The sequence below is a fragment of the Amycolatopsis sp. NPDC104587 genome, assembly GCF_055583645.1.
Map to the genome: position 1 here is coordinate 58,979 of NZ_JBVJNO010000023.1, position 56,822 is coordinate 115,800.

The following is a 56,822-nucleotide window of genomic DNA, read 5'->3' on the forward strand; positions in this document are numbered from 1 at the left end:
GAACCGTTCTCCCTTCCCCTCACGCCCAGATAATTTTGGCGTCTCTCCCCCGCCCCCCCCCCCCCCCCCCCCCCCCCGCGGGGGCCCCCCCCGTCCCCCCCGCGGTCAGCGTGAGAAAGCCCGCCAGGATGGCGCTTTTCATGCGCCGATGCCGATCGCGAACACGTGGAGCGCGCCGCCGCTGACGTTGTCCGGCAGCGTCACGCTCGCCACGGTCTTGCCCGCGTCGAGGGTGATCGGGTTGGTGCCGAACACCATCGTGCGGATCTGCTGCGGGTCGCTGCCCGCGGCGTTGCGGTACGGCGTGGACAGCACGATCCGGTTGCCGAACGACGGCTGCGCGCCGCCACCACCGAGGGTCCAGTCGGAGAACCCGATGGTGGCCGTCGACTTGGTGCCGTCGGTGTAGGTCACCGTCAGCGTGCCGGACGCGGTGCCGTTGGACGCCGAGCCGAGCAGCGCCAGCCGTCCCGAACCGCTCACGTTCACCGTCTGGCCGTTGGCGACCGCGTTGTCCGGGTCGCCGGCCGGGAACGACGGCCAGGTGAACTTGATGCCGTCACTGGTCACCGTGCCACCCGGGGTGGCGCCGGCCGCGGCCAGCGCGTTCGCCGAGTAGCTCCAGCCGCCGCCGTCGAAGTTGGCCGCCGACGAGTCGGAGTCCGGCGAGATGCCCGCGTTGTCGACCGTGGCCAGCCAGCTGTTCGGCTGCGCGACCAGCACCGTGAGCACCGCCTGCGTCGAAGCCACGCCCGGCGCCGAGAACGTCACCGGGATGCGGCGGGCGCCGTCGGCCAGCCCGGCCGGGACGGTCACCGTCACGTCGGCGCGCGCCTTGCCGCCCGCCGGGACGGCGATGCTGCCCGACGCCGGGGTCAACGTGACCCCGTCGACACTGCCCGCGGTGTAGGTCCAGGTCCGGGCGGTGCCGGAGAGGTCCTGGACACCGACCGACGCCTTGGACGTCGACCCCGCGGGCGTCACCGCGCGGGCCGGGTCCACAAAGGACAGGCTCGGCTTTTCCTGCTCGCGGAACGACGGCGGCGCGTCGGCCGCCGCGCTGCCCCACGTGGTGGCCGTGGCGGAGCGGGTGTAGTCGAGCGTGCCGCCGCTGGAGATCAGCGCCTCCGGCAGCCACGCCTTCGAAGCCGCGCCGCCGTTGACCTTCAGGCTGCCGACGTAGTCACCGGTGCCCGGCGCGTTGATCGTGATCTTCTTGCCCGCGCCGGTGGTGAGCACGGCGTGCTCGAAACGCGGGGTGACGAGCAGTGTCTCGGCGCGCCCCGGGATCTCCGGGTAGACGCCGAGCGCGGACCAGACGTACCAGGCCGACATCTGGCCGAGGTCGTCGTTGCCGATCAGGCCTTCGGGACGCGGGTTGTACAGCTCGTCCATCGAGCGGTGCACGATCGCCTGGGTCTTGGCCGGGGCGCCCGCGTAGGAGTAGACGTACGGCGCGTTGGAGTTCGGCTCGTTGCCCATGAAGGCGTACGGCTCCTGCGTGCCGGCGTTCAGCTGGGTGAAGAAGGTGTCCAACCGCGACTGCGTCGCGGCCGGCCCGCCGAACGCCGTCACGACGCCGGCGAGGTCGTAGGGCACCATCCACTCGTACTGCGCGCCGTTGCCCTCGACCCAGCCCTGCGAGCTGGCGGGGTCGTAGGTGCCGGCGAACGAGCCGTCCGCGTTGCGCGGCTGCAGGTGGCCGGTGCCCGGGTTGTAGAGGTTCTGCCAGTTCTGCGCGCGCTTCATGAACGTCGTGTACGTCGCGCTGTCACCGAGCCGCTTCGCGAACTCGGCGATGGAGAAGTCGGCGCTGGTGTACTCGAGCGTGTCCGCGCCGGCGCCCGGCACGTACCCGAGCTTCTGGTAGTCCTCGAGGCCCGGCCGCTCGGTGTAACCCTGCGTCGGCTGGGTGGCGCCCTTGATCATGAGCAGCAACGCCTTCTGGGCGTCGAAGTCACGCGCGCCGAACGCGTACGCACTCGAAACGATGATGTGGTACGGGTCGCCGTTCATGACGCCGGTGTAGTCGTTGGCCACCGTCCAGCGGTCCCACGAACCGCCCTGCTCGGCGTAGGCCATCATCGACCGGACGATGTCCGACGTCTCCTTCGGGTCGATCGTCGCCAGGAGCGGGGCTTCCGAGCGGTAGATGTCCCAGCCGGAGAAGTTCGTGTACATCGCGTGGCCCTTGTCGGCCTTGTGGATCCGCCCGTCGAAGCCGGGGTACTGACCGTCCACGTCGGAGAAGACGTTCGGCTGGATCAGCGAGTGGTACAGCGACGTGTAGAACGTCGTCAGGTCGGCGTCCGAGCCGCCGGTGACGGCGATCTTGCCGAGCTGGTCGTTCCACGCCTTGCGCGCCGACGCGGCCACGGTGTCGAACGACTTCTTGGTGTTCTCGGCCTTGAGGTTGGCCTTCGCGCCGTCGACGGACACAAAGGACAGTCCGACCTGGACGTTCACCTGCGCGCCGTTGAGGTTCGCGAAGGTGACGTACCCGCCGCTGCCCGGGCCGGACACGGTGGTGTCCTGCTGCTTGGCCTTGGCCGGGCGCGCGATCGAGGCGTTGACGCCGTTGGGCTGCGCGACCTTCGCCTTGGCGCCACCGGTTTCGGCGGACTTGCCCGGCGTCACGGCGCCGTTCTTCCAGGTGCCGATCGACTCGAACGGCGTGTCGAACTTGGCCGAGAAGTAGACGCGGTAGCTGTTCTGCGCGCCGCAGAAGCGACCACTGGTGGCCCAGCCGCTGATCGTGTCCTTGCCGATGGTGATCGACGCGTCGTCGGTGCCGTTGACCGAGCCGGACGTGTTGACCAGCAGCGTCGAGGACGCGCCGGCCGGGTAGGTCAGCCGCGCGGAGCCGGTGCGCTGGGTCGCGGCCAGCTCGACCTTCGCGCCGCTGTCGAGGGTGACGTCGTAGGCGCCCGCGGTCGCGTGTTCGTTGGCATGCGAGAACTTCGACGTGTAGTGCCCGGGGTCGGTCGCCGGGGAGGTCGAAACCTCACCGACGTACGGGATGAACGGAATGTCCTGATAGGTCGAACAGCCCGCGCCCGAAAGGTGCGTCAGGCTGAACCCGGTCAGGGCGTTGTCGTCGTAGAAGTACCCGCCGGGCTGGGACTTCACGGTGTCCGGGCTCCACTGGACCATGCCGAACGGCGCGACCGCGCCCGGGAACGTGTTGCCGGCGCCGCCCCCGGTGCCGTGGTCGGCACCACCCGGACGGGTGCCCACGAAGGGGTTGACCCACTTCGCGAAGTCCGTCGCCGGGGCCGCCGCGGCGGGGACAGCGGGAGCCACCGCTGCCGTCACCGCCAGTGTCAGGAAGGTTAAACCGGCTCTGAAGCGCGCTCGCGCCATCGCCATCGCCTCTCACCTCATCAGCGCGACCCGAAACGGTGCAATGACAACCTTGTCGCGCAGTCGGTCGAACCGGGTCACCTTGGGCAGCGGCTCACCGGACAGTCAAGTGTCCCGTCAAGACCTGTCCACTTCGGGACAGCGTGATCAGCCGTCTGCCGTACGACGTCGGTAGCCGAATCGGCACAATCCACGCACGAACCGTTGACAACTCACCGGGCGGTGGCGTTCAATCCCGTGCACTATGACAACGTTGTCTCCACCCGGCCGGGACCGGGACGGCAGCACGCGCACCGCGAGCCGCCGGGCCACGATGAGCGATGTGGCGCGGCTGGCGGGCGTGTCGATCAAGACCGTCTCGCGCGTGGTCAACGACGAACCGGCGGTGCACCCGGACACCGCCGAGCGGGTCATGGCGGCCATCGAGCAGCTGGGGTTCCGGCGCAACCTCGGCGCGCGGAACCTGCGTCGCGGGTCGACCACCGGGACCATCGGGCTGATCGTCGAGGACGTCGGCAACCCCTTCTACTCCGAGCTGAACCGCGCGGTCGAGCGGATCGCGACGTCGTTCGGCCGGCAGGTGCTCACCGGCTCGTCCGAGGAGAACTCCGACCGCGAGCGCGAGCTCGTGCTGGAGTTCTGCGCGCGGCGGGTGGACGGCATCCTCGTCGTCCCGGCCGGGCTGCAGCACGGCTACCTGGTGCCGGAGATGCGCGCGGGCACGCCGGTGGTGTTCATCGACCGCCCGGCCGGCGACATCGTGGCCGACACCGTGCTGGTGGACAACCTCGGCGGCACCATCGAAGCCGTCACCCACCTGGCGAAACACGGCCACCGGCGGATCGCCTTCCTCGGGGACAGCCCGGACATCTTCACCGCCGCCGAGCGCCTGCGCGGCTTCCGCGAGGGCTGCGTGCGCAACGGGATCTCCTACGACGAGTCCCTGGTCTCCATGCGCACCCCGACGCCGGACTACATCGGCGACGCGGTGAAGCGGCTGATGCACGGCCCGGACGCGGCCACCGCGGTGATCGCCGGCAACAACCGGGTCGCCGTGCACGTGCTGCGCGCGCTCGCCCACGCCGAGCAGCGCCCGGCGATGGTCGGCTTCGACGACTTCGAGCTGGCCGACCTGCTCGACCCGCCGGTCACCGTCGTCGCGCACGACGTGAGCGCGCTCGGCCACGCCGCGGCCGAGCTGCTCTTCGCGCGCGTCCAAGGAGATCAGTCCCCGCCCAGAAAGGTAGTCCTGCCCGTGCATCTCGTCGCCCGTGGTTCCGGTGAGGTCGCCCCGTGACCCTCGAACCGATCCGCCTCCCGGCCAACCAGCCGCCGCAGTTCTACCGCGGGGGCGACGCCATCGCGGCGCTGCGCGGCGCCTCTTCCGAAAAGAAGTTCGGCCCGGAGGACTGGGTCGCGTCGGTGAGCACCATGTTCGGCCAGGAGACCAACGGCCTGACCCGGCTCCCGGACGGCGCCTGGCTGCGCGACGCCGTGCTCGCGAACCCGAACGCCTGGCTCGGCGCCAAGCACGTCGAGGCGCTCGGGACGTCGACCGGCCTGCTGGTCAAGCTGCTCGACGCGGGCCAGCGGCTGCCCGTGCACTTCCACCCGGACGACGCCTTCGCGAAGCAGCACTTCGACTCGCACTTCGGCAAGACCGAGGCGTGGATCGTGGTCGGCACCTACGGCGACGACCCGCGCGTCTACCCCGGCTTCAAGGAGACGCTGTCGAAGGCGACGGTCTCCGAATGGACGCGGGAGCAGGACGTGCCGTCGATGCTGGGCGCGCTGAACAGCGTCCCGGTGACCGCGGGGGACACGGTCTACATCCCGGCGGGTCTGCCGCACGCGATCGGCGAGGGCGTCTTCGTCGTCGAGCTGCAGCAGCCGACCGACTTCTCCCTCACCATCGAGTGGCGTGACTTCCTCGCGTCGCCGGAGAAGGGCCACCTCGGGATCGGCTTCGACACCGCCATCGAGGCACTCGACACTTCGGGCTGGGACGACGGTCGCCTGGAGACCATCATCAAGCGCACCGCGGGCGACAGCGCGTCCACAGTGGACCTGCTGGCCGGCGGATCGGAGCGGTTCTTCCGAGCCGACCAGCTGCGCACGGACAAGACGACAACGTTGTCACTCGACCCGTCGTTCGCGGTGCTGGTCGTCCTCGACGGCGAGGGTGTCCTGCGCACCGAACACGGCCGTGACCACGCGCTGGCGAAGGGCGACACCTACGTCGTGCCGTTCGACGCCGGCCAGACCGAGCTCGCCGGGACCGCGACGGTGATCCGCTGCCGGCCGCCGGCGCCGGAAGGGAGGCGGGGATGAGCGAAGTCCTGCTGGAAGCGGTCGACCTGGTCAAGCGGTACGGGTCGGTCGAAGCCCTGCGCGGCGCCTCGTTCCAGGCCCGCGCGGGTGAGGTGACGGCGCTGATCGGCGACAACGGCGCCGGCAAGTCCACTTTGGTCAAGTGCCTCTCCGGCGCGGAGCAGCCGACGTCGGGCAAGATCCTGCTGGACGGCGCCGACGCCCACTTCGACTCGCCGACGACGGCGCGGCGCCTGGGCATCGAGACCGTCTACCAGGACCTCGCCGTCGCCCCCGAGCTCGACCCGGCCGCGAACCTGTTCCTCGGCCGCGAGATCCACCGCAAGGGCATCCTCGGCAAGCTCGGCATGCTCGACAAGGCGGAGATGCGGCGCCAGGCCGTCGAGGAGTTCCAGCGCCTCGGCGTGACGCTGCAGAGCACCGACGTCCCGATCGGCTCGCTTTCGGGTGGGCAGCGGCAGAGCGTCGCGGTCGCGCGTTCGGTCGTGTGGGCGTCGAAGGTCGTGTTCATGGACGAGCCGACCGCGGCGCTGGGCGTCGTGCAGCGCGAGCGCGTGCTCGACGTCATCAAGAAGGTGCGCGACAAGGGCATCGCCGTCGTGCTGATCAGCCACAACATGCCCGAGGTGCTCTCGGTCGCCGACCGCGTCGAGGTGCTGCGGCTCGGCAAGCGCGTCGCCCGGTTCACCGGGTCGGACACGAAGCTCGAAGACCTCGTCGCCGCGATGACCGGGGCGCTCGTGCAAGAGGAGGCCGCGTGAGCGCACCCACCAAGGACATCCAGGAAACGCCGGAAGCCGGCTTCGGCAAGCGGCCGCTGGGCAAGCGGCTGGTCGGCGCCAACACGTTCTGGATCGCGCTGGTGCTGCTGGCGCTGATCATCGTCTTCACCGGCATCGCGCCCACCGAGTTCGCCACCCTGTTCACCTTCCAGACGCTGCTCATCGAGACGTCGGTGCTGCTGGTGCTCTCGGTCGGCATGACGTTCGTGATCATCACCTCCGGCATCGACCTGTCCGTCGGCTCGGTGCTGATCTTCGCCGGCATGGTCGCCGGCAAGGTGATGGAGGCGATGTCCGGCGGCAACGCGTCGAACGCCGGCTGGGGTGTGATCACGGTCGGCCTGGTCGCCGCGGTCGTCGCCGGAACGGTGTGGGGCCTGGTCAACGGCTTCCTCATCGCGGTGGCGGGGATCCCGCCGCTGATCGTCACCCTCGGCACGATGGGGGCGGCGCTCGGCGCGGCCTACCTGCTCAACAACGGGTCGGACGTGCGCAGCATCCCGGTCGTGCTCAACCAGACCCTCGGGTACGGCACCTCGTTCGGCGCGGTGCCGAACCTGGTCATCGTCGCCGTCGTCATCACCCTGATCGGCGCGTGGCTGCTCCACACCACGAAGTTCGGCCGGTACACCTTCGCCGTCGGCTCCAACGCCGAAGGCGCGCGGCGCGCGGGCATCGGCGTCACCGCGCACCTGCTGAAGGTGTACACGCTGACGGGTTTCCTGGCCGGGATCGCCGGGTTCCTCTCGCTGGCGTACTACGCGTCGACCACGATCTCGGCGCACACCACCGACAACCTCAACGCCATCGCCGCGGTCGTGATGGGCGGGACGAGCCTCTTCGGCGGCGTCGGCTCGGTGCTGGGCACGGTGATCGGCGTGTTCATCCCGGCGGTGCTGAAGAAGGGTTTCAACATCACCCACGTCCAGGACTTCTGGCAGATGATCGCCGTCGGCGCGGTGCTCATCGCGGCCGTCTGGTTCGACCAGCGGCGCCGCCGCCGTCGCAACTCCCGCTGAGGTTCCCCACGAGTACAAAGAGGTGCTTATGAAGCTGACCAAGACTCTCACCGCCATGGGTGCCGTGGTCTCCGCCGCGGCGCTGCTCACCGCGTGCGGGTCCGGCACGGTCGGGCAGAGCGGGTCCGGCGACAGCCAGGCCAACTCGGCCGGCTCGAAGAAGCTGGCGCTCATCCCGGGTGTGCAGGCCGAGCCGTTCTACATCTCGCTGCAGTGCGGCGCGCAGGCCGAAGCCAAGAAGCTCGGTTACGAGCTGACCACGCAGGCGCCGCAGAAGTTCGACGCGGCGATGCAGACCCAGCTCGTCAACGCCCTCGGCTCCAACCCGCCGGCCGCGCTGCTCATCGCCCCGACCGACGACACCGCGATGCTCGCGCCGATCCAGCAGGTCAAGAACCGCGGCGCGAAGATCGTCGAGGTCGACACGTCGCTGAAGGACACCGGCGTCGCGGCGTCGTCGGTCTCCTCCGACAACGCCGAGGGCGGCAAGCTCGCGGCCCAGACGATGGCCAAGCTCGCGAACGGCAAGAGCGGCTCGGTGCTCGTGCTCGACACGATCGCCGGGACGTCGACGACGGCGGCGCGCGCGAAGGGCTTCGAGGACGAGCTGAAGAACACCCCGAACCTGAAGTCGGTCGGCGTCCAGTTCACCCAGAACGAGCCGGACCAGGCGGCGTCCAAGGTGACGGCGGCCCTGTCGTCCACCCCGGACCTCATCGGCGTCTTCGCGACGAACCTCAACACCGGCGAGGGCGCGGCGACCGGCCTGCGCAACGCGGGCAAGGTCGGCGCGGTGAACCTGATCGGGTTCGACGCCAGCCCGTCGGAGGTCGAAGGCCTCAAGAGCGGCCAGTACCAGGCCCTGATCGCCCAGGACCCGGCCTCGATCGGCACCCAGGGCGTCCAGCAGGCGGTGGCCGCGATCGAGGGCAAGCCGACCACGCGGAACCTCACCGCGCAGCTGCACTCGATCACCAAGGCCGATATGGACGCCAACTCGCAGTACTTCTACAAGCAGAGCTGCTGACTCGTCCGTCAGAGCCCTGTGCGGGGTGTTCACTCCCCCGCACAGGGCTCTGACCAGGGGGTTCACCACTACCGGTCATCGCGGTGGGAGAACCACTCACCGCATGGCCCATTCCCTTGGCCGGCGTTCTCCGCCACACTGATATGCACATGCATCGGCACATGCATCACTCAGGGAGGGTGAGATGAGGTATGGGCGACCAGCCGTGCACCACACCATTTGCGCCGTCGACGTCGAGGGGTACGGCGACCAGCAGCGGACGACACCGGACCGCGTGGCCTTGCGCGAGGGGCTGAACCGCGCGCTCTGCCGGGCCTTCGACGACGCCGGCGTCCCCTGGGCGGACTGCCGGCGGGAAACCTCGGGAGACGGCGTTCTCCTCCTGGCCCCGGCGGAGATCCCGAAGGGACCCTTCGTGGAGTTCCTGCCGAACGCGCTCGCCGTGGCTCTGCACCGGCACAACCGGACCCACGGCGCCGGCGCCCGAATCCGGCTGCGGATGGCGTTGCACGCCGGTGAAGTCGCCTACGACGACCACGGTGTCACGGCGCCGTCGATCAACCACACCTTCCGGCTCCTCGAAGCCGCTCCGCTGAAGGAGGCGCTCCGCGCGACGCGCGGAGTGCTGGCGCTGATCACGTCAGCGTGGTTCTTCGACGAAGTCGTCCGGCACAACGAAGGGCTCGACCCGACGACGTACCGGCCGGTGCCAGTGGCGGTCAAGGAGACTCGCACGACAGGCTGGCTCTCACTGCCGCATTGGCCGTTCCCGGCCGACGCGACCGTGCTGGCCGGATCGACGCCACCCGGCCGGGCGCTCGCCCCGTAGGATCTACTCCCCTGGACACCGTCGCCGAGGGGAGGCCCGATGACCGTGCACCTGCGCCCGGCGTCGCGCGCCGACCCGCTGCCGGTGCTCGCCGCCGCGCGCCGGGTCACCGACGACCTGCGCGACGGCCTGTCCGGCACTCGCGCCCGCCGCGCCGCGCACGGCCTGCGCCGGCTGTTCGGCTTCCCGGGGCTGGGCCTCACCGACCTGTCCGGCTCGCTGCTGTGGTCGGGGCGGCCGGGGCCGGACGCGGTCGTCGCGACGGTGCTCGACGGCGTGCTGCACAGCGAGGAACCCGGCTCCGCGCAGGACGTCCTGGTGCTGCCGCTGCACGTCCACGACGAGCTGGCCGGGGCGATCCTGGTCGTCGGCGACGTCCGCGACTCCGTGGCGGGGCAGGCCGCGGACCTGGTCGTCCAGGCGCTGGAGCGCGGCCGGCTCGAGGCGTCCGCGGAGCAGGCCGCACAGGCCGAACTGCGGGCGCTGCGGGCGGAGATGTCCCCGCACTTCGTCTACAACGCGCTCACGGTCATCGCGTCGCTGGTGCGTTCGGACCCCGACCGCGCCCGCGACCTGATGCTCGACTTCGCCGACTACACGCGTTACAGCCTCGCGCGGCACGGCGAGTACACCGTGGTCGCCGAGGAGTTCCGCGCGATCGAGACGTACCTGGCGCTGCAGCGCGCGGTGCTCGGCGAGCGGCTGCGCGTCCAGGTGCGGGTGGCGCCGGAGATCCTCGCCGTCGCGGTGCCGTACCTGGTGCTGGAGCCGTTGGTGGAGAACGCGATCCGGCACGGCATCGAACCGCGCTCGGGCACCGGGTTCGTCCAGGTGCACGGCCAGGCGGAAGGGAACGACTGCGTGATCTTCGTCGAAGACGACGGCGTCGGCATGGACCCGAAGCGCGCGGCGGACATCCTCGCCGGCCGCACCGGCGACGACGACCCGGCCGGGCTCGGTCTGGCCAATGTGGACAGACGACTGCGGGACGTCTACGGCGCCTGGTACGGCCTGACCGTGGAGACCGAGGTCGGCGCGGGCACCCGGGTGGTCGTGCGGGTGCCGCGGTTCCAGCCGGGGGTGCTGCCGTGACGTCGCTTCGGGTACTGGCCGTCGACGACCTGCCGCCGGCGTTGGACGAGCTGTGCACGATGCTGCGCGAAGCGCCCGAAGTCGGCGAAGTCGTCGGCGCGAGTGACGCGCTGAAGGCGTTGAGGCTGCTTCAGGCGGACAGGTTCGACGCGGTGTTCCTCGACATCTCGATGCCGGGCCTCGACGGGCTCGAGCTGGCGGGCTTGCTGGCGAAGCTGAGCGAGCCGCCGGTGATCGTGTTCGTCACGGCCCACGACGGCCACGCGGTGACGGCGTACGGCATCGGCGCGGTCGACTACCTGCTCAAGCCGGTCCGCGCGGAACGGCTGTCGGCGGCGCTGGCGAAGGTCACGCGCAACGCGACGCCGTCGTCGCGGTCCACGCCGGACGCGATGGCCGCGCTCCCGGTGGAGTCCGGCGGGCGCACGCGGTACGTCCGCCGCGACGACGTGCTGTTCGTGGAGGCCCACGGCGACTACGTCCGGCTGCACACGCGGGGTGGCGTCCATCTGGTCCGGATGCCGATCTCGCGGCTCGAGGAGTACTGGGAGGGCACGGGGTTCAGCCGGGTGCACCGCGGGTTCTTGCTGGCGGTCGCGGCGGTGCTGGAGCTGCGGAGCGACAGCGCGGGCGGCCTGCTGGCGCACACCGAAGCGGGAGATGTTCCGGTGAGCCGCCGTCACGCGCGGGACCTGCGGGACCGGTTGCTGGAGGCGGCTCAGCGCGGGCAGCTCGGGCCGGGCGCCCGATGAGCCGCCGGTCCGCCTGCTCCCGGCCGAGCGCGGGCCGCCCTTGGCCGGGCTCACGATGAGCAAGATCCGCCGGGTCGCCGTCACGAGCCCGCAGACCCGGCTCGCCCACGCCCGGCGCCGTTCCCGGCACCGCTGGCGCCAACCGCGCCTCCCCGTCGGCGACACCCAGCGCGCCACCACCCTCTACCGCGCGCAACGCCGCCGGGGCATTCCCGCGCTCGTCCTCATGTTCGCCCTCCTCCTCGGCCTGCCCGGCGTCTTCGCGATCTTCCCCGGCCTGGACACCCTGCGGCTGCTGGGAATCCCCGTCTCCTGGCTGATGATCGCCGTCCTGCCCTACCCCGCGATGGCCCTCCTCGCCCGCTGGCAGCTGCGCCGAGCCGAGCGCCTCGAGGACGACGACTAGTGGGCGTCGCACTCGCGGTCGCGCCGGTCGTGCTCGTGACGCTGCTCATCGGCGTCCGCGGGGTCGCCGCCATGCGCACGACGTCGGACTTCCTCGTCGCCTCGCGCCGGATCTCGCCGCTCGTCAACTCCGCCGCCGTCTCCGGCGAATACCTTTCCGCCGCCTCCTTCCTCGGGGTCGCCGGGCTCGTGGTCAAAGACGGCATCGGCGCGCTCTGGTACCCGGTCGGCTTCACCGCCGGGTACATCGCGATGCTCGTCCTCGTCGCCGCCCCGATGCGGCGCTCCGGCGCGCTGACCGTCCCCGACTTCGCCGAAGCCCGCCTCAACTCCCCCGCGCTGCGCCGCCTGGCCGCGGTGGTCGTCCTGGTGATCGGCACCATCTACGTCGTCCCGCAGTTCCGCACCGCCGGGCTCGTGCTCACCGCGGTCGGCGGCACGCCGTACTGGGTCGGTGTCGTGCTGGCCGGCGCCGCGGTCAGCATCACCCTCGCGCTCGGCGGGATGCGCGCGGCGACCTACGTGCAGGCGTTCCAGTTCGTGCTGAAGCTCCTGCTCTTCCTGATCCCCGCGATCTGGCTCGTGCTGCAGGCCGGCGCGGTCAACCGCACCGACGCCCTCAACCCCGTCGAGTTCACCCACTTCGCCCGCGAGACGCCGGTGAAGTTCGAAGTCGACGTCACCATGGAGATCCGCGAGCCGACCACCGTCCGCCGCAACGGCGTCGCGGAAACCCTGCCGCCAGGCGAGTTCACCGCGCACAGCCAGGACGAAGTCGTGTTCGGCGCGGGCGCGGCCGTCCCGGCGGTCCGCGGCGGCGCGCCGCTGGGCGGGCACGACTGGCAGCGCCCGCTGCTCGACCTCGGCGACCAGGGGTACCCGCTGCTCGGGACGTGGGCGGTGCTGATCGCGACCATGCTCGGCACGATGGGCCTGCCGCACGTCCTCATGCGCTTCCACACCAGCCCGGACGGCCGCGCCGCCCGCCGCACGGCCGCGATCACCGTGGCCCTGCTGGGGATCTTCTACCTCTTCCCCGGCGTCTACGGCGTGCTCGGCCGGGTGCTCGTGCCCGGGCTGTACCTCTCCGGCGCGACCGACACCGTGGTCGTCGCGCTGCCGTACCAAGTGGACAGTGGCTGGGCCGGCGGCCTCTTCACGGCGTTGCTCACCGCGGGCGCGTTCGCCGCGTTCCTGGCGACGTCGCTCGGCCTGCTGCTGGTGATGTCCGGCGCGATCGCGCACGACCTCGTCCCCGGCGGGCTGCGGCGGCTGCGGATCGCGGTGTTCGGCGTCGCCGGGGTCATGGTGCTGCTGGCGCTGCGCTCGGCCGAGCTCGACGCCGGGGTGCTCGTCACGTGGGGCTTCACCGTGGCCGCGTCGACGTTCTGCCCGCTGCTCGTGCTCGGCATCTGGTGGCCGCGGCTGACCGCGGCCGGCGGGATCGCCGGGGTGCTGGCGGGGCTCGTCGCGTCGTCCGGCTCGATCTTGTTCGCGCTCGCCGGGCCGCCGCTGCGCGGCTGGGTGGCGATCTTGGTGCAGCAACCGGCACCCTGGTCGGTGCCGCTGGCGTTCGGCGTAATGGCGCTGGTCTCCCTGCGGGGCCGGCCGCCCGCGTGGTCGACGGCGGCGATGTTGCGGCTGCATCTCGACGAACCCCGTTCGACGAGACCGCGCGACCGTTCGTCAACCGTTCGTCGTCTGGCCCGGCTGTTGAGCCGCTGAATCTTCACGCGAGACTCACACGTCCCTACGGTGTCGCACGTCACTTTCCGCAACGTCGCAGGGAGCAGCGATGAGCACGACGGACACCGGCGGCGGGCCCCCGGACACGTCAGAGACCATCTGGGAACGCGCCCACGAAAGCACCGAATTCCGTGAGCTGCGCAGCCGCCTGCGCCGGTTCGTCTTCCCGATGACGGCGCTGTTCCTGGTCTGGTACCTGCTGTACGTGCTCCTCGCCGACTACGCGCACGGCTTCATGAGCACGAAGGTCTTCGGCAACATCAACATCGGCCTGATCTTCGGCCTGCTGCAGTTCGTCTCGACGTTCGTCATCACCGGCCTCTACGTCCGGTACGCCAACCGGAAGCTCGACCCGGTCGCGGAGAAGATCCGTGAGGACATCGAGAAGGAGCAGGCATGAAAACTCTCGCCGCGGGGGTGGAAGGCAGCAGCCCGCTCCTCAACATCCTGATCTTCGCCGCGTTCGTGGTCATCACGCTGGTGATCGTGTTCCGGGCCAGCCGCAACACGAAGACGGCGTCGGACTACTACGCCGCCGGCCGCGCCTTCACCGGTCCCCAGAACGGCATCGCCATCTCGGGTGACTACCTGTCGGCGGCGTCGTTCCTCGGCATCGCGGGCGCGATCGCCATCAACGGTTACGACGGCTTCCTCTACTCCATCGGCTTCCTGGTCGCGTGGCTCGTCGCGCTGCTGCTGGTCGCGGAACTGCTGCGCAACACCGGCAAGTTCACGATGGGCGACGTGCTGGCGTTCCGCATGAAGCAGCGCCCGGTGCGGGCCGCGGCCGCGACGTCGACGCTGGCCGTGTCGTTCTTCTACCTGCTCGCTCAGATGGCGGGCGCGGGTGGCCTGGTGGCGCTGCTGCTCGGTGTCGAAGGCGGTGGCGCGCAGGCCGTCGTGATCGCCGTGGTCGGCGTGATCATGATCGCCTACGTGCTGATCGGCGGTATGAAGGGCACCACCTGGGTGCAGATCATCAAGGCCGCGCTGCTGATCGTCGGCGCGCTCGTGATCACCCTGTGGGTGCTCGGCAAGTACAACTTCAACTTCTCCAGCCTGCTGCAGGCCGCCGTCGACAAGGCGGGCAAGGCCGGCGAGACGCTGCTCGGCCCGGGCAAGCAGTACGGCGCCACCGGAACGTCCAAACTGGACTTCTTCTCCCTCGGCATCGCCCTGGTGCTCGGCACCGCGGGCCTGCCGCACGTCCTGATGCGCTTCTACACCGTGCCGACCGCTCGCGACGCGCGTCGCTCGGTGGTCTGGGCGATCGTGCTGATCGGCGTGTTCTACCTGTTCACGCTGGTGCTGGGCTACGGCGCCGGTGCGCTGGTCGGGCCGGACACGATCAAGAAGGCACCCGGTGGGGTCAACTCCGCCGCGCCGCTGCTCGCGCTCGAACTGGGCGGGCCGGTGCTGCTGGGCCTGATCTCCGCGGTCGCGTTCGCCACGATCCTCGCGGTGGTCGCCGGCCTGACGATCACGGCGTCGGCGTCGTTCGCGCACGACGTCTACGCGAACGTCGTCAAGCGGGGCAAGACGTCGCCGGACGCGGAGGTCAAGGTCGCCCGGATCACGGCGGTGGTGATCGGCGCGCTCGCCATCGGCGGCGGCATCCTGGCCAACGGGCAGAACGTCGCGTTCCTCGTGGCGCTCGCGTTCGCGGTGGCGGCGTCGGCGAACCTGCCGACGATCCTCTACTCGCTGTTCTGGAAGCGGTTCAACACCCAGGGCGCGCTGTGGTCGATCTACGGCGGCCTGGCCATCACGGTCGTGTTGATCGTCTTCTCGCCGGCGGTGTCCGGCAAGAGCACCTCGATGATCAAGACCGCGGACTTCGCCTGGTTCCCGCTGAGCAACCCCGGCATCGTCTCGATCCCGGCCGCGTTCATCCTGGGCTGGCTGGGCACGGTCCTGTCCAAGGAGCACAACGAGAAGAAGTACGCCGAGATGGAGGTCCGCTCCCTCACCGGCGCGGGCGCCGAGAAGGCCGTCGCGCACTAGCGACACAGAGACACCGAAGGCCGTCGCGGGTCACCCTCGCGGCGGCCTTCGGCCATCTCCTGGTCAGTACGGCAGCTTGCCTTCGGCGATCCCCGAGAGCGTGGCTTCGAACTGCTTGCGCGCGTACTGCCACAGCCCGCCGCCCAGCGAGATCCGCGCGACGCCCAGCTCGGCGAGCCCGGCGAGGCTGGTCCCGGGCCGCGCGGCCACGTTGACCGCGCCGCCGACCCCCTGGACGAACTCCGCGAGCAGGTCGGGCGCGCCCAGGTGGATCGGGTAGACGCAGTCGGCGCCCGCGTCGAGGTAGGCCTTCGCCCGCTCGACGCCGCCGGCCAGCGCTTCCTTGGCGTCGACCCCGCGGAAGGAGTCGACGCGGGCGTTGACCACCAAGGCGTCCCCCGCCGCCTCGCGCAGGGCCGCGATCCGGTCCGCCTGCTCGGCGACCGGCCGCACGTCCCCGGTGGTGTGGTCGGTGTCCTCGAAGTTGCAGCCGACGGCGCCGGCCTCCAGCAGCCGGGCCGCCAGGTCGGCGCCGGACAGGCCGTAACCCGCCTCGGCGTCGACGGTCACCGGGACGCCCACCGCGTGGGCGATCCGCGCGGCGGCCGCGAACATCTCGTCGGCGGGCGCCTGCTCACCGTCGGGGAACCCGAGCGCGGCGGCCACGGCGACCGAGCTGGTCGCCACGGCCGGGAAGCCGGCGGCCTCGACGAGCTTCGCGGTGTCGGCGTCCCACGCATTCGGCAACACCAGCGGCCGGCCCGGGACGTGCAGCGCCTTGAGCGCGGCGGCGCTCACGCGTCCCGCTTCGGGAGCGGGCTGTGGCTGGTCACGGCCATGCGGTTCCAGCTGTTGATCGCGATGACCTCCCACGCGACCGCGCGGTACTGGTCCTCGGTGAGCACCTTCGTGGCCTGCTCGTAGACCTCGTCCGGCACGCTCTGGGTCGCCGACAGCCTGGTCATCGCCTCGGTGAGGACGAGGGCGGCCTCTTCCTCTTCAGTGAACAGGTCGGTCTCGCGCCAGCCGTCGAGCACGAACAGCCGGCGGGCCGACTCGCCCATTTCGAGGGCGTCGCGGCTGTGCATGTCGAGGCAGTACGCGCAGCCGTTGAGCTGGGAGGCCCGCATCTTCACCAGTTCGAGCAGCTTCGGGTCGACGCCCGCGTTCTCCGCGGCCTTGTTCACCTCGGCCTGCAGGTTCGCCATCGCCTGGTAGATCCCGGGCGCGCGCCCGAGTCCGATTCGCTTCGTCATGGCATCCACGCTAGCCCGAACTGGTCCACAGGTATGGTCCAGTCACATGACGGAATCGTGGTCCAGTTCCGGGCTCGACGTCCACCTCGACTGGCAGCCCTCGACCGGCCGGAGCGGCCTGGCGGCGGCGATCCGCGCGGCCATCCGCGAGGGCCGGTGGCAGCCGGACGCGGCGGTGCCTTCGACGCGTTCCCTGGCCCATGACCTGGGCGTCGCCCGCGGCACGGTCACCCGCGTGTACGCCGACCTGGCCGCCGAGGGGTACCTGCGCACCGCCCAGGGCGCGCCGACGCGGGTGGCGACCGCGGGTTCCCTCCCGCAGTCCGCGCCGCGGCCGGCGCCCCGCGAACCGGCGCCGCGCTGGGACCTGCGCCCGGGCCGTCCGGACCTGACGGCGTTTCCCCGCCAGGCGTGGATCACCGCGACGCGGCGCGCCCTGCTGCGCACCCCGGCGGCGGCGTTCGGCTACGAGTCGGAACTGGGCGCGCCGGAGCTGCGTGACGCGCTCGCCGGCTACCTCGCCCGGGCGCGCGGGGTGGTCGCCGACCCGGCGCGGATCGTGGTGTGCCACGGGTTCTCGCACGCCGTCGCGGTCCTCGGCCGGGCGTTGCACGGTCTGGGCGTCGGCGAAATGGCGTTCGAGAACCCTTCGCTGCGGTTCTACCGTTCGATCGCGGCGGCCCAGGGCCAGCGGATCGTCGGGGTGGACGTCGACGAGCACGGGATCGACGTGTCCGCTTTGGACAGTCCGGCGGTGGTCGTGACGGCGGCGCACCAGTACCCGACGGGCGTCACCCTGGCCCCACCCCGCCGGGCGGCGCTGGCGCGCTGGGCCGGCGATTCGGGCGCGTACGTGCTGGAGGACGACTACGACGGCGAGTTCCGCTTCGACCACCAGCAGGTCGGGGCGCTGCAGGCGCTGGCGCCGGAACGGGTCATTTACGCGGGAACGGCCAGCAAGACGCTGGCCCCGGCCCTGCGGCTGGCGTGGCTGGTGCTGCCGCGGTCGCTGGTGGAGCCGGTCCGCGCGGCGATGGCCGACAGCGGCTCACGCCCGGCGGTGCTGAGCCAGCTGGCGCTGGCCGAGCTGATCGGCTCTGGTGCGTACGACCAGCACATCCGCCGCAGCCGAGCCGAGTACCGCGCCCGCCGCGCCAGGCTGCTGTCGGCCCTCCCGGACACGGTCCGCCCCCAGGGCATCGCGGCCGGCCTGCACCTGCTGCTGGTCCTGCCCCCGGACGGCCCCTCGGAGGCAACGGCCCTGGCGGCCTGCCGCCGCCGCGCGATCGGCATCGAGGGCCTGACGGACTACTGGATGGACCCGCACCGCCCAGGCGGCCTAATCGTGGGCTACGCGGCTACGCCGAAGCACGCCTTCGCCGGCGCAACCCAAACGCTGATAGAGGCCCTCCGGGAAATAACCACCTAACCCCTCACCTCCCCTCCTTTTCCCCTCCCGCACTCCGGCCCTCACCACCGCGAGTCCCGCCCCCAACCACGCAAGTCCCGCCCCAACCACGCAAGTCCCGCCCCCAACCACGCGAATCCCGCCCCACAACGCAAGTACCAGCGACGCGAGCTCCGCCTTCAATCACGCGAGTCCCGGCCCCAATCACGCGAGTTCCGGTCCTAACCACGCGAGTTCCGCGTTCAGACACGCGAGTCCCGGCCCAAAAGACGCGTGTCGTCCCACCCAGGTACGCGTGCCGTCCCCCAGGCACGCGAGTCGTCCGCCTGGGTCCAAGAACCGACCCTCAGGCACGCGAGCCGACATTCCATGCGCGCGAGTCGACCTTCCAATCACGCGTGTCGACTCCTCAATCACGCGAGTCGACCGCCCAATCACCCGTGATGCCCCTTCAATCACACGAGATGCCCGCTCAATCACGCGTGATACCTCTCCAAGCACGCACGAATCCCGCCCGATCACACCGAACCCGCGGGCCACCCCATCAGGAGTGGCCCGCGAGCGGTGTCAGAACCAGCAGTCCGGCCGAACCCGCAACAGTTCAGTCCGCCGCACTGGAGTCCCGTCAACCGGAGCAGGGTCCTCCGCGGTCGGCACGATCCCGCCCGCGGCCACCTTGTCCAACGTGCGCAGACCCGCGGCGCCGACCGTGCCGAACACCGTGTAGTCCGGGCGCAGCGCGGAATCGCCGTACACCACGAAGAACTGCGATCCGTTCGTCGCCGGTCCGGCGTTCGCCATCGCCAGCAGACCGCGCGCGTACACCTTGCGCGCGCCCGTCGGGTCGGTCGGGGCCGGGGGGAGGTCGACCGGCAGCTCGTCCTTGTACTTGTACCCCGGGCCGCCCTCGCCGGTTGCCGTCGGGTCGCCGCACTGCAGGACCTTCAACGTCGGGTACGACGTCAGGCGGTGGCACACCGTGTGGTCGTAGAACCGGTGGTTCGCCAGGTGGAGAAAACTCTGCACCGTGCACGGCGCCTTCGCGCGGTCGAGGCGCAGTGGCAGCGCGCCCTGGCTGGTCGGGACCGCGACGTCGACCTTGCCGTGGCTCGGGGTGTGCCGCGGGTCGGGCGGCAGCGGCACCGGCCGCGACGCCGGTTCGTCCGGGGTCTCGGTGTACTGGCAGGGCCCGTGCGTCGTCTTCGGCGGTGGGGCGTCGGCCGCGGTGGCCACGCCGTTGCCGGCCACGAACAACGCGCCCGCCGCCAGCGCGGTGACGAGTGTCTTCTTCATCCTGCACGCCCTCCCAGTGATCGCCCGGTTCCGGAGCGCCCCGCAGTCTAGGGCCCGGCACCGACAACAAGAACCGGCGAAAGTCGCCCATGTCACGCGGTCGGGTGAACCTCACCGCCGCAACCCCGAAATTGTCGGACCCCCTCAGCACGATGGTGATCACGCGGCGAACCCGTCGCACCCCGAAGGGAGAAGGTCATGGATTTCCGCCGAAGACCCGTTGCCGTGGCACGGTTTCTGCTCGCACGACTCGCGTCGGCTTTGCTACCCGCGAAGGTCCGCGATCAGCTCGGCCGCCGCCGCGAACGGATCGATCTCCCGCGCCACCACGCGTTCGGCGACCTCGGCCAGCCGTCCCCCGCCGCGCAGGTCCGCCAGCTCGGCACGCAGCCGCCGGACCGCGATGGCCTCGACCTCGTCGCGCGCCCGGGCGGCCCGGCGCCGGGCCAGCTCGTCGTGCGCGACCAGCCACTCGTGGTGGGAAGCCAGCGCGCTGACCACTTCGTCGACGCCCTCACCCTTCGCCGCGACGGTCCGGACGATCGGCTGGCGCCAGCTCGGCCCGCGGACTTCCCTGCGGGCCAGGGAGATCATCTGCTTGAGGTCGTGCACCGTCGCGTCCGCGCCCTCGCGGTCGGCCTTGTTCACAACGAATACGTCGGCGATCTCCAGCACGCCCGCCTTCGCCGCCTGGATCCCGTCGCCCATGCCCGGCGCGAGCAGCACCACCGTGGTGTCGGCCAGTTTCACGACGTCCACTTCGGACTGACCGACGCCGACGGTCTCGATCAGCACCACGTCGAACCCGGCGGCGTCGAGCACGCGCACGGCCTGCGGGGTCGCCCACGAGAGCCCGCCGAGGTGCCCGCGCGTGGCCATCGAGCGGATGAACACGCCGGGGTCGGTGGCGTGCTCGGTCATCCGGATCCGGTCACCGAGCAGGGCCCCGCCCGAAAACGGCGAAGACGGGTCGATCGCCAGCACCCCGACCCGCTTGCCTTCGGCGCGCAACGCCGTGAGCAGCGCCGACGTCGAAGTCGACTTGCCGACGCCGGGTGGCCCGGTGAGCCCGACGACCCGGGCCCGCCCGGTGTGCGGGGTCAGCGCTCGCGCGATCTCCGCGACGCGCGGGTGGGCGTCCTCGACGAGCGAGAGCAGCCGCGCGACGGCACGGGGCTGCCCGTCCCGCGCGCGGCCGACCAGGTCGTCGAGGTCGAGGGGTGCGGTCACTTACGCCGACGGCACCCGCAGCAGGAGGGCGTCGCCCTGACCGCCGCCACCGCACAGCGCGGCCGCGCCGAGCCCGCCGCCGCGGCGGCGCAGCTCGTGGATCAGGTGGACGGCCAGCCGCGCGCCGGAGGCGCCGATGGGGTGGCCCAGGGCGATGGCGCCGCCGTTGACGTTGACCTTCTCCGGGTCGAGGCCGAGCTTCTCGGTCGAGACGAGCCCGACCGCGGCGAAGGCTTCGTTGATCTCGACGAGGTCGAGCGCGTCGGCGCCGAGCTCCGCCTTCGCCAGCGCGGCGAGGATGGCGTTCGACGGCTGCTCGTGCAGGCTGGCGTCCGGCCCGGCGACCACGCCGTGCGCGCCGATCTCGGCGAGCGCGGTGAGGCCGAGCTCCTCGGCCTTGGCCTTGCTGACGACGACGACCGCGGCGGCGCCGTCGGAGATCTGCGAGGCCGAGCCCGCGGTGATCGTGCCGTCGGAGGCGAAGGCGGGGCGCAGCTTGGCGAGGCCCTCGGCGGTCGTGTCCGCGCGGACACCCTCGTCGGTGTCGAAGACGACCGGGTCGCCCTTGCGCTGCGGGATGGCGACCGGGGCGATCTCGTCGGCGAAGTAGCCGTTCTTGATGGCCTCGGCGGCACGCTGGTGCGAGCGGGCGGAGAAGGCGTCCTGCTGCTCGCGGGTGACGCCGTAGCGGGAGTTGTACTTTTCCGTCGAGGCGCCCATGGCGACCTGGTCGAAGGCACAGAAGAGACCGTCGTAGGCCATGTGGTCGACAAGTGTGGTGTCGCCGTACTTGAAGCCGGAGCGGGACTTCGGCAGCAGGTGCGGGGCCTGGGTCATCGACTCCTGGCCGCCGGCCACGACGATGTCGAACTCGCCGGCGCGGATCAGCTGGTCGGCGAGCGCGATGGCGTCGAGGCCGGAGAGGCAGACCTTGTTGATCGTCAGCGCGGGCACGCTCATCGGGATGCCCGCGGCGACCGCGGCCTGGCGGGCCGGGATCTGGCCGGCGCCGGCGGTGAGCACCTGGCCCATGATCGTGTACTGCACCGCGTCCGGGGCGACCCCGGCGCGTTCGAGGGCCGCCTTGATCGCGACCCCGCCGAGCTGTGCTCCCGTGAAGTCCTTGAGGGAACCGAGCAGCCGCCCGATCGGCGTACGGGCGGCGCCCACGATCACGGAACCGGACACGGCGTCCTCCAAGCTTCGGCGCATGGGCAGTTTTTCCGACCATACCCGGAGGGCGGGCTTCTTGATGGAGCCAGTGTGAGGCGGGGCACGCGACGATTCCGGCTCGACGCCACGGCGCGGGCCCCTATCCTGCCTCCATGAATGACGCCCTGCGGCCGTTCGTGACGGCCATCGACCACGTCGGCATCGCGGTCCCGGACCTGGACGCGGCCATCGAGTTCCACCGCGCGCACTTCGGCCTGGAAGTGGCGCACGAGGAGGTGAACGAGGAGCAGGGCGTGCGGGAGGCGATGCTGCGCGCGCCCGGCACGGCGGGCACGGAGACGCAGATCCAGCTGCTGGCGCCGCTTCGCGACGACTCGGCGATCGGCAAGTTCCTGGCCAAGAGCGGCCCGGGGCTGCAGCAGCTGGCGTACCGCGTGTCCGATGTGGACGCCGCCGCGGCGGCGCTGCGCGAGCAGGGCCTGCGGATGCTGTACGACGCGGCCAAGCGCGGAACGTCGAACAGCCGGGTGAACTTCGTCCACCCGAAGGACGCCGGCGGTGTGCTGGTCGAACTCGTGGAGCCGGCGAAGGACGGCGCGCACTGACCTGACAACTGCGGCGTGAAGGGGCCGCATCTCCGTCACAAACCCCGCACAACCCCGGTTCCGGAGCCGGCGGTGCGACTCGGCACCCCACGCAACCCCTAGCCTGCCGGGCCCGGAACCCCGCCTACGCGGGCGCCGCCTTGGCGGCGAGGGCGTCGGCGATGAAGGTCAGTTCGCCGTCGAACTCGGCGGGGAGGTCGTCGTCGGAGTGGCGGGCCGTCGCGTGGCGGTGGCTGACCGCGCGGGCCAGGAGGCCGGACGCGCGGTCGACGTCGGCGATCGGGAGGCCGCCGGCGGTCGCCGCGACGATCACCGAGCGGACCTGGCGGACGAGCACCTGGAAGCGCTCGTGGAGGGCGTCGCGGACGACGTGGTGGGTGTCGGCCTCGCGCCACAGCAGGTGCGAGAGGCCGAGTGACCGGCTGAAGCGGTGGTCGAGCTCGCGGACCAGCCGCCGGAGGCTGCCCGCGAGGTCGCCGGGGACGACGACCACGGCCGGCTCGATGCGCTCGTCGGGCAGCCGCTCGACGAGCGCGGTGAGCAGGTCCGGCTTGTGCCGGAAGTAGTAGTGCACCAGCCCCTTCGGCACTCCGGCCCGCTCCGCGATGCGGGAGGTCGGGGTCGCGTCGAAGCCGGACTCGGCGAAGAGCGCCTCGGCGGCGCAAAGAATGCGCTCCTTCGCCGAATCCTCGGTCATTCCGGTGCCTCCTGGGTCCTTCGGTCCGTCAGTGCTGCCCTGCCGTGCGGTGCGCGGCCGTCGCGACCGGCATCGCCGCCGCGCCCGCGACGACCGTCAGGACCCCGGCGATCCAGGACGTCCAGGACGTCCAGGACGCGCCGTTGAACTCGGTGTACCCCATCACCCACGGGGCGATGAAGAGCAGCACGCCGAGCGCGATCTGGATGCCTTCCCCGTAGACCATGCCCGGCACGGCCAGCGAGACCAGGCCGTCGACTGCGACCAACGCGCCCAGGACGACCATCGTCCACATCGCGGTCGAGTCCGTGCTCAGCCAAAGGGGTGAAAGAGCGGCGACCAGGCCGATGACGACCTCGGCCCAGTCGTGCGGCCGGGTCCAGGCGCGCGTAGAGACTTCACTCATTCGTGCTCACCTCCGTCGGTGAAACTGCTGGTGGGGATGCTTTCCCACCGCCGATGATCCGCTTGACTGGCCAGCCGGTCAAGACTGGTCGGTCACAGTTGGGCGTGTAATCGTGCCGTCCGTCTCGTACAGTTGTGTCCGCGAGTTACCGGCGAGTAATTTCTGCCGCCAACGCCGTTGACCCCCATCTCCGCGGAGGAACCGATGACGCAGCTCGGCGAGATCCAGCAGGCCATCCTGACCGGCGAGTCCGCCACGGTCGGCTCCCTGCCCGTGCCCGAGAGCTACCGCGGGGTGACCGTGCGGGCGGACGAGGTCGACATGTTCGAGGGCCTCGACAGCCGGGACAAGGACCCGCGCAAGTCACTGCACGTGGACGAGGTGCCGGTCCCCGAGCTGGGGCCGGGTGAGGCGCTGGTCGCCGTGATGGCGAGCGCGATCAACTACAACACCGTGTGGACGTCGATCTTCGAGCCGATCCCCACGTTCAAGTTCCTCAAGAAGTACGGGAAGCTCTCGCCGCTGGCCAAGCGGCACGACCTGCCCTACCACGTCGTCGGCTCGGACCTGTCCGGCGTCGTGCTGCGGACCGGCGTCGGCGTGCACAACTGGAAGCCCGGCGACGAGGTGGTCGCGCACTGCCTGAACGTCGAGCTGGAGAGCCCGGACGGGCACAACGACACGATGCTCGACACCGAGCAGCGGATCTGGGGCTTCGAGACGAACTTCGGCGGCCTCGCCGAGATCGCGCTGGTCAAGGCCAACCAGCTGATGCCGAAGCCGGACCACCTGACCTGGGAGGAGGCCGCCTCCCCCGGGCTGGTCAACTCCACCGCCTACCGGCAGCTCGTCTCGCGCAACGGCGCGGACATGAAGCAGGGTGACGTCGTGCTGATCTGGGGCGCCTCGGGCGGCCTCGGCTCCTACGCGACGCAGTACGCGCTGAACGGCGGCGCGATCCCGGTGTGCGTCGTCTCCAGCCCGGAGAAGGCCGCGATCTGCCGGAAGCTCGGCGCCGAGCTGATCATCGACCGCAGCGCCGAGGCGTACCAGTTCTGGAAGAGCGACACCGAACAGGACCCGAAGGAGTGGCAGCGCTTCGGCGCGAAGATCCGGGAGCTGACCGGCGGCGACGACCCGGACATCGTGTTCGAGCACCCGGGCCGGGAGACCTTCGGCGCCTCGGTCTACGCCGCGCGGAAGGGCGGGACGATCGTCACCTGCGCGTCGACCTCCGGGTACGTGCACCAGTACGACAACCGCTACCTGTGGATGAACCTGAAGCGGATCATCGGCTCCCACTTCGCGAACTACCGCGAGTCGTGGGAGGCGAACCGGCTGATCGCGAAGGGCCTGATCCACCCGACGCTGTCGAAGACGTACTCGCTCGAAGAGACCGGGCAGGCCGCCCTCGACGTGCACCGCAACGCCCACCAGGGCAAGGTCGGCGTGCTCGCGCTCGCGCCCGAAGAGGGACTCGGCGTCCGGGACGCGGAGAAGCGCGCGAAGCACATCGAGGCGATCAACGCCTTCCGCGGCGCCTGAGCGGGCGCCGCGCCGGGACACACGTCCGAACACCGGACGGGCGGAAGGACGTGATCAAGACGACGCCGGGGGCGGGCTCGCGCTCCCGGCGTCGGAATCCACCGTGATGGCGCCGGATCCGGCCAGATCCCTTCGCCGCATCACACGGCGCGTTCGGCGCACCGTACGGGTGCTCACCCTTCCGTGACCCGGCTGCGACTACGGTAGGCCCATGAGCCTTGGCGATGAACGGGAGCTTGTGCCGCTGGGAGCCGGCTTCGACGTGGCGAAGCGGGGATACAGCCGAGCACAGGTCGACGAGCACCTCGAACGGCTGGACGCCGACCTGAAGATGCTCACCGCGGATCGGGACGCCGCCATCGCGCAGTCCGGGGACCTCGCCCGGCAGCTGGAGATCGCGCGCGGGGAGATCGCGGACCTGCGCGGGCAGGTCGACCGGCTGGCCCAGCCGCCGACGAGCGTCGAAGGCCTGTCCGAGCGGCTGCAGCGGATGCTGCGGCTCGCACAGGACGAATCCGCCGACACGCGCGCCCGCGCCGAAGCCGAGGCCGGGCACATCCGGGCCAAGGCCGAGACGGACGCGAGCGCCATGCGGGCCCGCTACGAGCAGCTGCTCACCGAGCTCGACCTGCGCCGCAAGGAGATGGAGGCGGAGCACCGCAAGGTGCTCGAGGACGCCCGCGCGCAGGCCAAGGAGATCACCGACAAGGCCGAGGCCGAGCGGACGAAGCTCGACACCGAGTCGTCGGACCGCCGGACGAAGGTCGAAGAAGACTTCGAGATCGCGATGGCCTCGCGCCGCACCGAGGCGATGCGGGTGCTGGCCGAGCAGGAGGCGGCGAGCAAGGCCGAGGCCGCGCGCCGCGTCCAGGAGGCGACGCAGGACGCCGCCGACATCCGCGCGAAGATCCTCGAAGAGGAGACGACCGCGAAGGCCGACATCGAACGCCGTCAGCGCGAGTCGGTGGCCGACGCGAACAAGCGTCGCCAGGACTCGATCACCGAGGCGAACGCCCGGCTCGCGGAGGCCGCCGACGAGGCGCGCCGCCGCGTGACGACGGCGACCGAGGAGTCGAACCGGCGGATCACCCAGGCCAACGAGCGCGTCGACTCGCTGCGCAAGGTCCGCGGCGGGCTGGCCGAGCAGGTCCGCGCGGCGCGGGCCGTGCTGGCCGAGGCGCACACCGTCCTGGGCGACGACGTCAAGGTGCCCGCGGACGTCACGGCCGACCTCAAGGCCGAGGACCTGAAGGCCGCCGACCCCGGTAAGACCAAGCCGGTGGGCGACGTCGAGGAGACGATCCGGATCAAGGCGTCCGACGTCCCCAAGCCGCACCCGGCACCCAAACCGGCCCCCAAGCCGGCGCCGAAGCCCACTCCGCGGCCGAGCGGAGCGCAGAAAGCGACTGGCGAGTAACCTTCCACCCGACACGGGCGCGGACGAGCCGGCACGGTCGATGCCGACCGGCTATCGTCCCTGCTCACGCGGGATCACCTGGAGGTTTTGCGCATGGGTGCGGCATATCGGACCGTGGTGGTGGGCACGGACGGCTCGGAGTCCTCGTTCGCGGCGGTGGACCGCGCGGCGGCGGTGGCCGGCGACGCGGGGGCGACGCTCGTCATCACGTGCGCCTTCTACCCGGCCAGCAAGACCGATGTCGACAAGGCCCAGGACGTCCTGGGTGACGAGGCCTACCAGGTCGTCGGCTCGGCGCCGGCCGAGGACACGCTGCAGTCCGCGCGCGACCGGGCGGTGCGCGCGGGCGCGGAGAAGATCGACACCGTCGCGGTGAAGGGCGACCCCGTCGACTCGCTGCGCAAGGTGGTGCACGAGCGCGAGGCGGACCTGCTGGTCGTCGGCAACCGCGGGCTGAACACGATCGCGGGCCGGATCCTCGGCTCGGTGCCCTCGGAGGTCGCCCGGAAGTCCGGCGTGGACGTGCTGATCGTCCACACGACCTGACGGTGTCCGATCCCGGGCCCGGTTCGAGCGGGGAACTTCAGCAGCGGCTCGAGCGCATCCTGCTGGGCGGCCGCCGGAAGTACACCCGGCTCGAAGTGGCCGAACGCGCCGGCGTGCCCGAAGAACGGTCGCGCCGGCTCTGGCGTGCGCTCGGGTTCGCGACGGTCGCCGACGACGAGGTGGTCTTCACCGACGCCGACGTCGAGGCGATGCGGACGGCCGACCAGCTGGTCCAGTCCGGGCTGATCGACCCGAGCATCGAGGTGTCGGTGACCCGCGCGCTCGGCCAGCACCTGTCGCGGCTGGCCGAGTGGCAGGTCGAGATGCTGTGGGCGCTGATCCGCGAGCAGCCGGAGCTCGGCCGCGGTGAGCGCCAGGTGGCGCGGCTCGTCGACCGGCTGCTGCCGGAGCTCGAGCGGGTGCAGAACTTCGTCTGGCGACGGCACCTGGCCGCCTACGCCGGACGCGCGTTCGCCGCGCCGGACGAGAACCTCGAGACGCGCACCGAGGTCGTCGGGTTCGTCGACATGGTCGGCTACACCCGCCTGACGCGCCAGATCGACGAGGACGAGCTGAGCCGCGTGCTCGACGCCTTCGAGCTGCTGGCGGCCGAGGTCATCGCCGAGCACCGCGGCCGGGTCGTGAAGATGATCGGGGACGAGGTCCTGTTCGTCGCGGACTCGGCGACCGACGCGGCCGAGATCGCGCTGGCCCTGACCGAGCGCACGACGGCGGACGAAAGCCTGCCGTCGGTCCGCGCCGGCATGGCCTCGGGCCGCATCCTCAACCGCTTCGGCGACGTCTACGGCTCAGTGGTCAACCTGGCCGCCCGCCTGACGTCGGTGGCCCGCCCGGGCACCATCCTGGTCGACCGGGAGCTCGCGGCGGAGCTGGCCGACGAAAAGGCCTACGAACTGCGCGTCCGCCGTCCGGTCACGGTCCGCGGGTACAACCGCCTTCGCCCGGCGGCCCTGCGCCGCGCCGCCGAAGCGCCGACGGGCGCCTTCGCCTCGTCCCAGCAGCTGGTGGCCGAGATGCTGGGCCTCTCCGAACCCGCGTCCGCGGCGCCGGTCGGGGACGACGGCGTGATCGCGGACGAAGACGCCGTGACGGCCCGGCCGCGCCGGCGTCGCCGCCGCATCCGCTGACCCGCCGTCGATCACCGAGCGCACGAAACGAGACGACCTCCGGGAGCTTCGCACGCGACCGTGGTGGAGCGGTCCCTGCCCGCGGTGGGCAAACCGCACGACCCCCGGGAGTGGATCTCATGAGCAACCCGCACCGGTTGACCGCGGGCTCCGTCGTCGTCCGCCGGTACTTCCGCGGACCCCACCTCAACATGGCCCAGGCCGCCAGAGTGGTGCAGCGGTCGGCCGAAGGCCTCCTGCTCTGGGTGCCGGTCGGCGCGGGCTTCGCGACCCGGTACCACGCCGACGGCACGGCCATGCGGGAAGAGCCGATCGAAGTCGTCGGGCGGGCACGGCTCGCCGTGAGCGAGTGGCGTGAGCGCGACGTCCTGATGCTGGTGCGGCCGGGCCGGCCGCACTCGGTGTGGTGGTTCTTCGACCGCGGCCGGTTCGACGGCTGGTACGTCAACCTCGAGCAGCCGGCGACGCACTGGAACGACGGGACCACCGCCGGCCTCGACACGATCGACCACAGCCTCGACGTCGTCGTCGCGCCCGACCGCACGAGCGAGTGGAAGGACGAGGACGAGTTCGCCTGGGCGACCGGCCAGCCGGGCTACTGGTCGGCCGAGTTCGGCCGCACGGTGCTCGCGGAGGGGCGGCGCATGCGGCGCGCGGCCGCCGCCGGGCAGTTCCCGTTCGACGGCACGTGGTGCGACATCCGGGTGGACGGACCGCCCCCGCCGCGGCTGGAAGGCGACGCGTGGTGCGAGCGGCCGGCGGCGTGGGAGCTGCGCGAGGCGGCGTGAACCGGACGCCCGGCCGCAAACGGGAAGACGCCCGCCGGCGGGCCCGCGCGGCACTGTGGCAAGGCAAGACCGCGCCAACGAACCGCTTCCCGCCGGAGGGGTGCTGCACCGAGCGTCCGGCAAGGCACGTCAGCCCAGCTTCGTGCCACTCCCAGGCCGAGGGGGTTCCTTGCCATGCATGTCGCCGCCGCAGTCCACCCCGCACTCGGTCACGGGAGCGCGAAGGCGGGTTGCCAACCCGGCCGAAAGCAGGCCGGCCAGGTGGGAGGACGTAGATGAGCGACCGCAAGGACAAGCTGCTCGACGACGTGGCGAAGTACCACACGGATGTGAGCCGGGCGCAGCCGTTCGTGCCCGGCCACACCGAGATCTGGCCCGCGGGGGCCGTGCTGGACGCGGCGGACCGCACGGCTCTGGTCGAGGCGGCGCTGGACATGCGGATCGCGCACGGGGTCTCGTCGTTCGAGTTCGAGGCCACCTTCGCCCGCCGGATCGGGACGCGCAAGGCGCTGCTGACCAACTCCGGGTCGTCGGCGAACCTGCTCGGCATGACCGCGCTGACCTCGCCCTTGCTGGGCAAGCGCCGGCTGCGGCCCGGCGACGAGGTCGTCACCGTCGCCGCGGGCTTCCCGACAACGGTGAACCCGGTGGTGCAGAACGGGATGGTCCCGGTCTTCGTCGACGTCGACCTGGGCACCTACAACACCTCCGTCGAGCGGGTCGCGGCCGCGATCGGCCCGAAGACCCGCGCCATCGCGCTCGCGCACACCTTGGGCAACCCGTTCGCCGTCAAGGAGATGGCGGAGCTGGCCAAGGAGCACGGGCTGTTCTTCCTGGAAGACAACTGCGACGCCGTCGGCTCCCTCTACGGGGACCGGATGACCGGGACCTTCGGCGACGTCGCCACCACCAGCTTCTACCCGGCCCACCACATCACCATGGGCGAGGGCGGCTGCGTGCTGACGTCGCGGGTGATGCTGGCGAAGATCGTGGAGTCGCTGCGGGACTGGGGCCGGGACTGCTGGTGCGCGCCGGGCGCGAGCAACACCTGCTGCCAGCGGTTCGACCAGCAGAAAGGCCGGCTGCCCGCCGGATATGACCACAAATACGTGTATTCGCACGTCGGGTTCAATTTGAAGTCGACCGATATCCAGGCCGCGCTGGGATTGTCGCAGCTGGAGAAGCTGGATTGGTTCACCGCCGCGCGCCGGGCGAACTGGGCGCGGTTGCGGGCGGGGCTGGAGGGAACGCCGTACCTGCTGCTGCCGGAACCGACGCCGGGTAGCACGCCGTCGTGGTTCGGATTCGTGCTGACGCTGACCGAGGACGCGCCGTTCAGCCGGCGGGAGCTCATCCGGTTCCTGGAAGACCGCAAGATCGGCACCCGGCACCTGTTCGCCGGGAACCTGACCCGGCACCCGGCCTACCAGGACGTGAACTACCGCGTCGTGGGCGACCTGACCAACAGCGACGTCATCACCGAGCGGTCGTTCTGGGTGGGCGTTTATCCGGGGCTGACCGAGGAGATGATCGATTACATCGCCGCTTCGGTCCGCGAGTTCGCCGAAACCGGCGGCCGGGCGGGAGCGTCCCCCGGAACCGTCTGAAACCGGTGCCGCGCGGCCCGCGATAATCACGCCCGAAGACGTGGATTTTGCACTTCCGGGGCGGGCCCGCGGCTCGGTACCTTCGGGACTTGGAATGTCCGGAAACGCGGAGAAGAACACCTTCGGGAACGACTGGCGTGAGCCTGACCGACAAGTGCCTGAGGAGTTCCGCATGCGTGCAACGCTCTTCATCCCGCCCGAGTCGGCCCGCTCGTCTTCGCGGGCCCGGGCGTTGCAGACGGCTGGACACGAGACGGGCGCCGCCCCGCACCCGGCGGAAGCCGGGCTCATCCGCACCTGGCGGCCCGGTCTCGTCCGGTGGGTTCCGCACCTGCGCCGGGAAATGCTCCCGACGCCCGGCCCGGCCGAACCCCGGCCCGGCGAGCGGACCTGCGGACACCAGCGCCGATAAAACTCGCGTTATCCCCCCTGGATGGAGATGGAGATCATGACGACGGAGCTCACGGGCAAACCAGCCCCCGCACCCGGGCGGGCGGGGGCGCGCCAGTGGCTGGCCCTCGCGGTGCTGAGCCTGCCGACGATGCTGGTGTTCCTGGATCTCACGGTGATGTTCCTGGCGATGCCGCACATCACCGTGGACCTCGGCGCCAGCGCCCTGCAGAGCCTGTGGATGGTGGACATCTACAGCTTCCTGATCGCGGGCTCCCTGGTGACGATGGGCCGCCTCGGCGACCGGATCGGCCGGCGCAAGCTGCTGCTGATCGGCGCGACCGCGTTCGGCCTGCTGTCGATCGTGGCGGCCTTCTCGACCAGCCCGGCGATGCTGATCGCCGCGCGGGCCGGTCTCGGGATCGCGGGCGCCACGTTCATGCCGTGCATCCTGGCCCTGATCTCCACGCTGTTCCCGGATCCCAAGCAGATGGCCAAGGCGATGGCGATCTGGACGACCGCCGGGGCCGGCGGCATGGCGCTCGGCCCGTCGGTCGGCGGCCTGCTGCTGAACTCGTTCTGGTGGGGCTCGGTGTTCCTGCTTTCGGTGCCGCTCATGGCGCTGCTGGTGTTCGCCGGCCCGGCGCTGCTGCCGGAGTCGAAGGACGAGAACGCCGCCAACCTGGACCTCGCCAGTGTCGCGCTTTCGCTGGTCTCGATCCTCGCGATCATCTTCGGGCTGAAGGAGATCGCCCGCAACGGGTGGGACATCGTGCCGGCCGTGATCGCCGTGGCCGGCGTGGTGCTCGGCGTGTTGTTCGTGCGGCGGCAGAAGCGGCTGCGCGACCCGCTGCTCGACGTCGCGCTGTTCAAGATCCCCCAGGTGGGCGGCGCGCTGACGCTGTTCCTCGTGACGGGCATCGTGATGGCGGGCACCGGGCTGCTGACCGCCCAGTTCTTCCAGCTGGTGCTGGGCCTTTCCCCGCTCGAAGCCGCGTTGTGGCTGATCCTGCCGTCGATCCTCGCGATCGTCGGGGTGCAGCTGTCGATGCCGCTGGCCTCCAAGGTGCGCCCCAGCGTGGTGCTCACCGGCGGCCTGGTGATCAGCGCCGTGGGCATGCTCCTCATCGCGCTGGCACCGTCCGGCGGCGGGCTGTTCCTGCTGGTCTTCGGCATCTGCGTGGTCTACTTCGGGGTCGGCGCGGTCCCGGCGCTGTGCAACCAGCTGACGATGGCGGCGGCGCCGCCGGAGCGCCAGGGTTCGGCGGGCGCCATCTCGACGACCGCCGGTGAGCTCGGCAACGCGCTGGGCATCGCCTCGCTCGGCAGCATCGCCACGATCCTGTACACGGCGTGGGTCACCGTGCCGGACGGCGTTCCGGCCGACTCGGCCGCCGTGGCGAAGGAAGACCTGCCCGGTGCGGTGGCCGCCGCCGGCAAGCTGCCGGGCGCCGTCGGCGACCAGCTGCTGAAGGCGGCGCAGGGGACGTTCGGCAACGCCCTCACCGCGGTCGCCATCGGGGCCGGGGTCGTGCTGGTCCTGCTGTCCGCCGTCGTCTTCTTGACGGTGCGCCACGTCAAGCCGATCGGGTCCGAGGAGCAGGCTGCGGCTCCCGAGGACGAGACCGAACTGCCGGTCGAGCACAACTGAACACCGATGCCGGAAACGCCCGTGACGCCACTGTTGTGGGGTCACGGGCGTTTTCCCGGCCGCACCCCTGGAGGACTTCGATGAGCGAGCTGCCCGACGACGCGCTCTACCGCCACCTGCGCAAGACGATCGCCGCGATGGTGACCTCGGCCGGGGACGCCGGCGGCCGCGTCGTGCCCGGCTGTCCGGAGTGGACGGTGCGCGACCTGCTGGCCCACCTGGTGACCATCGCCGCGGGTGTCACGCGCCGGTTCGGTGGCACCCCTGACGCCGAAGCCGAAGCCGCCGCCGAGAACGGCCCGGTCGACGTCGTGCTCGACTCGTGGACGGTCATCGCCGCGGAGCTCGAACCGCTCGTCGCCGAGCGCGGCAGCCGGCTGCTGGTCATGGACACGCTGAGCCACGAGCTCGATCTGCACCGCGTCTTCGGCACCGCGCCCGAGCCCGGGCACCCCGCGCTGCCGGGCACGCTCGACCTCGTCGTCGGCATGCTGGGTGACACCTTGGGCAAGCGCGGCGCGCCGGCCCTCGAAGTCCGGGCCACCGACCGGCAGTGGCAGCTCGGGGAGGACGTGCCCACCGCGGTGGTGGCCGGCGCGGACTACGACGTCCTGCGCTCGTTCACCGGCCGCCGCACGCCGGACCAGATCCGGGCCCTCCAGTGGAGCACCGACCCGGAGCCGTGGCTGCCCGCGTTCACCTGGGCCGCCTTCACCCCGCCGGCCACGCCCGCCGAGCCCCTGGCCGCGGAGCTCGGCTGGCGGTAGCGGCTCAGGCGTCGAAGTCGACGGTGACCGTCTCCGAGACCGGGTAGGACTGGCAGGTGAGCACGAAACCCGCGTCCACTTCGGCCTGTTCGAGGGCGAAGTTGCGGCGCAGGTCGACCTTGCCGTCGGTCACCTTGGCCCGGCAGGTGCCGCAGACGCCGCCCTTGCACGCGAACGGCAGGTCCGGGCGGAAGCGCTGCGCGCCGTCCAGCACCGACGACGACCGCGGCAGGCTCATCGTGCTGGACCGGCCGTCCAGCACCACGCGGACCTCGGACGACTCCCCCGCGACCGCCGGGTCGTCGTGGACGACCGGCTCCGGCGGGGTGTCCACGTAGAACAGCTCCTGGTGGATCCGCGACGCCGGGACGTCCAGCGAGCCCAGCAGCTCCTGCGCCCCGGTCACCATCTCGAACGGGCCGCACAGCCACCAGTGGTCCACAGTGGACACCGGCACGAGCGTGTCGAAGAACGTCCGCAGCTTGGGCACGTCCAGGCGGCCGGTGAACAGCTCGGCCTCGCGGGGTTCCCGCGAAAGGACGTGCACCAGCTCGAGCCGCGACGGCGCGCGGTCCTTGAGGTCCGCCAGCTCGTCGGCGAACATCACGGTGTCCGTGCGGCGGTTGCCGTAGAGCACCGTCACCGTCGCGTCCGGGGTGTCCAGCAGCGACGACACGATCGACAGCACCGGCGTGATGCCCGAGCCGGCCGCGATCAGCACGTGGTGGCCGCCCGCGGTGAGGTCCGGGGTGAACGAGCCGGTCGGCGGCGCGACCTCGATGGTGTCACCCGCGCGGACGTCGTTCAGCAGCCACGACGAGAACAGCCCGCCCGGCACCAGCCGCACGCCGACCCGCGGCGCCGACCCGGCCGCCGCGCAGATCGAGTACGACCGGCGCTCGTCCCGGCCGTCGACCTCGCGGCGCAGCGTCAGCGACTGGCCCGGCTTGAACGCGAAGTCTTCGGCCAGCTCCGCCGGGACGTCGAACGTCACCGCGACGGCGTCGTCGCAGAGCTGTTCGATGCCGGCGACCTTCAGCGGGTGGAACCGCCGGGAAATCGTGCTGGTCACCTAGTCCTCCCTTGCCCCCACCGCCGCCCTCAGCGGAGGAGCTTCGCTCCCAATTATATTTCTTTGACGTGCTCGAACGGCTCCTGACACGACCGGCAGCGCCGCAGCGCCTTGCACGCCGTCGCACCGAACCGGGACTGCTCTTCGGTGTCCGCCGACCCGCACAGCGGGCAGCGCACGGCCGCCACCGGCGCCGACAGCGTCAGCGGGATCGGCCCGGACCGCCGCGGCGCCGCGCCCGGCGGGGCGATGCCCGCTTCGGCCAGCTTCCGGCGTCCGTCCGGGGAGATCCAGTCCGACGACCACGACGGCGACAGCACGGTCCGGACCTCGACGTCGGCGTAGCCCGCGGTGACGAGCGCGTGCTCGAGGTCGTCGCGCATGGTGTCCATCGCCGGGCAGCCGGTGTAGGTCGGGGTGATCGCGACGACCACCCGGCCGTCCTCCTCGGACACCGACCGCAGCACGCCGAGGTCGGCGAGCGTCAGCATCGGCAGCTCCGGGTCGGTGACCGTCGCGGCGACGGCGGCGGCGGTCACCACTTCGCGTCCGGCATGGCCCGGGCGACGCTCTGCAGCTCCGCCAGCAGGAACCCCAGCTGCTCGGTGTGGACGCCGTCGCGGCCGGTCCGGCCGGACACACCCGCCAGCTCACCCGACGCCGGCTGGGTCAGCGTCGCCGCCGCGAGGGCCTGGTCCAGCACCGCGCCGAACTCGGGCCGCAGGGTCGCCGCGTCCACCAGCTCGACCGGGTGCGTGCGGAACAGCTCCCCCACGTACGGCCAGACGGCGTCGAGGCCCTCCTGCATGCGCTCGTGCGACAACGGCGTGCCGTCGCCGAGGCGGACCAGCCACTGCGCCGCGTAGTCGCGGTGGTAGGTCAGCTCCTTGACACCCTTGTCCGCGATCGCGGCGAGCACCGGGTCCACACTGGACACCAGCCGCTGGAACAGCGCCAGCCGCCACGTCGAGAACACGAACAGCCGCGCGATCAGGTGCCCGAAGTGGCCGCCGCCCAGCTCCGCGAGCCGGACGTTGCGGAACTCGTTCTCCACGCGGTCGAAGGCGAACGAGTCTTCCGAACGCGCGGAGCCGTCGGCCTTGCCGGCGCGCGCCAGCAGCAGCCGCGCCTGGCCGAGCAGGTCGAGGCCGATGTTCGCGATCGCGACCTCGTCCTCCAGCTCGGGTGCGTTCGTGCACCATTCCTGCAACCGGTGGGAGAAGATCAGCGCGTCGTCGCCCAGCATCAGGCAGTACGCCGCGAGCTGCGCACCGTCCACACCGGACGGCACCGAGGTGTCCACTCCGGACAGCGGGTCCTCGAAGCCGGTGCCGAACGCCCAGCGGGCGTCGTTCTCCTCGGTCAGCGACTCGTAGACGTTGTCGAAACTCATATGTGCGGCACCTCCTCGGGGATCTCGTAGAACGTCGGGTGCCGGTAGACCTTGTCGCCACTCGGCGCGAAGAACGGGTCCTTCTCGTCCGGCGACGACGCCGTGATGTCCGACGCCCGCACGACCCAGATCGACACGCCTTCGTTGCGGCGGGTGTAGAGGTCACGCGCGTGGTGCAGCGCCATCTCGTCGTCGGCCGCGTGCAGCGAGCCGACGTGCACGTGGTTCAGGCCGCGCTTGCCGCGGACGAACACCTCGTACAGCGGCCAGTCGTGCTTCATCGCGAACCCTTCTTTTCAGCGTGCGCCACCGCGGCTTCGCGGACCCAAGCGCCGTCGTCGTGCGCGCGGCGCCGGTGGGCGACCCGCGAGGCGTTGCACGGGCCGTTGCCCTTCAACACGTTCTTGAACTCGTCCCAGTCCACCGCGCCGAAGTCGTAGTGCTCACGATCGGCGTTCCAGCGGAGGTCGGGATCCGGGAACGTGACGCCCAGCGCGTCGGCCTGCGGCACCGACATGTCGACGAAGCGCTGCCGCAGCTCGTCGTTGGTGTGGCGCTTGACTTTCCACGCCATCGACTGCGCGGTGTTCGGCGAGTCGGCGTCCGGCGGGCCGAACATCATCAGCGACGGCCACCACCAGCGGTTGACGGCCTCCTGGACCATGTCCCGCTGCTGCCGGGTGCCCTTCATCATCGTCATCAGCAGCTCGTAGCCCTGCCGCTGGTGGAAGGACTCCTCCTTGCAGATGCGGATCATCGCCCGTGCGTAGGGCCCGTAGGAGCTGCGGCACAGCGGCACCTGGTTGCAGATCGCCGCGCCGTCGACCAGCCAGCCGATCACGCCGACGTCGGCGAAGGTCAGCGTCGGGTAGTTGAAGATCGACGAGTACTTCTGCTTGCCGGTGATCAGCTTGTCGGTCAGGTCCGCGCGGTCCGCGCCGAGCGTCGCCGCGGCCGAGTACAGGTAGAGCCCGTGGCCGGCCTCGTCCTGCACCTTGGCGAGCAGGATCGCCTTGCGGCGCAACGACGGCGCGCGCGTGATCCAGTTGCCCTCGGGCTGCATGCCGATGATCTCCGAGTGCGCGTGCTGCGCGATCTGCCGGATCATCGTCTTGCGGTACCCCTCGGGCACCCAGTCGCGCGGCTCGATGCGCTGGTCACGCTCGATGACGGCCTCGAACTGTTCTTCAAGCGAGTCGACAGCGGTCACGGCTGCTCCTTCGACACGAGGGTCAGGACGTCGTACTTGGCCACGGACTCGCCGTCGGCGTTGGTGACGTCGGCGTCCCAGCGGACCTCGCCGTACTCCTGGTCGATCCGCGGGGTGATCTGCTTGGCGGTCAGCGTCACGGTCAGCGAGTCGCCGACCTTGACCGGCGTGAGGAACCGGAGGTTCTCCAGGCCGTAGTTGGCCAGGACCGGGCCGGGCTCGGGCGAGACGAACAGCCCGGCCGCGAACGAGACGACCAGGTAGCCGTGCGCGACGATCCCGCCGAACAGCGGGTTCGCCGCCGCGGCCTCGGGGTCGGTGTGGGCGTAGAACGTGTCGCCGGTGAACTCGGCGAAGTGGTCGACGTCGGACTGGCTGACTGTGCGCGGCCCGGCGACGACGGAGTCGCCGATATTCAGCTCGGCCAGGGACTTCCGGAACGGGTGGACGTCACCCTCGGTACGGGGTGCGCCGGTGACCCAGCGGCCGGTGACCGTGGAGAGCACCGCCGGCGAGCCCTGCACAGCCGTGCGCTGCATGTGGTGCAGCACACCGCGGATCCCGCCCATCTCCTCGCCGCCGCCCGCGCGACCCGGGCCGCCGTGGACCAGCTGCGGCATCGGCGAGCCGTGACCGGTCGATTCCTTGGCGTCGTCGGCGTCCAGGACCAGCAGGCGGCCGTGGTACGGCGCCGCGCCGAGGACGACGTCCCGCACGAACTCCTTGTCGGCGCTGACGATCGAGCCCGCCAGGCTGCCGCCGCCACGCGCGGCCAGCTCGACGACCTGCTCGGCCGAGGTGTAGGGCAGCAGCGTGGAGACCGGGCCGAACGCCTCGACCTCGTGCGGCTCCGAGCGCTCCGGGTCCGCCTTCAGCAGGACCGGCGAGATGAAGGCGCCACGCTCGGCGTCGCCGTCCACGACGTCGACCTTCTCCGGGTCGCCGAACACCACGCTGCCCGCGTCGAGCAGGGCCTTCAGAGACCGCCGGACCTCTTCGCGCTGCTCCAGGCTGGCCAGCGCGCCCATCCGGACGCCCTCGGCGGTCGGGTTGCCGACCGTCACCTTCGCGAGCCGCGCCGAAGCGGCCTCGGCGACGTCGTCGAGCAGGGACGCGGGCACGAACGCGCGGCGGATGGCCGTGCACTTCTGGCCCGCCTTGACCGTCATCTCCGAGGTCAGCTGCTTGACGAACAGGTCGAACTCGGTGGTGCCCTTGACCGCGTCCGGACCGAGGATCGAGCAGTTCAGCGAGTCGGCCTCGGCGTTGAAGCGGACGGCGTTGCGGATGATCGCCGGGTGCGCGCGCAGCTTCTGCGCGGTCGACGCCGAGCCGGTGAACGACACGAGGTCCTGCGCGGTGACGTGGTCGAGCAGGTCGCCGACACTGCCCGCGACGAACTGCAGCGAGCCCTCCGGCAGGATGCCCGACTCGATGATCAGCTCGACCAGGCGCGCGGTCAGGTACGCCGTCTGGCTCGCGGGCTTGACCAGGCTCGGGACGCCGGCCAGGAACGCCGGGGCGAACTTCTCCAGCGGCCCCCAGACGGGGAAGTTGAACGCGTTGATCTGGATCGCGACACCCCGCAGCGGGGTCGCGATGTGCTGCGCGACGAACGTGCCGCCCTTGCTCAGCGGCTCGACGTTGCCGTCGACGTAAACGGTGTCGTTCGGCAGCTCGCGCTTGCCCTTGGAGGCGTAGGAGAACAGGACGCCGATGCCGCCGTCGATGTCGAACTTGGAGTCACCCAGCGTCGCGCCGGTCCGCGCGGAGAGTGCGTACAGCTCTTCGCGGTGCTCACGCAGGTGCGAGGCGAGCGCCTTGAGCAGGGCCGCGCGCTGGTGGAACGTCAGCTCGCGCAGGGCCGGCCCGCCCACGCGGCGGCCGTACGCCAGCGCGCCCGCGAAGTCGACGCCCGCCGACGAAACCCGGGCGACCTCTTCCCCGGTGGTGGCGTCGTGCAGCGGGACACCCTCTTCCGCCGCCGTATGCCACTCGCCCGAAACGTAGCTGCGCAGCAAACCCATCGAGTCCGACCTCTCCACCGAATAACCTACCGGACGTTCAGTAATTCCATCGTAGCCGCTGGCCGCCGAGATCGGAAGGCCCCGGTGCTTGACACCGGCCCGGCGCACTGCCTTTACTGAGCGGCACCGCCAGGTGACCGTCCATTCGGTCAGTCGACACGGAGGGTCCATGACCAACGCCGCGCACACCATGTTCGCCGCCGACGAGGCGTCCCGCGCGCTGGGCATCGAACTGGCCGAAGCCGGCGACGGCCGCGCGGTCGCGACCATGACGATCACCGCGTCGATGGTCAACGGGCACGACATCGCCCACGGCGGTTACGTCTTCCTCCTGGCCGACACCGCGTTCGCCTGCGCCTGCAACACCCACGGCCCGGTGACCGTCGCCGCCGGCGCCGAGATCTCCTTCGTCGCGGCCGGCCGGCTCGGCGACCACCTCGTCGCCACGGCCACCGAGCGCACCCGCTACGGCCGCAACGGCATCTACGACGTCACCGTGCACCGGGAGACCCCCGGCGGGCCCGAGGTCGTCGCCGAATTCCGCGGCCGCAGCCGCGTCCTCTCCGCGAAACGGGACTGACCATGATCGAGGCGAACATCGGCGCGGACGAGCTGGCCGCCCGCCAGCTGGAGCGTCTGCAGTGGACACTCAGACACGCCTACGCGAACGTGCCCGCGTACACGAAGAAGTTCGACGAGGCCGGCGTCCACCCCTACGACTGCAAGGAACTCTCCGACCTGGCGAAGTTCCCGTTCACCACCAAGCAGGACCTGCGCGAGAACTACCCGTTCGGGATGTTCGCCGTGCCGCAGGACCAGGTGCGCCGGATCCACGCCTCGAGCGGGACGACCGGCAAGGCGACCGTCGTCGGCTACACCGAGCGCGACATCGACACGTGGGCGACGGTGATGGCCCGGTCGATCCACGCCGCGGGCGGGCGGCCCGGCCACAAGCTGCACAACGCGTACGGCTACGGCCTGTTCACCGGCGGGCTCGGCGCGCACTACGGCGCGGAGAAGCTGGGCTGCACCGTGATCCCGGCCTCCGGCGGGATGACCGCGCGGCAGGTGCAGCTGATCACCGACTTCCGGCCCGAGATCATCATGGTGACGCCGTCGTACATGCTGACCCTGCTCGACGAGTTCGAGCGCCAAGGCGTGGACCCGAAGGCGAGCTCGCTCAAGGTCGGCATCTTCGGCGCCGAGCCGTGGACCGAGCAGATGCGCTCGGAGATCGAGGAGCGGTTCGCGATCGACGCCGTCGACATCTACGGATTGTCGGAGGTGATGGGCCCGGGTGTCGCGCAGGAGTGCGTCGAGACGAAGGACGGCCTGCACATCTGGGAGGACCACTTCTACCCCGAGGTGATCGACCCGTTCAGCGAAGACGTGCTCGCCGACGGCGACACCGGTGAGCTGGTGTTCACGTCGCTGACCAAGGAGGCGCTGCCGATCATCCGCTACCGCACGCGCGACCTCACGGCGCTCTCGCCGGGGACCGCGCGGCCGGCGTTCCGGCGGATGGCCAAGGTGACCGGCCGCACCGACGACCTGATCATCCTGCGCGGGGTCAACGTCTTCCCGACGCAGATCGAGGAGATCGTGCTGCGGACGGCCGGGCTGAGCCCGCACTTCCAGCTCGTCCGGTCCACGCGCGGCCGGCTCGACCACCTGACCGTGCTAGTCGAAGCGCGTCACGACGCTTCGGCCGCTTCGCGGGACGAGGCCGCCGCCTCGCTGGTCTCGGGTGTCAAGGACGGGGTCGGGGTCACCGTTTCGGTGGACGTCGTCGACCCGGACACCCTGGAGCGGTCGATGGGCAAGATGCGCCGGATCGTCGACCAGCGGGACCGGCCGTGACCGCGCCCCGGCGCGGGCGCCCCGGCTACGACCTCGAGTCACTGCTGCAGGTGGCGGTGAAGCTGTTCAACGAGCGGGGTTACGACGGCACGAGCATGGAGGACCTCTCCCGCAAGCTCGGCATCACGAAGTCCGCGATCTACCACCACGTGCCCAGCAAGGAGGAGCTGCTGCGGCTGTCGGTGGACCGGGCGCTGGACGGGCTGTTCGAGGTCGCCGCGTCGACCGACCGGCTCGACGGCCGCGCGATCGACCGGCTGGAGCACCTGGTGCGCGGCAGCGTCCTGGTGCTGGCCGACCGGCTGCCGTTCGTCACGCTGCTGCTGCGCGTGCGCGGCAACACGAAGGTGGAGCGGGCGGCACTGGCCCGGCGGCGCGAGTTCGACCTGCTGGTGACGGACCTGGTGAAACAGGCCGAAGCCGAGGGCGACATCCGCCCGGACGTCGACCCCGCGGTGACGGCGAGGCTGCTCTTCGGCATGGTGAACTCACTGGTCGAGTGGTACAAACCCCGGCGCGGCTCGTCGGCGACGGAGGTGGCGGACGCCGTCTGCAAGGTGGCGTTCGAGGGCCTGCGCACGACATCCTCTTGATCACCCGACCGGCGGTGTCGGTGAATCATCAAGTAATGCTCACCGAGGCATGAGCGCATTGTGCAGGCATTCACGTCTGCGACCGGCACTCTCGTTCTCCGGGGGCATCACCGTCAGGAAACACAGGGGAGGACACCCACTACACCGATCCGTACTCCCGCTCCGGCTAGGGCACCGACGGTAAACGAAGGGGGCTGCGGCGCGACTTCGCGTGCGTCAGTGACAGCGGAACGAGTTACGACCTGTACGTTCTGCGGAACGCCCGCTGATCGATATCCCGCATGCGTTCACTGGGCACGCACACGTTCAAGCTCCGGACGCACATCCTCTTCGAGGATCTCGCCGATGTGAACAGCGGCCACGCGCTGCTGCTTGTCGATAACCAGTGAGATCGGAACCGCCGCCAGCGGAATTCCCCGCAGCCGCAGAGCGATCCGGCCGGACGGGTCGAAGATGGAGTCGTAGTCCACCTGGAAGTTCCTGACAAAATCGGCGGCATAGTCCCGATTTTCCCGCACATTGATGCCCAGGACGGCAATACCTTCGGTTTTGCCGGCGGCAGAGATCGACTTCAGCATGTGCGTTTCCGAGCGGCAGGGCCCACACCAGGCTCCCCAGAGGTTGAGTAAAACCACCTTGCCGGCGTAGTCGCTCAGCGCAACATTCTTGTCGGCGGCCACCACGCTCGGTCCCGACAGATCGCCGGCCGCCTTCCGCTGGCCGAGCTCGTAAAAGATGTGCGTTTGACCGCCCGGAGAAACGAACTCGAACGAGTTCGACTGCGACACCGCGTCCTTTCCGGTGGAACACGCCGCGAGAACCAAGAGCGCACCGGACAAGAGGAACCGGAACCGCCACACTTTCCGCCGGAACTGCATCCGGTCAGCATATCCGGCGTGCCCTGCCGGACTCGCGTCACTCCCCGGATCCTGAAGACCCCGGGCGGAGATCCGGCGAACCGGCGGCCGTCGCTGGCATCATGCAGGCCATGAGCCACCGCGCCCGCCGGATGTTCGAGCTGCTCGAGCCGATCTGCCTGGTCACCTTCACCGCCGGCGAGTGCCACGACGAGCTGGCCGCGCTCGGGCACCGCACCTATTGGGACGGCTACTTCGCGAGCCGCGCCGCGCCGCTGGGGCGGGTGCCGGCGCAGGTCGTGCACGCGGCCTTCTACAACTTCGCCGAGGGAGAGGCCGCGCGGCACATCCCGAGCGCGTGGGAGACCATCCCGCCCGAGGCGTCCGTCGCCGCGCGGCAGCGGGGCAGCGCGGCCTCCCTGCGGCGCATCCTGGGTGACGAGCTCGCCGGCTCCCCCCGGCCTGGTCCGCGCCGCCGACCTGACGACCAAGGCCGCGCGGAGCGCGCCCACCGCCGGCCGGGTGATGTACGCCGGGCTGCGCACCCTCCCGGTGCCGGACGAACCCGTCGCCCGGTTGTGGTTTTCCGCGACGATGCTGCGCGAGCACCGCGGTGACGGGCACATCGCCGCACTCGTCGGCGCCGGCGTCGGCGGCACGGAGTCCCACGTGCTTTCGGCGCTGGAGATGGGCATCCACCCGCCGGAGTCGTTCGGGCGGATCCACCACCTGCCGAAGGAGCGGCTCGCCGCGGTCATGGCCGGCCTGCGCGAGCGTGGGCTCGTCGACACCGACGGCCGCTTCACCGACGCCGGCCGCGAGCTGAAGCAGCGCATCGAAGACCTCACCGACGAGCTCGCCGAGCCGCCGTACGAGGCCCTCTCCCCCGCCGAGCTCGACGAGCTGGTCGCCGCGCTCGAGCCGCTCACCGCGAAACTGGTGGCCGCCGGGTCGCAGTGACGCGCCCGGTCAGTCCTCGGCGGTCTGGGGCGGCCGCCCCGCTTGCCAGAGAAGGGCTTCGCGCAGCTGCTCGATGAGCTGCTCGTCGTCCGCTTCGGACGGGTCGACCCCCAGCGGGATCCAGCGCTCGGACACTTTCGCCCCCTGGTCGTACCCGGTGATCACGATGCCGGAGTAGGAGAGGGACTCTTCGTCGGCGCAGTCGCCGTCGGGCAGGGGCTCGTCGGCTTCGAAGCCCTCGTCGAAGCTGACGTGGCGATGCTGCAGGCGGACGCTGACCCAGCGCCCGGCCGGCCGGATCGGCGCGCCTTCTTCGATCATCTGCTCCTACCCCCGGTCGCGGTCCCCTGTCGTCTCGTCGCATCCGGACGCCGGGAAGTTACCGGCGAGTTGTTCCGGTTGCGTAACGGCAAGGGTTGACGCGAAACTTCGGTTGCCCGCCAACGGAGTCACTCTCTTGACGAGAAGTCAACTGCATGTTGACAGCGTGCTGGTCCGCCGCGAGGCTGTGCGGATGACCAGTGGGACCCGGCCGCGGCGCCGCCGGCTCGAACCGGCCGAGCGGCGTGCGGAGATCCTCGCCGCCGCGCGGCGGCTGTTCGGCGCGGGCAGCTACGCGTCGGTGTCCACTTCGGACATCGCCGAGGCCGCCGGGGTGGCGCGCCCGCTGATCAACCACTACTTCGGCGGGAAGCGCGAGCTCTACCTGGAAGTGGTGCGGCAGCTGATGATCGTGCCCGCGCCGGTCACCGAAGCGCTGCCGGACACCACGATGGAGGAGCGGCTCGCGATCGGCGTCGAGCGGTGGATCGAGGTGGTGGACCGCAACCGCGACGCGTGGCTGACGGTGATCGGGCCCGAGTCGGCGGGCCGTGACCCGGAGATCGAGCGGATCATGCTGGAGGCCGACGAGATCGCCGCCGACCGCGTGCTCGAAGCCGCGCTGATGACCGGCGTGACCGAGGGCCGCGAGGAGCTGCGCGCCATGATCCGGTCGTTCGGCGGGATGCTGCGGGCGGCGTCGCGAGAATGGCTCATCCGCGGCACGCTCGACCGCGCGGCGCTGCGCACCTTTCTCACCGATTCGCTCCTCAACCTGCTGAAGCTCACCTACCCGGCGGTGCTTGCCGGGCGGCCCGGAAACGGCGGGCGAACGCCGCCGGCGTCATCCCGGTCCAGCGCTTGAACGCGTAGATGAAGCTGGACGCCTCCGCGTACCCGAGCCGGTACGCGACGTCCTCGACCGACAGCACCCCGGTGTCGAGCAGCTCCTCGGCCAGCGCCAGGCGGACCTCGTCGACCAGCGCGCGGTAGCTGGTGCCGGCCTCGCCCAGGCGGCGCCGCAGCGTGCGCGTGCTGAGCGTCAGCTGACGGGCGATCTCGTCCATCCCCGCGTCGACGCCGCCGAGGCGGACCAGGCGTTCCCGGACCTGCTGCGAGATGCCGGACCGCTGCCGTTTGCGCGTGACGAGCGCTTCGCACTGCGCGGCGCAGAGGGCGACGGTCTGCTCGTTGGCCTGCGGCAGCGGCCGGTTGAGCAGCGCCGGGTCGAGCGTCGCGCGGCAGGCGTCGGCGCCGAACCGGGGCCGCAGCCCGAACGCCGTCACATAGGAGTCCACTGTGGACGCTTCGTGCCGGAAGCTCAGGTCGTCGAGCACGATCTCCGGCAGCAGGTCGCGCATCACCGCGAAGATCGCGGACAGGTCGCGCAGCACGAGGAACCGGGCGACGTCGGCGGGGACGCGGCTGTCGTCGAGCTCGAGGGTCAGCCGGTCGCCGTCGACCCCGACGTGCGGGATGCAGAAGGCGAAGCTCAGGTCGAAGTAGCGCAGGGCGAACAGCATCGCGTCACGCAGGGTCGGGCTGCTGATGCAGGCGAACCCGAAGATGCCGAAGGTGGTGACGCGGTAGCGGCGGCCGAGCTCGAGGGCCGTCGTGTCCGAACCGTCCAGTTCGGCCAGTGCGCGGACGACGGCCAGCTCCTGGCGCGCGTCGACCTGGACGGCGGGGTCCGAGAGCAGCTCCGGCGAGAGCGTCGTCGCGGCGAGCAGCTTCCCGGCGGGAAGGCCGCGCTCGGCGGCGAACCGCGTCATCAGCTCGATGCTCGCGGTGCCGCGCGGGAAGTCCCAGTCCCCGACGGCGGGCGCGGCGAGCTCGGCCATGGCCGGAAGTATGGATGACGGCCGTGCGCGCGTCGAATCGAGGACCGGAACTGTCCGCGGTGATCGTTAGGGTGAGTGCCGTGGAGACCTTGAGCCGACGGGCCCTGAACCGGGCGACGCTGGAGCGCCAGCTGCTGCTGCGTCCCGCGAAGATGTCCGCGTACGACGCGGTCGAGCACCTGGCCGGGCTCCAGGCACAGGCGCCGTTCCCGCCGTACTACGCGCTGTGGGCGCGGCTGCAGGGGTTCCGGCCGGCGGACCTGGCGACGCTGCTGGAGGACCGGCGGGTGGTCCGGATCGCGCTGATGCGCGGCACGGTCCACCTGGTGACGGCGGCGGACGCGCTGGCGTGGCGGCCGGTGGTCCAGGTGCTCTACGACCGCGACCTGAAGACGAACACCCAGCACGCGCGGGCACTGGAGGGGCTGGACCACGCCGAGGTCGCGTCGGCCGCGCGGGAGCTGCTGGCTTCACCGTTGACGGGCACGGCGCTGGGGGCGTCACTCGGGCAGCGCTGGCCGGACGTCCCGGCGGCGTCCCTGACCCACCTCGCGCGCGGGCAGCTCCCGCTGGTGCAGACGCCCCCGCGGGCGATCTGGGGCAAGGCGGGCCAGACGACGTACGCGTGCCTGGACTCGTGGGTGGGCGAGCCGTTGTCGCCGCCTTCGCCCGCTTCGCTGATTTCGCGGTACCTGCGGGCGTTCGGCCCGGCGTCGGTGGCGGACGTCCAGGCGTGGGCGGGCATCACGCGCTTGGGTGAGGTGGCGGCGTCGATGGATCTGCGGCGGTACCGCGATCCCGAGGGCCGGGAGCTGGTCGACCTGCCGTCGCTGACCGTCCCGGCCGAGGACGTCCCGGCGCCACCGCGGCTGCTGGGGCCGTTCGACCAGACGATCCTGTCGTACGCGGACCGGACGCGCGTGATTTCGGACGAGTACCGCAAGCGGGTGATCACACAGAACGGCCTGGTCAAGGGGACGCTGCTGGTGGGCGGGTTCGTGCGCGGCTTCTGGGAGCTGCGGAAGGAGCGCAAGGCGGCGGTGGTGGAGCTGTCGCCGTTCGAGAAGCTGGCGAAGCGGGATTTGGCGGGGCTGGAGAGCGCGGCCGGGCGGTTGGTGGACTGGGCGGAACCCGGCCTGAAGACTCGGGAGGTGCGCGTCCACCCACCCGCGTGACCGTTGGCCGGAATTCTCGATCGAGTGACCGTTCGTGTCCTGTTGTCACAGGCTTCGGATGCGTAGCTTTCCCAGCATGAGTGGTTCGGCGAAGGGGCCGTCGGTGCTGATCGTGGGTACCGGGTTCGGTGGGATCGGGACGGCGATCGAACTGAAGCGGGCCGGCTTCAGCGACTTCACGCTGCTCGAAAGCGCCGGCGAGCCCGGCGGCGTCTGGCGGGACAACACCTATCCCGGCGCCGCCTGTGACATCCCGTCGCCGCTCTACTCCTTCTCCTTCGAGCCGAACCCGCGGTGGCCGAAGCGGTTCTCGCACCAGCCGGACATCCTCGCCTACCTGCGTGACGTCATCACCAAGTACGGCCTCGGGCCGCACATCCGGTACCGGTCCGAGGTCACCGCGGCCGCCTTCGACGAAGACCGGAAGCTCTGGCGCGTCGAGACGAAGACCGGCGAAACCTACGAGGCCGACGTCTTCGTCCCGGCCGTCGGGCAGCTGTCGCGGCCGGTCCTGCCCGCCATCCCCGGGCGGGACCGGTTTGCGGGGGACGCCTTCCATTCCGCGCGGTGGGACCACGGCGTCGAGCTCACCGGGAAGCGGGTCGCCGTCATCGGGACCGGGGCCAGTGCCGTGCAGTTCGTGCCCGAGCTGCGGAAACACGCCGAGCACGTCACCGTCTTCCAGCGCACGCCGCCGTACGTCATGGCGAAGTCCGATCCCACCTACCGGCGCTGGCAGCACTGGCTGTTCGAGCACCTGCCGCCGACGCAGCTGCTCGGCCGGCTGCGGATCTTCCTGCTCGCCGAGTACGCCACCTACGCGATGACCAGGCACCCGTTGCTCGCGAAGATGTTCGAGCTGCGGACCGCGCAGCTGCGCCACCGCCACCTCAAGGATCCCGAGCTGCGCGCGAAGCTCACGCCGGCGTATCCCTTGGGCTGCAAGCGGATCCTCTTCACCAACGACTACCTGCCCGCGCTGGCGCAGCCGGACGTCGACGTCGAGACGCGCCGGATCGGCGAGATCACCGAGAAGGGCGTCCGCGTCGAGGACGGGACCGAGGTCGAGGCGGACGTCATCGTCTACGGCACCGGGTTCGCCGCGACGGACTTCCTCGGCCGGCTGGACGTGCGCGGCCTCGGCGGCCGGTCGCTGCGGGACGCCTGGTCCGGCGGCGCGCGGGCGTACCTGGGCATGGCCGTGCCCGGGTTCCCCAACATGTTCTGCGTCTACGGGCCGAACACGAACCTCGGCGCTGGGTCCATCATCTACATGATCGAACGCCAGGCGCGTTACATCCGCCAAGCCGTCGAACAGCTCTCGCGCCCCGGAGTGTCCTATATCGACGTACGACCGGACGTCGAGGAGCGTTACGACGACGAGGTGCAGAAGCGCCTCGGCCACAGCGTCTGGAGCGCCTGCACCAGCTGGTACCGCCAGGCCGACGGCCGCGTGACGACCAACTGGCCCGGGCTGGTCACCGAATACGACCGCCGGACCCGCCGGCTCGACCCCGCGGACTTCCGGGTGGTGGCGTGATGGACTACGACGTCCTCGTGATCGGCTCGGGGTTCGGCGGCAGCGTCACGGCGTTGCGGCTGACCGAAAAGGGCTACCGCGTCGGGGTGCTGGAGACCGGCCGCCGGTTCGCCGACGACGAGTTCGCGAAGACGTCGTGGCGGCTGCGCAAGTACCTGTGGGCGCCGAAGCTCGGGTGCTTCGGCATCCAGCGGCTCACCCTGCTGAAGAACACCTTCGTGATGAGCGGCTCCGGCGTCGGCGGCGGCTCGCTGGTGTACGCGAACACGCTCTACGAGCCGCCGGACAAGTTCTACGAAGACCCGCAGTGGGCGCACATCACGGACTGGAAGGACGAGCTCGCGCCGTACTACGACCAGGCGAAGCGGATGCTCGGCGTGGTCGAGAACCCGGCGACGACGGCCGCGGACCGCGTCCTGCGCGAGGTCGCCGACAACCTGGGCATCGGGCACACCTACCGCCGCACGCCGGTCGGCGTCTACTTCGGACAGTCCGGGGTGGACCCGTTCTTCGGCGGCGCGGGACCCGCCCGCCAGTCGTGCACGCTCTGCGGCGAATGCATGACCGGCTGCCGTGTCGGCGCGAAGAACACGACCGTGAAGAACTACCTCTACCTCGCCGAGCAGGCCGGCGCCGAGGTCCACCCCCTGACGACCGCGGTCTCCGTCCGGCCGATCGAGGGCGGGTACGCCGTCGACACCGAACGCACCGGGCGCTGGGTCCGCAAGGGCCGGCGGACGTTCACCGCGTCGCAGGTCGTGTTCGCCGCGGCGTCGCTGGGCACCCAGCGCCTGCTCCACCGCCTGCGCGACACCGGGACGCTGCCGGACCTGTCCCCGCGGCTCGGCCTGCTGGCGCGGACGAACTCCGAAGCCGTCCTGGCCGCGCGGTCGCTGCGCGACGACACCGACTACACCCGCGGTGTCGCGATCACGTCGTCGATCCACCCGGACGCCGTCACGCACGTGGAGCCGGTGCGGTACGGGCGCGGCAGCAACTTCATGGGCCTGATGACGACGGTGCTGGTGGACGCACAGGCCGGCCGCCGACGTTGGGTGCTGGGCCTGCGCGAGCTCTGGAAGCAGCGGCGCGACGTCGTCCGCCTGCACAACCCGCGGCGCTGGTCGGAGCGGATGATCGGGCTGCTGGTGATGCAGACGCTCGACAACTCCGTGACGACGTACACGCGGCGTGGGCTCTTCGGCCGGCGCATGACGACCAAACAGGGTTCGGGAACACCGAGCCCGGAGTGGATCCCGGCCGGGCACGACGTCACGCGGCGCGTCGCCGAGAAGATCGGCGGCCTGCCACAGGGCGCGTGGACGGACCTGGCGAACATCCCGATCACCGGCCACTTCATCGGTGGCTGCGCGATCGGCGACTCCCCCGGCTCCGGGGTGGTCGACCCGTACCAGCGGCTGTACGGCCACCCCGGCCTGCACGTCGTGGACGGCTCGGCGATCTCGGCGAACCTGGGCGTCAACCCGTCGCTGACGATCACCGCCCAGGCCGAGCGGGCGATGGCCTGCTGGCCGAACCGCGGTGACGCCGACCCGCGGCCGCCGTTGGGCGCCGCCTACCGGCGGGTGGCGCCGGTGCCGCCGGCCGCGCCGGTCGTCCCGGCGGACGCGCCGGGTGCCCTGCGGCTGCCCGTCGTCCCCCGAAACCCCGCCTGACCTGCGGATTCAACATTTTCTCAACATTCGCACACGCCCGGTGCGCCAGGGTGGAGCCCGCAGGCGCGCGGCCGGGGGGTCCGGACGCGCCGGCTGGGGGTGTCCTGAAGGGGCCCTTCCGGACAGGATCCGGAAGGGCCCCTTCATGACGCGTACTGGTTACGGCAGGCCCGCGAGCCCGGCCGACACCGTGTTGGCGAACGCGTACCCCTGCGACGCGTCCCAGTTGATCGACCACGTCATCGCGCCGCGGATCGACGGGTAGGTCGCCGACGGCTTGAAGCTGCCGCACGAGGTTCCGCGAGCCAGGCAGTTCAGCGCCGAGACCGTGTTCGCCGGGGCCTGGTAACCGCCGCCGGCCGCCTGCGACGACGCCGGGAGGCCGAGGCCGACCTGGTCGGCCCGCAGCCCGCCCTGCAGCTGGATGCAGGCCAGCGCGGTCAGGAAGTCAACCGTGCCCTGGGCGTACACGCTGCCGTTGCAGCCGAGCATCGTGCCGGAGTTGTAGTACTGCATGTTGACGATCGTCAGGATGTCCTTGATGTTCAGCGCGAGCTGGAAGTAGCCCCCCTGCGTGGACTGCATGTCGATCGTCTGCGGCGCCATCGTGATGACCTTGCCGCCGCCGTTGTAGATGCTGCGCAGCGCCTGGCCCATGTAGGTGGCGTTGACGCCGTTCTCCAGGTCGATGTCGACGCCGTCGAAGCCGTAGTTCGAGATCAGCGACTTGATGCTGTTCGCGAAGTTGTTCGCCGAGTTCGAGTCGCCGACGCTGATCGTGCCGTTCTGGCCGCCGACGGAGATGATGACGCGCTGGCCGCGCGCCTGGACCGTCTTGATGTCGGCCTTGAACTGCGCGTCCGTGTAGCCGCCGAGCTGCGAAGACAGGCCGGAGTCGAGCGTGAAGCTCACCGCGCCCGGCGTGCCGGTGGCGTCCGCGAAGGACACCGCGATGATGTTGTACTTCGTCGGGACGTCGGCCAGCTTGAGGGCCTTGGCGCCGTTGTAGAAGTTCTGCCAGTAGCCGGTGAGGACGTGCTTGGGCAGGTCACCCTGGGTCGGCGGCGGCGTGGTCGTCGTCGGCGGGGTGGTCGTGGTCGGCGGCGTGGTGGGGGTGGTCGGCGTCGTCGGGGTGGTCGGCGTCGTCGGCGGCGGGGTGCCCGGGCCGTCGAGGCTGACGTCGTCGGCGTAGTACGTCGGCTGGCCGTACCAGCCGTGCAGGTAGACCGTCAGCGACGTGCTCGAGCCGGTGGTGAAGTTCAGCGAGAGCTGCGTGTAGCCGCTGGTGCCCGGCGTCCACGTGCTGGTCGTCGCCGAGCCGGAAGCGCCCAGGTAGACGTAGCTGCCCTGGACCCAGGCCGACAGCTTGTAGGCGGTGTTCGGCGAGACCGTGAGCGTCTGCGAGCACTGCGCGTTGTCCGACGACGTCGGGGTCGCGCTCAGAGCCCGGCTGCCGCTGTGCACCGGGGTGCTCACCGCGGTCGGGACGGCCGTGCAGGTCCAGCCCGAAGTGCCGGATTCGAAGCCGGGGTTGGCGAGGATGTTCGCCGCCGAAGCGCTGCCGGCGAGGACGAACGTCACGCCGAGACTCAGCGCGACCACGGAAAGCAACGAAAGCAGGGCTAGCCGGACCTTGGGGACCACGGGCGACCTCCACGACGGTGGTGAGGCAGGTCACCACAAAGTGGACTAGACCAATCTGAATGTCAAGGAGCCCCATCCGAAAGTCGGGGCGGCGGAAACGGCAGAATGAGACGATCGGAACCAGGGCGAAGCAGGAGCGTGTAGCAGTGAGCGTGTCGGTCGAGCAGAGGATCGCCGAAGAACTGGGCGTGCGCGAAGGACAGGTCAAGGCCACCGTCGAGCTGCTCGACGGCGGTTCGACCGTCCCCTTCATCGCGCGGTACCGCAAGGAAGTCACCGGCATGCTCGACGACGCGCAGTTGCGCACGCTCGAAGAGCGGCTGCGCTACCTGCGGGAACTCGACGAGCGGCGGCTCGCCGTGCTCGAGTCCATCCGGAGCCAGGGCAAGCTGGACGAGGCTCTCGAGGCCTCGATCCTCGCCGCGGACACGAAGTCGCGGCTGGAGGACATCTACCTCCCGTACAAGCCGAAGCGCCGCACGAAGGCGATGATCGCGCGCGAAGCGGGTCTCGAACCGCTGGCCGACGGCTTGCTGAACGACCCGACGACGGACCCGCAGGCCGCGGCCGCGGTGTTCGTCGACGCGGACAAGGGTGTCGCGGACGCGCAGGCGGCGCTCGACGGCGCCCGGTCGATCCTCGTCGAACGCTTCGCCGAGGACGCCGACCTCATCGGTGAGCTGCGCGAGAAGATGTGGGGCCAGGGCCACCTGGTCGCCAAGGTCCGCTCGGGCAAGGAGGACGAGGGCGCGAAGTTCTCGGACTACTTCGACTTCTCCGAGCCCTACACCAAGCTCCCCTCGCACCGGATCCTCGCGATGCTGCGCGGCGAGAAGGAGGAGGTCCTCGACCTCACGATGTCGCCGGCCGAGCCGACCGACGAACCGCAGGTCGGACCGACCGACTACGAGACGCGCATCGCGGCGAAGTTCGGCATCACCCAGCAGGGCCGCCCGGGCGACAAGTGGCTCGGCGACACCGTGCGCTGGGCGTGGCGCACCAAGATCCTCCTGCACCTGGGCATCGACCTGCGGATGCGGCTGCGCCAGGCCGCCGAGGACGACGCCGTGCGCGTGTTCGCGGCCAACCTGCGCGACCTGCTGCTCGCCGCGCCGGCCGGCACCCGCGCGACGATGGGCCTCGACCCGGGCTTCCGCACCGGCGTCAAGGTGGCGGTCGTGGACGCGACCGGCAAGGTCATCGACACCCACGTCATCTACCCGCACCAGCCGGCGAACAAGTGGGACCAGTCCCTGGCCGAGCTGGCCGCGCTGGCGGCGCGCCACCAGGTCGACCTGATCTCGATCGGCAACGGCACGGCGTCGCGCGAGACGGACAAGCTCGCCGCGGAGCTGATCAAGAAGCACCCTTCGTTGAACCTGACGAAGGCCGTGGTGTCGGAGGCGGGCGCGTCGGTGTACTCGGCGTCGGCGTTCGCTTCGGCCGAGCTGCCCGGCATGGACGTGTCGCTGCGCGGCGCGGTCTCGATCGCCCGGCGGCTGCAGGACCCGCTGGCCGAGCTGGTGAAGATCGACCCGAAGTCGATCGGTGTCGGGCAGTACCAGCACGACCTGTCCGAGGTTTCGCTGTCCCGCTCGCTCGACGCGGTGGTCGAGGACTGCGTGAACGCGGTGGGCGTCGACGTCAACACGGCGTCCGCGCCGCTGCTGACCCGCGTCTCGGGCATCACGACGGGGCTGGCGGAGAACATCGTGTCCCACCGCGACTCGAACGGCCCGTTCCGCTCCCGGACGGCGTTGAAGGAGGTCGCGCGCCTGGGCCCGAAGGCGTTCGAGCAGTGCGCGGGCTTCCTGCGCATCCCGGACGGCGACGACCCGCTCGACTCGTCGTCGGTCCACCCGGAGGCGTACCCGGTGGTGCGGCGGATCCTGACGTCCACGGGAACCGACCTGCGCTCGCTGATCGGCAACACGCGGACTTTGTCTTCTCTGCGGCCTTCCGAGTTCGTCGACGAGACGTTCGGTCTCCCGACGGTGACGGACATCCTGGCCGAGCTCGACAAGCCGGGCCGCGACCCCCGCCCGGCGTTCAAGACGGCGACGTTCGCGGAGGGTGTCGACAAGATCGGCGACCTCAAGCCGGGGATGCGGCTGGAGGGTGTCGTCACGAACGTGGCGGCTTTCGGGGCGTTTATCGACGTGGGTGTGCACCAGGACGGGCTCGCGCATGTTTCGGCTCTGTCGAAGAACTTCGTGAAGGATCCTCGGGAGGTTGTCAAGCCCGGGGACATCGTGAAGGTGAAGGTGCTGGATGTCGATGTGCCGCGGAAGCGGATTTCGCTGACGCTGCGGCTGGACGACGAGCCGGGCGCTCCAGCCGGGAACCGCGGTGGCGGCGGCGGTCGTGATCGCGGTCAGCAGGGCGGCGGCGGTGGTGGCCAGCGCCGGGGTTCCGGCTCTGGTGGCCAGCGCGGCGGCGGCCGAGGTGGTAACTCCGGCGGCGGCAACTCGGGCGGCAGCGGCTCGATGGCGGATGCCCTGCGGCGGGCCGGTTTCGGCAACAAATAGGACTCATGGGGAAGGCCGCCTCCGGAACTCTCCGGAGGCGGCCTTCGCTGTCGACAGCTCAGCTCCCCATCAGCACCACACGGGCTCCGACCTGCTCCAGTTGCGCCTTGACCGCTTCCGCGCGCTGCTTGTCCACGTTCTTCACCACCGTCTTCGGCGCGGATTCGACCAGATCCTTCGCTTCCTTGAGGCTGAGACCGGGCGCCGCTTCGCGGACGAGCTTGATCACCTGAATCCTCCTCGGCCCAGCGGCGGCCAGGACGACGTCGCATCGGCCACTCCGCTCGATCTCGCCGGTCACCGCTCCCTGGAGCTCATCGAAATCGACCGCCGCGACCACAGCCGCCAAGTCCGGCTCCTCGCGCAGGTCGAGCGGGACGAGTTCGCGGCTCGGGCCGACGAACTTCGCCTGCAACTCGGCAGTGGTGTCGTTGACCACCGTGGCCGCGTCGGCGGTGTCCCATTGAACACCGACCAGCGCGTCACGAGTGAACCGCGCACCGAGGATCGCTTCGGCGTCGACTCGTCCGTATGCGTCGGCGTCCGAGTAGCGCAGGGCGACAATCCTCAGCGACCGCAAGCCCGGCGCGACAGAGAACGCCTCCTTGGCCGTGGTGAGGACGTATCCACACACCAGCAGTTTGTAGAAATCCGCCGATTCGCGCTTGGTCAGCTTTTTCAGAGACAGATTCCCGGCCGCCGTAGTTGTCGGCCGCCGCTCGGGAATCACCGATGGGCCCGGTACGAGGACAACGACCGAAGCCTCGGCACCGTCGACTCCGATCGGCGCTGCGGCCGCCTCGTTGTCTTCGAACGCTTCGGCCAGCGTGCCCAGGACGACGTCCGGGTCGTTGCGGACCAATCGCTGCCACAACGCGTCGAGCTCCGCCTGCCACTCGTCACGCAGTCGCCGGTTCTGCTCCCGCAGGTTCGCCAGCTCGATCAGCGCAGCTTGATCAGCGTCCGCTCTCGCCTTCGCCCGAGCTTGCCTGGCGAACAGGCCCAGGCCCGCGAGGCAGTCTTTGCGGTGCCGGGCGATGACCGACTGCTCGTCCGGCGCCTCGGGTTCGGGCGCCACCGGCCTTTCGGTCACCGGAAAATCCGGCCGGTGCAGCGCGAGGATCGCCTGCAAAGCAGCGGCCAGTGTCTCGGCCTGCTGGGCCTTGACCGCGGCGGCCAGCGACCGGGACGAGGCACCGGTGGACGCCCGCCGCGATGTCGTACGCCGAGTGCCGCCGAGCGAGGTGTAGAAGCCCACCGGCCCGGCACCGCTCGAAAAGCCGGTGCGCCCGCCTCCGACGTGCACACGCGCTGCTCGCGGCCCGACGCTCGCCCGCAGCCCCCTGCTGGAGGCGCGAACCCGGACGCCGGGAGCGAGTTTGACGGAGAAGCCCATGCCGTACCTCGTCCTCGATCCTCGCTTGATCACCCTGCTCGGAAGGAGTCGCCGGGAGCGCCGAGCTGTTACGGACCGGTGCCGGATCGCGGGCCGCACTCCGGCACCGGCGGGTCGTCAGAAGGGGAAGCCGTGGGCCTGCTCCCGCAGGGTGACCCACTGCCACTGGGTGAACTCGTCCCAGCTGTGCGCCGAGCCGAACCGGCTGCCGTTGCCCGAAGCTCCCGTTCCTCCGAACGGTGCGAACGCGTCGTTGTTCAACGTCTGGTCGTTCACGTGCACGATGCCCGTCCGCAGCCGCTCGGCGAACGCGCGCCCTCGGTCGACCGAGCCCGTCTGGATCGCCGCCACCAGGCCGTACTCCGTGTCGTTGGCCACCGTTGCCGCTTCGTCCTCTGAGGACACCACGATCACCGGGGCCACCGGGCCGAAGATCTCCTCGCGGAACGCCGGCATCGACGTCGTCACGCCCGACAGGACCGTCGGCTGGTAGAACAGCTTCTCGTACGTTCCTCCGGCGCGGACCGTCGCTCCCGCCGAGACCGTCTCCGTGACTATCCGGTCTACATTGGACAGCTGCTTTTCGTTGATCAGCGGGCCCAGCGCCACCTGGCCCGTGAACGGGTCGCCCACCGGGAGCTTCGACGCGCGGGCCGTCAGGCGGTCCAGGTACTCGTCGGCCACCGACTCCAGGACGATGTGCCTCCCGGCCGTCATGCAGACCTGGCCCTGGTGCAGGAACGCGCCCCACGCGCCGGCCGAGCTGGCCGCCTCCAGGTCCGCGTCGTCCAGGATCACCAATGCGTTGTTGCCGCCCAGTTCCAGGCTGACCCGCTTCAGCGTCCGGCCCGCCGCTTCGCCGACCAGACGACCCACCGCCGTCGAACCGGTGAACGAGATCGCCGCGACGCCGGGGTGTTCCGTCAACGCGGATCCGGCGGCGGCGTCGCCGGCCAGGACGTGCAGGAGGCCGTCGGGCAGGCCCGCCGCTTCGAAGAGGCGGGCGATCAGCGTGCCGCCCGCCACCGCCGTGTTGACGTCCGGCTTCAGCACCACCGCGTTGCCCAGCGCCAGCGCCGGCGCGACCGCCCGCACCGACAGGATCTGCGGGAAGTTCCACGGGCTGATCACACCGACCACGCCCAGCGGGATGCGCCGCGCGATGCTCTCCCGGCCCGCCTCGCTCGTCGGCAGCAGGTGCCCCCACGGCTGCGTCGGCAACGCGGCCGCCTCCCACAGCTCGGCCAGCACCAGGTCGACCTCGAACGCCGCCTTGGGCGGGATCGCGCCGCCCTCGCGGACCAGCCAGTGCTCGAACTCCGACCGGTTGTCCTCCAGGACGCGTGCGGCCTTGCGCAGCAGTGCCGCCCGCTCCGGGCCCGGTGTCGCCGCCCACGCGGGCTGCTCCGCGGCCGCCCGCGTCACGGCGTTGTCGATGTCCTGCGCGTCGGC

General features: G+C 70.9%; 51 protein-coding genes and 1 pseudogene (1 of these 52 cut by a window edge). 32 read left to right on the plus strand and 20 right to left on the minus strand.

The window, feature by feature from the left end; translation table 11 throughout:
* Positions 1-138: 138 nt before the first annotated feature.
* Complete coding sequence (locus ACZ61C_RS45215; protein WP_465314151.1) at positions 139-3,369, minus strand: GH92 family glycosyl hydrolase; 3,231 nt, start codon at positions 3,367-3,369, stop codon at positions 139-141.
* A gap of 307 nt (positions 3,370-3,676) precedes the next feature.
* Here ACZ61C_RS45215 and ACZ61C_RS45220 point away from each other — a divergent pair, with 307 nt between their 5' ends.
* The 12 genes from ACZ61C_RS45220 to ACZ61C_RS45275 all read left to right on the plus strand — a co-directional run bounded on the left by ACZ61C_RS45220 (position 3,677) and on the right by ACZ61C_RS45275 (position 15,350).
* Entirely contained in the window at positions 3,677-4,660 is a 984-nt protein-coding gene (locus ACZ61C_RS45220; RefSeq protein ID WP_465314214.1) for a LacI family DNA-binding transcriptional regulator, read from the plus strand.
* Complete coding sequence (locus tag ACZ61C_RS45225) at positions 4,657-5,694, plus strand: class I mannose-6-phosphate isomerase (protein ID WP_465314152.1); 1,038 nt, start codon at positions 4,657-4,659, stop codon at positions 5,692-5,694. The genes ACZ61C_RS45220 and ACZ61C_RS45225 overlap by 4 nt, the downstream gene beginning before the upstream one ends.
* Entirely contained in the window at positions 5,691-6,455 is a 765-nt protein-coding gene (locus ACZ61C_RS45230) for an ATP-binding cassette domain-containing protein (protein ID WP_465314153.1), read from the plus strand. The genes ACZ61C_RS45225 and ACZ61C_RS45230 overlap by 4 nt, the downstream gene beginning before the upstream one ends.
* On the plus strand, positions 6,452-7,495 hold the full coding sequence (locus ACZ61C_RS45235) for an ABC transporter permease (protein ID WP_465314154.1): 1,044 nt from the start codon (positions 6,452-6,454) through the stop codon (positions 7,493-7,495). Before ACZ61C_RS45230 ends, ACZ61C_RS45235 begins: the two co-directional genes overlap by 4 nt.
* A gap of 28 nt (positions 7,496-7,523) precedes the next feature.
* On the plus strand, positions 7,524-8,522 hold the full coding sequence (locus ACZ61C_RS45240) for an ABC transporter substrate-binding protein (RefSeq protein ID WP_465314155.1): 999 nt from the start codon (positions 7,524-7,526) through the stop codon (positions 8,520-8,522).
* 205 nt (positions 8,523-8,727) lie between these two features.
* Positions 8,728-9,351 carry a hypothetical protein gene (locus tag ACZ61C_RS45245; RefSeq protein ID WP_465314156.1) on the plus strand — a complete coding sequence of 208 codons (624 nt, stop codon included), beginning with the start codon at positions 8,728-8,730 and terminating at the stop codon, positions 9,349-9,351.
* Positions 9,352-9,390: 39 nt separating this feature from the next.
* Positions 9,391-10,443 carry a sensor histidine kinase gene (locus ACZ61C_RS45250; RefSeq protein WP_465314157.1) on the plus strand — a complete coding sequence of 351 codons (1,053 nt, stop codon included), beginning with the start codon at positions 9,391-9,393 and terminating at the stop codon, positions 10,441-10,443.
* Entirely contained in the window at positions 10,440-11,195 is a 756-nt protein-coding gene (locus tag ACZ61C_RS45255) for a LytR/AlgR family response regulator transcription factor (RefSeq protein ID WP_465314158.1), read from the plus strand. The genes ACZ61C_RS45250 and ACZ61C_RS45255 overlap by 4 nt, the downstream gene beginning before the upstream one ends.
* A 55-nt stretch (positions 11,196-11,250) precedes the next feature.
* Entirely contained in the window at positions 11,251-11,601 is a 351-nt protein-coding gene (locus ACZ61C_RS45260) for a hypothetical protein (RefSeq protein ID WP_465314159.1), read from the plus strand.
* On the plus strand, positions 11,601-13,325 hold the full coding sequence (locus ACZ61C_RS45265; RefSeq protein WP_465314160.1) for a sodium/solute symporter: 1,725 nt from the start codon (positions 11,601-11,603) through the stop codon (positions 13,323-13,325). The genes ACZ61C_RS45260 and ACZ61C_RS45265 overlap by 1 nt, the downstream gene beginning before the upstream one ends.
* A 70-nt stretch (positions 13,326-13,395) precedes the next feature.
* Positions 13,396-13,746 carry a DUF485 domain-containing protein gene (locus ACZ61C_RS45270; protein WP_465314161.1) on the plus strand — a complete coding sequence of 117 codons (351 nt, stop codon included), beginning with the start codon at positions 13,396-13,398 and terminating at the stop codon, positions 13,744-13,746.
* Entirely contained in the window at positions 13,743-15,350 is a 1,608-nt protein-coding gene (locus tag ACZ61C_RS45275) for a solute symporter family protein (protein ID WP_465314162.1), read from the plus strand. Before ACZ61C_RS45270 ends, ACZ61C_RS45275 begins: the two co-directional genes overlap by 4 nt.
* 63 nt (positions 15,351-15,413) lie before the next feature.
* Here the strand turns inward: ACZ61C_RS45275 and ACZ61C_RS45280 are convergent, their stop codons facing one another.
* A complete protein-coding gene (locus ACZ61C_RS45280) occupies positions 15,414-16,148 on the minus strand; it encodes an isocitrate lyase/PEP mutase family protein (protein WP_465314163.1) in 735 nt (244 codons plus the stop codon).
* Positions 16,145-16,606 carry a carboxymuconolactone decarboxylase family protein gene (locus ACZ61C_RS45285; protein ID WP_465314164.1) on the minus strand — a complete coding sequence of 154 codons (462 nt, stop codon included), beginning with the start codon at positions 16,604-16,606 and terminating at the stop codon, positions 16,145-16,147. The genes ACZ61C_RS45280 and ACZ61C_RS45285 overlap by 4 nt, the downstream gene beginning before the upstream one ends.
* Positions 16,607-16,652: 46 nt before the next feature.
* Between ACZ61C_RS45285 and pdxR the strand changes: the two genes are divergently transcribed.
* Positions 16,653-18,035: a MocR-like pyridoxine biosynthesis transcription factor PdxR gene (pdxR, locus tag ACZ61C_RS45290; protein ID WP_465314165.1), complete on the plus strand. Its 1,383-nt coding sequence runs from the start codon at positions 16,653-16,655 to the stop codon at positions 18,033-18,035.
* A gap of 546 nt (positions 18,036-18,581) precedes the next feature.
* On the opposite strand, the gene ACZ61C_RS45295 is transcribed toward pdxR, so the two are convergent.
* From ACZ61C_RS45295 to ACZ61C_RS45305, 3 genes are all read right to left on the minus strand, one after another.
* Complete coding sequence (locus tag ACZ61C_RS45295) at positions 18,582-19,307, minus strand: peptidylprolyl isomerase (RefSeq protein WP_465314166.1); 726 nt, start codon at positions 19,305-19,307, stop codon at positions 18,582-18,584.
* Between the two features lie 264 nt (positions 19,308-19,571).
* Positions 19,572-20,537, minus strand: coding sequence for a methylmalonyl Co-A mutase-associated GTPase MeaB (gene meaB, locus ACZ61C_RS45300; protein WP_465314167.1), 966 nt, complete (start codon positions 20,535-20,537; stop codon positions 19,572-19,574).
* Positions 20,538-21,725 carry an acetyl-CoA C-acetyltransferase gene (locus ACZ61C_RS45305; protein ID WP_465314168.1) on the minus strand — a complete coding sequence of 396 codons (1,188 nt, stop codon included), beginning with the start codon at positions 21,723-21,725 and terminating at the stop codon, positions 20,538-20,540.
* A 137-nt stretch (positions 21,726-21,862) separates the two neighbouring features.
* Here ACZ61C_RS45305 and mce point away from each other — a divergent pair, with 137 nt between their 5' ends.
* A complete protein-coding gene (gene mce / locus ACZ61C_RS45310) occupies positions 21,863-22,315 on the plus strand; it encodes a methylmalonyl-CoA epimerase (protein WP_465314169.1) in 453 nt (150 codons plus the stop codon).
* A 124-nt stretch (positions 22,316-22,439) separates the two neighbouring features.
* Here the strand turns inward: mce and ACZ61C_RS45315 are convergent, their stop codons facing one another.
* Together ACZ61C_RS45315 and ACZ61C_RS45320 are read right to left on the minus strand one after the other, a co-directional pair.
* Positions 22,440-23,012 carry a TetR/AcrR family transcriptional regulator gene (locus tag ACZ61C_RS45315; RefSeq protein WP_465314170.1) on the minus strand — a complete coding sequence of 191 codons (573 nt, stop codon included), beginning with the start codon at positions 23,010-23,012 and terminating at the stop codon, positions 22,440-22,442.
* A 28-nt stretch (positions 23,013-23,040) separates the two neighbouring features.
* The gene (locus tag ACZ61C_RS45320; protein WP_465314171.1) at positions 23,041-23,418 is read right to left on the minus strand and encodes an SPW repeat domain-containing protein; all 378 of its coding nucleotides are present in this window, start codon (positions 23,416-23,418) and stop codon (positions 23,041-23,043) included.
* A 204-nt stretch (positions 23,419-23,622) separates the two neighbouring features.
* On the opposite strand from ACZ61C_RS45320, the gene ccrA reads away from it, so the two are divergent.
* From ccrA to ACZ61C_RS45365, 9 genes are all read left to right on the plus strand, one after another.
* Positions 23,623-24,963, plus strand: a complete 1,341-nt coding sequence (ccrA, locus tag ACZ61C_RS45325) for a crotonyl-CoA carboxylase/reductase (RefSeq protein ID WP_465314172.1) — start codon at positions 23,623-23,625, stop codon at positions 24,961-24,963.
* 238 nt (positions 24,964-25,201) lie between these two features.
* Positions 25,202-26,380: a chromosome segregation protein gene (locus ACZ61C_RS45330; RefSeq protein ID WP_465314215.1), complete on the plus strand. Its 1,179-nt coding sequence runs from the start codon at positions 25,202-25,204 to the stop codon at positions 26,378-26,380.
* 93 nt (positions 26,381-26,473) lie between these two features.
* On the plus strand, positions 26,474-26,926 hold the full coding sequence (locus tag ACZ61C_RS45335; RefSeq protein ID WP_328614153.1) for a universal stress protein: 453 nt from the start codon (positions 26,474-26,476) through the stop codon (positions 26,924-26,926).
* 2 nt (positions 26,927-26,928) lie between these two features.
* Complete coding sequence (locus tag ACZ61C_RS45340) at positions 26,929-28,074, plus strand: adenylate/guanylate cyclase domain-containing protein (protein ID WP_465314173.1); 1,146 nt, start codon at positions 26,929-26,931, stop codon at positions 28,072-28,074.
* A 119-nt stretch (positions 28,075-28,193) separates the two neighbouring features.
* Positions 28,194-28,862: a ribonuclease FAU-1 family protein gene (locus ACZ61C_RS45345; protein WP_465314174.1), complete on the plus strand. Its 669-nt coding sequence runs from the start codon at positions 28,194-28,196 to the stop codon at positions 28,860-28,862.
* 275 nt (positions 28,863-29,137) lie between these two features.
* Complete coding sequence (gene rfbH, locus ACZ61C_RS45350; RefSeq protein WP_465314175.1) at positions 29,138-30,469, plus strand: lipopolysaccharide biosynthesis protein RfbH; 1,332 nt, start codon at positions 29,138-29,140, stop codon at positions 30,467-30,469.
* A 172-nt stretch (positions 30,470-30,641) separates the two neighbouring features.
* Positions 30,642-30,881: a hypothetical protein gene (locus ACZ61C_RS45355; protein ID WP_465314176.1), complete on the plus strand. Its 240-nt coding sequence runs from the start codon at positions 30,642-30,644 to the stop codon at positions 30,879-30,881.
* Positions 30,882-30,917: 36 nt separating this feature from the next.
* Entirely contained in the window at positions 30,918-32,510 is a 1,593-nt protein-coding gene (locus ACZ61C_RS45360; RefSeq protein ID WP_465314177.1) for an MFS transporter, read from the plus strand.
* Positions 32,511-32,590: 80 nt separating this feature from the next.
* On the plus strand, positions 32,591-33,277 hold the full coding sequence (locus ACZ61C_RS45365) for a maleylpyruvate isomerase family mycothiol-dependent enzyme (protein ID WP_465314178.1): 687 nt from the start codon (positions 32,591-32,593) through the stop codon (positions 33,275-33,277).
* Positions 33,278-33,281: 4 nt separating this feature from the next.
* Here the strand turns inward: ACZ61C_RS45365 and paaE are convergent, their stop codons facing one another.
* The 6 genes from paaE to paaZ are packed head-to-tail and all read right to left on the minus strand — an operon-like array spanning position 33,282 to position 38,979.
* On the minus strand, positions 33,282-34,349 hold the full coding sequence (gene paaE, locus ACZ61C_RS45370; protein ID WP_465314179.1) for a 1,2-phenylacetyl-CoA epoxidase subunit PaaE: 1,068 nt from the start codon (positions 34,347-34,349) through the stop codon (positions 33,282-33,284).
* A gap of 53 nt (positions 34,350-34,402) precedes the next feature.
* Positions 34,403-34,891, minus strand: a complete 489-nt coding sequence (gene paaD / locus ACZ61C_RS45375; RefSeq protein WP_465314180.1) for a 1,2-phenylacetyl-CoA epoxidase subunit PaaD — start codon at positions 34,889-34,891, stop codon at positions 34,403-34,405.
* On the minus strand, positions 34,885-35,742 hold the full coding sequence (gene paaC / locus ACZ61C_RS45380; protein WP_465314181.1) for a 1,2-phenylacetyl-CoA epoxidase subunit PaaC: 858 nt from the start codon (positions 35,740-35,742) through the stop codon (positions 34,885-34,887). Before paaC ends, paaD begins: the two co-directional genes overlap by 7 nt.
* The gene (gene paaB / locus ACZ61C_RS45385; RefSeq protein WP_465314182.1) at positions 35,739-36,023 is read right to left on the minus strand and encodes a 1,2-phenylacetyl-CoA epoxidase subunit PaaB; all 285 of its coding nucleotides are present in this window, start codon (positions 36,021-36,023) and stop codon (positions 35,739-35,741) included. The genes paaC and paaB overlap by 4 nt, the downstream gene beginning before the upstream one ends.
* Positions 36,020-36,952 (minus strand): 1,2-phenylacetyl-CoA epoxidase subunit PaaA, encoded by a 933-nt coding sequence (gene paaA, locus ACZ61C_RS45390; RefSeq protein WP_465314183.1) that lies wholly within the window; start codon positions 36,950-36,952, stop codon positions 36,020-36,022. The genes paaB and paaA overlap by 4 nt, the downstream gene beginning before the upstream one ends.
* Positions 36,949-38,979, minus strand: coding sequence for a phenylacetic acid degradation bifunctional protein PaaZ (paaZ, locus tag ACZ61C_RS45395; RefSeq protein ID WP_465314184.1), 2,031 nt, complete (start codon positions 38,977-38,979; stop codon positions 36,949-36,951). The genes paaA and paaZ overlap by 4 nt, the downstream gene beginning before the upstream one ends.
* A gap of 169 nt (positions 38,980-39,148) precedes the next feature.
* On the opposite strand from paaZ, the gene paaI reads away from it, so the two are divergent.
* From paaI to ACZ61C_RS45410, 3 genes are read left to right on the plus strand one after another with little or no spacing between them, the layout of a single operon-like run.
* Positions 39,149-39,559 carry a hydroxyphenylacetyl-CoA thioesterase PaaI gene (gene paaI, locus ACZ61C_RS45400; protein ID WP_465314185.1) on the plus strand — a complete coding sequence of 137 codons (411 nt, stop codon included), beginning with the start codon at positions 39,149-39,151 and terminating at the stop codon, positions 39,557-39,559.
* A gap of 2 nt (positions 39,560-39,561) precedes the next feature.
* Positions 39,562-40,839, plus strand: a complete 1,278-nt coding sequence (gene paaK / locus ACZ61C_RS45405) for a phenylacetate--CoA ligase PaaK (RefSeq protein WP_465314186.1) — start codon at positions 39,562-39,564, stop codon at positions 40,837-40,839.
* On the plus strand, positions 40,836-41,432 hold the full coding sequence (locus ACZ61C_RS45410; RefSeq protein WP_465314187.1) for a TetR/AcrR family transcriptional regulator: 597 nt from the start codon (positions 40,836-40,838) through the stop codon (positions 41,430-41,432). The genes paaK and ACZ61C_RS45410 overlap by 4 nt, the downstream gene beginning before the upstream one ends.
* Positions 41,433-41,719: 287 nt before the next feature.
* Here ACZ61C_RS45410 and ACZ61C_RS45415 read toward each other — a convergent pair whose 3' ends face one another.
* Positions 41,720-42,310 carry a TlpA family protein disulfide reductase gene (locus tag ACZ61C_RS45415; protein ID WP_465314188.1) on the minus strand — a complete coding sequence of 197 codons (591 nt, stop codon included), beginning with the start codon at positions 42,308-42,310 and terminating at the stop codon, positions 41,720-41,722.
* 110 nt (positions 42,311-42,420) lie between these two features.
* Between ACZ61C_RS45415 and ACZ61C_RS45420 the strand changes: the two are divergent.
* Positions 42,421-43,249: pseudogene (locus ACZ61C_RS45420) on the plus strand (SCO6745 family protein).
* A gap of 9 nt (positions 43,250-43,258) precedes the next feature.
* On the opposite strand, the gene ACZ61C_RS45425 reads toward ACZ61C_RS45420, so the two are convergent.
* Positions 43,259-43,570, minus strand: coding sequence for a hypothetical protein (locus ACZ61C_RS45425; RefSeq protein ID WP_465314189.1), 312 nt, complete (start codon positions 43,568-43,570; stop codon positions 43,259-43,261).
* A 193-nt stretch (positions 43,571-43,763) separates the two neighbouring features.
* Here ACZ61C_RS45425 and ACZ61C_RS45430 point away from each other — a divergent pair, with 193 nt between their 5' ends.
* A complete protein-coding gene (locus ACZ61C_RS45430) occupies positions 43,764-44,435 on the plus strand; it encodes a TetR/AcrR family transcriptional regulator (protein WP_465314190.1) in 672 nt (223 codons plus the stop codon).
* Here the strand turns inward: ACZ61C_RS45430 and ACZ61C_RS45435 are convergent.
* On the minus strand, positions 44,356-45,411 hold the full coding sequence (locus tag ACZ61C_RS45435; RefSeq protein ID WP_465314191.1) for an AraC family transcriptional regulator: 1,056 nt from the start codon (positions 45,409-45,411) through the stop codon (positions 44,356-44,358). The genes ACZ61C_RS45430 and ACZ61C_RS45435 overlap by 80 nt on opposite strands.
* A gap of 80 nt (positions 45,412-45,491) precedes the next feature.
* On the opposite strand from ACZ61C_RS45435, the gene ACZ61C_RS45440 reads away from it, so the two are divergent.
* From ACZ61C_RS45440 to ACZ61C_RS45450, 3 genes are all read left to right on the plus strand, one after another.
* A complete protein-coding gene (locus ACZ61C_RS45440) occupies positions 45,492-46,586 on the plus strand; it encodes a winged helix DNA-binding domain-containing protein (RefSeq protein WP_465314192.1) in 1,095 nt (364 codons plus the stop codon).
* 76 nt (positions 46,587-46,662) lie between these two features.
* Positions 46,663-48,126, plus strand: a complete 1,464-nt coding sequence (locus ACZ61C_RS45445; protein WP_465314193.1) for a flavin-containing monooxygenase — start codon at positions 46,663-46,665, stop codon at positions 48,124-48,126.
* Entirely contained in the window at positions 48,126-49,802 is a 1,677-nt protein-coding gene (locus ACZ61C_RS45450; protein ID WP_465314194.1) for a GMC oxidoreductase, read from the plus strand. The genes ACZ61C_RS45445 and ACZ61C_RS45450 overlap by 1 nt, the downstream gene beginning before the upstream one ends.
* A gap of 159 nt (positions 49,803-49,961) precedes the next feature.
* Here ACZ61C_RS45450 and ACZ61C_RS45455 read toward each other — a convergent pair whose 3' ends face one another.
* Positions 49,962-51,446 carry a chitinase gene (locus ACZ61C_RS45455; RefSeq protein WP_465314195.1) on the minus strand — a complete coding sequence of 495 codons (1,485 nt, stop codon included), beginning with the start codon at positions 51,444-51,446 and terminating at the stop codon, positions 49,962-49,964.
* A 146-nt stretch (positions 51,447-51,592) separates the two neighbouring features.
* On the opposite strand from ACZ61C_RS45455, the gene ACZ61C_RS45460 reads away from it, so the two are divergent.
* Positions 51,593-53,974, plus strand: coding sequence for a Tex family protein (locus tag ACZ61C_RS45460; RefSeq protein WP_465314196.1), 2,382 nt, complete (start codon positions 51,593-51,595; stop codon positions 53,972-53,974).
* 58 nt (positions 53,975-54,032) lie between these two features.
* Here the strand turns inward: ACZ61C_RS45460 and ACZ61C_RS45465 are convergent, their stop codons facing one another.
* Positions 54,033-55,232 carry a ribosomal protein bL12 gene (locus ACZ61C_RS45465; protein WP_465314197.1) on the minus strand — a complete coding sequence of 400 codons (1,200 nt, stop codon included), beginning with the start codon at positions 55,230-55,232 and terminating at the stop codon, positions 54,033-54,035.
* A gap of 255 nt (positions 55,233-55,487) precedes the next feature.
* A protein-coding gene (locus tag ACZ61C_RS45470; protein WP_465314198.1) for a benzaldehyde dehydrogenase crosses the window boundary here: on the minus strand, positions 55,488-56,822 show its 3' portion. It continues 120 nt past the right edge of the window; the window shows 1,335 of its 1,455 coding nt (coding positions 121-1,455); its start codon lies off the right edge, out of view — the gene reads right to left on this strand; it ends in the stop codon at positions 55,488-55,490.

Bases quoted from the DNA above. Each gene is read 5' to 3' on its own strand.
- ACZ61C_RS45365 (WP_465314178.1), top strand. From the start codon at position 32,591: ATGAGCGAGCTGCCCGACGACGCGCTCTACCGCCACCTGCGCAAGACG.
- ACZ61C_RS45270 (WP_465314161.1), top strand. From the start codon at position 13,396: ATGAGCACGACGGACACCGGCGGCGGGCCCCCGGACACGTCAGAGACC.
- ACZ61C_RS45240 (WP_465314155.1), top strand. From the start codon at position 7,524: ATGAAGCTGACCAAGACTCTCACCGCCATGGGTGCCGTGGTCTCCGCC.
- ACZ61C_RS45355 (WP_465314176.1), top strand. From the start codon at position 30,642: ATGCGTGCAACGCTCTTCATCCCGCCCGAGTCGGCCCGCTCGTCTTCG.
- ACZ61C_RS45425 (WP_465314189.1), bottom strand. From the start codon at position 43,570: ATGATCGAAGAAGGCGCGCCGATCCGGCCGGCCGGGCGCTGGGTCAGC.
- ACZ61C_RS45430 (WP_465314190.1), top strand. From the start codon at position 43,764: ATGACCAGTGGGACCCGGCCGCGGCGCCGCCGGCTCGAACCGGCCGAG.
- ACZ61C_RS45285 (WP_465314164.1), bottom strand. From the start codon at position 16,606: ATGACGAAGCGAATCGGACTCGGGCGCGCGCCCGGGATCTACCAGGCG.
- ACZ61C_RS45335 (WP_328614153.1), top strand. From the start codon at position 26,474: ATGGGTGCGGCATATCGGACCGTGGTGGTGGGCACGGACGGCTCGGAG.
- ACZ61C_RS45360 (WP_465314177.1), top strand. From the start codon at position 30,918: ATGACGACGGAGCTCACGGGCAAACCAGCCCCCGCACCCGGGCGGGCG.
- mce (WP_465314169.1), top strand. From the start codon at position 21,863: ATGAATGACGCCCTGCGGCCGTTCGTGACGGCCATCGACCACGTCGGC.
- ACZ61C_RS45250 (WP_465314157.1), top strand. From the start codon at position 9,391: ATGACCGTGCACCTGCGCCCGGCGTCGCGCGCCGACCCGCTGCCGGTG.
- ACZ61C_RS45320 (WP_465314171.1), bottom strand. From the start codon at position 23,418: ATGAGTGAAGTCTCTACGCGCGCCTGGACCCGGCCGCACGACTGGGCC.
- ACZ61C_RS45345 (WP_465314174.1), top strand. From the start codon at position 28,194: ATGAGCAACCCGCACCGGTTGACCGCGGGCTCCGTCGTCGTCCGCCGG.
- ACZ61C_RS45450 (WP_465314194.1), top strand. From the start codon at position 48,126: ATGGACTACGACGTCCTCGTGATCGGCTCGGGGTTCGGCGGCAGCGTC.
- ACZ61C_RS45215 (WP_465314151.1), bottom strand. From the start codon at position 3,369: ATGGCGATGGCGCGAGCGCGCTTCAGAGCCGGTTTAACCTTCCTGACA.
- paaC (WP_465314181.1), bottom strand. From the start codon at position 35,742: ATGAGTTTCGACAACGTCTACGAGTCGCTGACCGAGGAGAACGACGCC.
- paaB (WP_465314182.1), bottom strand. From the start codon at position 36,023: ATGAAGCACGACTGGCCGCTGTACGAGGTGTTCGTCCGCGGCAAGCGC.
- ACZ61C_RS45415 (WP_465314188.1), bottom strand. From the start codon at position 42,310: ATGCAGTTCCGGCGGAAAGTGTGGCGGTTCCGGTTCCTCTTGTCCGGT.
- ACZ61C_RS45445 (WP_465314193.1), top strand. From the start codon at position 46,663: ATGAGTGGTTCGGCGAAGGGGCCGTCGGTGCTGATCGTGGGTACCGGG.
- pdxR (WP_465314165.1), top strand. From the start codon at position 16,653: ATGACGGAATCGTGGTCCAGTTCCGGGCTCGACGTCCACCTCGACTGG.
- rfbH (WP_465314175.1), top strand. From the start codon at position 29,138: ATGAGCGACCGCAAGGACAAGCTGCTCGACGACGTGGCGAAGTACCAC.
- paaZ (WP_465314184.1), bottom strand. From the start codon at position 38,979: ATGGGTTTGCTGCGCAGCTACGTTTCGGGCGAGTGGCATACGGCGGCG.
- ACZ61C_RS45295 (WP_465314166.1), bottom strand. From the start codon at position 19,307: ATGAAGAAGACACTCGTCACCGCGCTGGCGGCGGGCGCGTTGTTCGTG.
- ACZ61C_RS45435 (WP_465314191.1), bottom strand. From the start codon at position 45,411: ATGGCCGAGCTCGCCGCGCCCGCCGTCGGGGACTGGGACTTCCCGCGC.
- ACZ61C_RS45275 (WP_465314162.1), top strand. From the start codon at position 13,743: ATGAAAACTCTCGCCGCGGGGGTGGAAGGCAGCAGCCCGCTCCTCAAC.
- ACZ61C_RS45260 (WP_465314159.1), top strand. From the start codon at position 11,251: ATGAGCAAGATCCGCCGGGTCGCCGTCACGAGCCCGCAGACCCGGCTC.
- ACZ61C_RS45220 (WP_465314214.1), top strand. From the start codon at position 3,677: ATGAGCGATGTGGCGCGGCTGGCGGGCGTGTCGATCAAGACCGTCTCG.
- paaK (WP_465314186.1), top strand. From the start codon at position 39,562: ATGATCGAGGCGAACATCGGCGCGGACGAGCTGGCCGCCCGCCAGCTG.
- ccrA (WP_465314172.1), top strand. From the start codon at position 23,623: ATGACGCAGCTCGGCGAGATCCAGCAGGCCATCCTGACCGGCGAGTCC.
- ACZ61C_RS45315 (WP_465314170.1), bottom strand. From the start codon at position 23,012: ATGACCGAGGATTCGGCGAAGGAGCGCATTCTTTGCGCCGCCGAGGCG.
- ACZ61C_RS45230 (WP_465314153.1), top strand. From the start codon at position 5,691: ATGAGCGAAGTCCTGCTGGAAGCGGTCGACCTGGTCAAGCGGTACGGG.
- paaI (WP_465314185.1), top strand. From the start codon at position 39,149: ATGACCAACGCCGCGCACACCATGTTCGCCGCCGACGAGGCGTCCCGC.